This is a genomic window from Paenibacillus nicotianae, from assembly GCF_042681745.1.
Classification (GTDB): Bacteria; Bacillota; Bacilli; order Paenibacillales; family Paenibacillaceae; genus Saccharibacillus; species Saccharibacillus nicotianae.
Window position 1 is genome coordinate 534,584 of sequence record NZ_JBHUGF010000011.1, and the last position, 57,671, is coordinate 592,254.

The 57,671-nt window shown below is 38.6% G+C and carries 50 protein-coding genes (1 of these 50 cut by a window edge); 44 read left to right on the forward strand and 6 right to left on the reverse strand.

What is annotated here, in order from left to right; all coding sequences use genetic code 11:
• The first annotated feature begins 61 nt into the window (after positions 1–61).
• Both ACFSGI_RS21150 and ACFSGI_RS21155 read left to right on the forward strand, forming a co-directional pair.
• Entirely contained in the window at positions 62–487 is a 426-nt protein-coding gene (locus ACFSGI_RS21150; RefSeq protein WP_204826180.1) for a MarR family winged helix-turn-helix transcriptional regulator, read from the forward strand.
• A 63-nt stretch (positions 488–550) separates the two neighbouring features.
• On the forward strand, positions 551–1,138 hold the full coding sequence (locus ACFSGI_RS21155; protein WP_204826181.1) for an NAD(P)H-dependent oxidoreductase: 588 nt from the start codon (positions 551–553) through the stop codon (positions 1,136–1,138).
• Between the two features lie 136 nt (positions 1,139–1,274).
• Here ACFSGI_RS21155 and ACFSGI_RS21160 read toward each other — a convergent pair whose 3' ends face one another.
• Entirely contained in the window at positions 1,275–2,405 is a 1,131-nt protein-coding gene (locus ACFSGI_RS21160; RefSeq protein ID WP_204826182.1) for an AI-2E family transporter, read from the reverse strand.
• 251 nt (positions 2,406–2,656) lie between these two features.
• Between ACFSGI_RS21160 and ACFSGI_RS21165 the strand changes: the two genes are divergently transcribed.
• The 5 genes from ACFSGI_RS21165 (at position 2,657) to ACFSGI_RS21185 (ending at position 7,818) form a co-directional block, all read left to right on the forward strand.
• On the forward strand, positions 2,657–3,607 hold the full coding sequence (locus ACFSGI_RS21165; protein ID WP_204826327.1) for an aldo/keto reductase family protein: 951 nt from the start codon (positions 2,657–2,659) through the stop codon (positions 3,605–3,607).
• A gap of 573 nt (positions 3,608–4,180) precedes the next feature.
• The gene (locus ACFSGI_RS21170; RefSeq protein ID WP_069327730.1) at positions 4,181–4,576 is read left to right on the forward strand and encodes a Fur family transcriptional regulator; all 396 of its coding nucleotides are present in this window, start codon (positions 4,181–4,183) and stop codon (positions 4,574–4,576) included.
• Positions 4,552–5,376, forward strand: coding sequence for a winged helix-turn-helix transcriptional regulator (locus tag ACFSGI_RS21175; RefSeq protein WP_204826183.1), 825 nt, complete (start codon positions 4,552–4,554; stop codon positions 5,374–5,376). Before ACFSGI_RS21170 ends, ACFSGI_RS21175 begins: the two co-directional genes overlap by 25 nt.
• A gap of 160 nt (positions 5,377–5,536) precedes the next feature.
• The gene (locus ACFSGI_RS21180) at positions 5,537–7,009 is read left to right on the forward strand and encodes a catalase (protein WP_204826184.1); all 1,473 of its coding nucleotides are present in this window, start codon (positions 5,537–5,539) and stop codon (positions 7,007–7,009) included.
• Positions 7,010–7,356: 347 nt separating this feature from the next.
• Positions 7,357–7,818, forward strand: coding sequence for a hypothetical protein (locus ACFSGI_RS21185; RefSeq protein ID WP_204826185.1), 462 nt, complete (start codon positions 7,357–7,359; stop codon positions 7,816–7,818).
• Positions 7,819–7,986: 168 nt separating this feature from the next.
• On the opposite strand, the gene ACFSGI_RS21190 is transcribed toward ACFSGI_RS21185, so the two are convergent.
• A complete protein-coding gene (locus ACFSGI_RS21190; protein ID WP_204826186.1) occupies positions 7,987–8,625 on the reverse strand; it encodes a hypothetical protein in 639 nt (212 codons plus the stop codon).
• 324 nt (positions 8,626–8,949) lie between these two features.
• Between ACFSGI_RS21190 and ACFSGI_RS21195 the strand changes: the two genes are divergently transcribed.
• From ACFSGI_RS21195 to ACFSGI_RS21305, 23 genes are all read left to right on the forward strand, one after another.
• On the forward strand, positions 8,950–9,366 hold the full coding sequence (locus tag ACFSGI_RS21195; RefSeq protein WP_204826187.1) for a BlaI/MecI/CopY family transcriptional regulator: 417 nt from the start codon (positions 8,950–8,952) through the stop codon (positions 9,364–9,366).
• Positions 9,348–10,226 (forward strand): M56 family metallopeptidase, encoded by an 879-nt coding sequence (locus ACFSGI_RS21200; protein WP_204826188.1) that lies wholly within the window; start codon positions 9,348–9,350, stop codon positions 10,224–10,226. The genes ACFSGI_RS21195 and ACFSGI_RS21200 overlap by 19 nt, the downstream gene beginning before the upstream one ends.
• 84 nt (positions 10,227–10,310) lie before the next feature.
• Positions 10,311–10,727: a DoxX family protein gene (locus ACFSGI_RS21205; protein ID WP_379284314.1), complete on the forward strand. Its 417-nt coding sequence runs from the start codon at positions 10,311–10,313 to the stop codon at positions 10,725–10,727.
• A 230-nt stretch (positions 10,728–10,957) separates the two neighbouring features.
• Entirely contained in the window at positions 10,958–12,955 is a 1,998-nt protein-coding gene (locus tag ACFSGI_RS21210) for a methyl-accepting chemotaxis protein (RefSeq protein WP_379284316.1), read from the forward strand.
• 173 nt (positions 12,956–13,128) lie between these two features.
• Positions 13,129–13,830 (forward strand): pirin family protein, encoded by a 702-nt coding sequence (locus ACFSGI_RS21215; RefSeq protein ID WP_204826191.1) that lies wholly within the window; start codon positions 13,129–13,131, stop codon positions 13,828–13,830.
• Positions 13,831–13,844: 14 nt separating this feature from the next.
• Positions 13,845–14,174 (forward strand): hypothetical protein, encoded by a 330-nt coding sequence (locus ACFSGI_RS21220; protein ID WP_204826192.1) that lies wholly within the window; start codon positions 13,845–13,847, stop codon positions 14,172–14,174.
• A gap of 328 nt (positions 14,175–14,502) precedes the next feature.
• Positions 14,503–16,719 carry an AAA family ATPase gene (locus ACFSGI_RS21225; RefSeq protein ID WP_379284319.1) on the forward strand — a complete coding sequence of 739 codons (2,217 nt, stop codon included), beginning with the start codon at positions 14,503–14,505 and terminating at the stop codon, positions 16,717–16,719.
• Positions 16,720–16,737: 18 nt separating this feature from the next.
• Entirely contained in the window at positions 16,738–17,337 is a 600-nt protein-coding gene (locus tag ACFSGI_RS21230; protein ID WP_204826194.1) for a Pvc16 family protein, read from the forward strand.
• Positions 17,334–18,152 carry a hypothetical protein gene (locus ACFSGI_RS21235; protein ID WP_204826195.1) on the forward strand — a complete coding sequence of 273 codons (819 nt, stop codon included), beginning with the start codon at positions 17,334–17,336 and terminating at the stop codon, positions 18,150–18,152. The genes ACFSGI_RS21230 and ACFSGI_RS21235 overlap by 4 nt, the downstream gene beginning before the upstream one ends.
• Before the next feature lie 53 nt (positions 18,153–18,205).
• On the forward strand, positions 18,206–19,948 hold the full coding sequence (locus ACFSGI_RS21240; protein WP_204826196.1) for a phage tail sheath family protein: 1,743 nt from the start codon (positions 18,206–18,208) through the stop codon (positions 19,946–19,948).
• A gap of 77 nt (positions 19,949–20,025) precedes the next feature.
• On the forward strand, positions 20,026–20,457 hold the full coding sequence (locus ACFSGI_RS21245; protein ID WP_204826197.1) for a phage tail protein: 432 nt from the start codon (positions 20,026–20,028) through the stop codon (positions 20,455–20,457).
• Between the two features lie 104 nt (positions 20,458–20,561).
• Complete coding sequence (locus tag ACFSGI_RS21250) at positions 20,562–20,936, forward strand: phage tail assembly protein (RefSeq protein WP_204826198.1); 375 nt, start codon at positions 20,562–20,564, stop codon at positions 20,934–20,936.
• A gap of 2 nt (positions 20,937–20,938) precedes the next feature.
• Positions 20,939–21,139, forward strand: a complete 201-nt coding sequence (locus ACFSGI_RS21255; RefSeq protein ID WP_204826341.1) for a DUF6760 family protein — start codon at positions 20,939–20,941, stop codon at positions 21,137–21,139.
• Between the two features lie 6 nt (positions 21,140–21,145).
• Positions 21,146–21,625 (forward strand): phage tail protein, encoded by a 480-nt coding sequence (locus tag ACFSGI_RS21260; protein WP_379284324.1) that lies wholly within the window; start codon positions 21,146–21,148, stop codon positions 21,623–21,625.
• A 45-nt stretch (positions 21,626–21,670) separates the two neighbouring features.
• Positions 21,671–23,713, forward strand: a complete 2,043-nt coding sequence (locus tag ACFSGI_RS21265) for a hypothetical protein (protein WP_204826199.1) — start codon at positions 21,671–21,673, stop codon at positions 23,711–23,713.
• Positions 23,714–23,739: 26 nt separating this feature from the next.
• Positions 23,740–24,345 (forward strand): CIS tube protein, encoded by a 606-nt coding sequence (locus ACFSGI_RS21270; protein WP_204826200.1) that lies wholly within the window; start codon positions 23,740–23,742, stop codon positions 24,343–24,345.
• Positions 24,346–25,440 carry a phage late control D family protein gene (locus ACFSGI_RS21275; protein WP_204826201.1) on the forward strand — a complete coding sequence of 365 codons (1,095 nt, stop codon included), beginning with the start codon at positions 24,346–24,348 and terminating at the stop codon, positions 25,438–25,440.
• The gene (locus ACFSGI_RS21280) at positions 25,437–26,156 is read left to right on the forward strand and encodes a phage baseplate assembly protein V (protein ID WP_204826202.1); all 720 of its coding nucleotides are present in this window, start codon (positions 25,437–25,439) and stop codon (positions 26,154–26,156) included. Before ACFSGI_RS21275 ends, ACFSGI_RS21280 begins: the two co-directional genes overlap by 4 nt.
• A 74-nt stretch (positions 26,157–26,230) precedes the next feature.
• Positions 26,231–26,632, forward strand: coding sequence for a GPW/gp25 family protein (locus ACFSGI_RS21285; protein WP_204826203.1), 402 nt, complete (start codon positions 26,231–26,233; stop codon positions 26,630–26,632).
• A gap of 36 nt (positions 26,633–26,668) precedes the next feature.
• Positions 26,669–29,893, forward strand: coding sequence for a putative baseplate assembly protein (locus tag ACFSGI_RS21290; RefSeq protein WP_204826204.1), 3,225 nt, complete (start codon positions 26,669–26,671; stop codon positions 29,891–29,893).
• A 20-nt stretch (positions 29,894–29,913) separates the two neighbouring features.
• The gene (locus tag ACFSGI_RS21295) at positions 29,914–32,127 is read left to right on the forward strand and encodes a putative baseplate assembly protein (protein WP_204826205.1); all 2,214 of its coding nucleotides are present in this window, start codon (positions 29,914–29,916) and stop codon (positions 32,125–32,127) included.
• Positions 32,128–32,160: 33 nt separating this feature from the next.
• Positions 32,161–34,278: a phage tail protein gene (locus tag ACFSGI_RS21300; RefSeq protein WP_204826206.1), complete on the forward strand. Its 2,118-nt coding sequence runs from the start codon at positions 32,161–32,163 to the stop codon at positions 34,276–34,278.
• A 29-nt stretch (positions 34,279–34,307) separates the two neighbouring features.
• On the forward strand, positions 34,308–35,849 hold the full coding sequence (locus ACFSGI_RS21305; RefSeq protein WP_204826207.1) for a hypothetical protein: 1,542 nt from the start codon (positions 34,308–34,310) through the stop codon (positions 35,847–35,849).
• 115 nt (positions 35,850–35,964) lie between these two features.
• On the opposite strand, the gene ACFSGI_RS21310 is transcribed toward ACFSGI_RS21305, so the two are convergent.
• Both ACFSGI_RS21310 and ACFSGI_RS21315 read right to left on the reverse strand, forming a co-directional pair.
• The gene (locus tag ACFSGI_RS21310) at positions 35,965–37,482 is read right to left on the reverse strand and encodes a hypothetical protein (RefSeq protein WP_204826208.1); all 1,518 of its coding nucleotides are present in this window, start codon (positions 37,480–37,482) and stop codon (positions 35,965–35,967) included.
• Between the two features lie 16 nt (positions 37,483–37,498).
• On the reverse strand, positions 37,499–37,888 hold the full coding sequence (locus ACFSGI_RS21315; protein WP_204826209.1) for a DUF4280 domain-containing protein: 390 nt from the start codon (positions 37,886–37,888) through the stop codon (positions 37,499–37,501).
• 197 nt (positions 37,889–38,085) lie between these two features.
• On the opposite strand from ACFSGI_RS21315, the gene ACFSGI_RS21320 reads away from it, so the two are divergent.
• The 14 genes from ACFSGI_RS21320 (at position 38,086) to ACFSGI_RS21385 (ending at position 57,090) form a co-directional block, all read left to right on the forward strand.
• Positions 38,086–40,905, forward strand: coding sequence for a HAMP domain-containing protein (locus ACFSGI_RS21320; RefSeq protein ID WP_204826210.1), 2,820 nt, complete (start codon positions 38,086–38,088; stop codon positions 40,903–40,905).
• Between the two features lie 43 nt (positions 40,906–40,948).
• Positions 40,949–42,094 carry a toxin C-terminal domain-containing protein gene (locus tag ACFSGI_RS21325; RefSeq protein ID WP_204826211.1) on the forward strand — a complete coding sequence of 382 codons (1,146 nt, stop codon included), beginning with the start codon at positions 40,949–40,951 and terminating at the stop codon, positions 42,092–42,094.
• Positions 42,095–42,099: 5 nt separating this feature from the next.
• Positions 42,100–42,612: a hypothetical protein gene (locus ACFSGI_RS21330; protein ID WP_204826212.1), complete on the forward strand. Its 513-nt coding sequence runs from the start codon at positions 42,100–42,102 to the stop codon at positions 42,610–42,612.
• A 133-nt stretch (positions 42,613–42,745) separates the two neighbouring features.
• Positions 42,746–43,501, forward strand: coding sequence for an NAD-dependent epimerase/dehydratase family protein (locus tag ACFSGI_RS21335; protein ID WP_379284332.1), 756 nt, complete (start codon positions 42,746–42,748; stop codon positions 43,499–43,501).
• Between the two features lie 172 nt (positions 43,502–43,673).
• Positions 43,674–44,348 carry a ThuA domain-containing protein gene (locus tag ACFSGI_RS21340; protein WP_204826213.1) on the forward strand — a complete coding sequence of 225 codons (675 nt, stop codon included), beginning with the start codon at positions 43,674–43,676 and terminating at the stop codon, positions 44,346–44,348.
• A 237-nt stretch (positions 44,349–44,585) separates the two neighbouring features.
• Positions 44,586–44,906 carry a phasin family protein gene (locus tag ACFSGI_RS21345; protein WP_204826214.1) on the forward strand — a complete coding sequence of 107 codons (321 nt, stop codon included), beginning with the start codon at positions 44,586–44,588 and terminating at the stop codon, positions 44,904–44,906.
• Between the two features lies 1 nt (position 44,907).
• The gene (locus tag ACFSGI_RS21350; RefSeq protein ID WP_204826330.1) at positions 44,908–46,578 is read left to right on the forward strand and encodes an ABC1 kinase family protein; all 1,671 of its coding nucleotides are present in this window, start codon (positions 44,908–44,910) and stop codon (positions 46,576–46,578) included.
• A gap of 323 nt (positions 46,579–46,901) precedes the next feature.
• Positions 46,902–47,846 carry a copper amine oxidase N-terminal domain-containing protein gene (locus tag ACFSGI_RS21355; protein ID WP_204826215.1) on the forward strand — a complete coding sequence of 315 codons (945 nt, stop codon included), beginning with the start codon at positions 46,902–46,904 and terminating at the stop codon, positions 47,844–47,846.
• Between the two features lies 1 nt (position 47,847).
• Positions 47,848–51,561 carry a DUF5704 domain-containing protein gene (locus tag ACFSGI_RS21360; RefSeq protein WP_204826216.1) on the forward strand — a complete coding sequence of 1,238 codons (3,714 nt, stop codon included), beginning with the start codon at positions 47,848–47,850 and terminating at the stop codon, positions 51,559–51,561.
• Positions 51,562–51,809: 248 nt separating this feature from the next.
• Positions 51,810–53,351: a SulP family inorganic anion transporter gene (locus ACFSGI_RS21365; protein ID WP_204826217.1), complete on the forward strand. Its 1,542-nt coding sequence runs from the start codon at positions 51,810–51,812 to the stop codon at positions 53,349–53,351.
• Positions 53,352–53,524: 173 nt separating this feature from the next.
• Positions 53,525–55,312: a DEAD/DEAH box helicase gene (locus ACFSGI_RS21370; RefSeq protein WP_204826218.1), complete on the forward strand. Its 1,788-nt coding sequence runs from the start codon at positions 53,525–53,527 to the stop codon at positions 55,310–55,312.
• A 140-nt stretch (positions 55,313–55,452) separates the two neighbouring features.
• Complete coding sequence (locus tag ACFSGI_RS21375) at positions 55,453–55,878, forward strand: DMT family transporter (protein WP_204826219.1); 426 nt, start codon at positions 55,453–55,455, stop codon at positions 55,876–55,878.
• 22 nt (positions 55,879–55,900) lie between these two features.
• Positions 55,901–56,602, forward strand: coding sequence for a Crp/Fnr family transcriptional regulator (locus ACFSGI_RS21380; RefSeq protein ID WP_204826331.1), 702 nt, complete (start codon positions 55,901–55,903; stop codon positions 56,600–56,602).
• 32 nt (positions 56,603–56,634) lie between these two features.
• Positions 56,635–57,090, forward strand: a complete 456-nt coding sequence (locus ACFSGI_RS21385) for a DMT family transporter (RefSeq protein ID WP_204826332.1) — start codon at positions 56,635–56,637, stop codon at positions 57,088–57,090.
• 96 nt (positions 57,091–57,186) lie between these two features.
• On the opposite strand, the gene ACFSGI_RS21390 is transcribed toward ACFSGI_RS21385, so the two are convergent.
• Both ACFSGI_RS21390 and ACFSGI_RS21395 read right to left on the reverse strand, forming a co-directional pair.
• Positions 57,187–57,417: a hypothetical protein gene (locus tag ACFSGI_RS21390; RefSeq protein WP_204826220.1), complete on the reverse strand. Its 231-nt coding sequence runs from the start codon at positions 57,415–57,417 to the stop codon at positions 57,187–57,189.
• Position 57,418: 1 nt separating this feature from the next.
• Positions 57,419–57,671 carry the end of a hypothetical protein gene (locus tag ACFSGI_RS21395; RefSeq protein ID WP_204826221.1) on the reverse strand. It continues 473 nt past the right edge of the window, so only the last 253 of its 726 coding nucleotides appear in the window; its start codon lies beyond the right edge, outside the window — the gene reads right to left on this strand; it ends in the stop codon at positions 57,419–57,421.

The window sequence follows — 57,671 nt, forward strand, 5'->3', positions numbered from 1 at the left end:
TAATATAAAATCAGAAAAAATAATACTTGTAATTATATAGATATCTATGTATTATAAAAATATGCTAAATTATAACGCTTGTGCAATGATCTCGAAGATTCGTGATGACGTGAACAAACTGATTATCACAGAGTTAGAAAAGAACAATATTACAGATGTTGTTCCTTCTCATGGGGATATTCTTTGCTTTTTGTACAGTGAACGATGTAGCTTGTCTGTTAATACATTAGCACAAAAAGTACATCGTACTCAGCCAACGGTTACAGTGTTGGTCAACAAATTAGAGAAGCTTGGTTATGTAAAGCGTATCAAAGATGATCATGATCATCGTATAACAATGGTTCATTTAACAGATAAAGGTTGGGAGTTAGAGCCGATCTTTAATCATGTATCTGAGGCGATCAATCAGAAAGTCTACGGTCATCTTAATAAAGAAGAACAAGAACAATTTGAGTATTTGTTAGAACGTGTGTATTCCGGGCTTTGAGTTAGTGAGAGCCTTTTTTTATAAAAATATATAGATATCTATCTAATGAGGAGAATGTTATTCATGAAACATCTAATCGTATTTGCTCATCCACATCAAGAAGGAACCAATCAAGCTATTTTAAAAAGAATGGTACAGACTTTAGAATCTCAAGGACATGAAGTTGTTGTTCGTGATCTGTATGCATTGAATTTTCAACCGGTACTAACAGAAGCCGATACAGAAGCAATGAAAGTTGGTAATACACCAGCAGATATCAAAGCAGAACAAGAATACATTACTGCGGCTGAAGCAATCACGTTTATTTATCCAATCTGGTGGACAGGTCTGCCTGCTATTTTGAAAGGATATGTAGATCGCGTGTTTGCTTACGGATTTGCTTATGGATATGGAGAAACAGGGATTGCTCAATTACTTACTGGTAAAAAAGGATTAATTATTAACACACATGGTCAATCTAACGAAATTTACGATCAAGTTGGAATGACAGACGGTTTGAAAATCACTTCAACAACTGGTATTTTTGGATTTGTAGGCATTGAAAGTGTAGGGCATTTGTTATTTGGTAATGCACCATATGCAGAGGAAGCTCAACTAGAAGCAGTATTGCGTCAAGTTGAAGAAACAGTAACGACTGCTTTTAATAACTAAAAAATACTAGGTCTAACCCAAATAGGTTATAGAGCTAATATAGAAATAAAAAAACGAGCTCCTTATTAAATAGGAGGCTCGTTTTTTTGCTTCATATAACTTTCATTGCTACAGCTTTATGGTAAGCTTCGCAATTTTATAATTTGAAAATAGAATCGTTATTTGGTTTGTTCGGTGTATCATCAAAACTATGATTCATTTTGTCTTTCAAATACATACCGTAAATATGCACGATTCCGATTTTTACAACCATATACAACGGGATAACAAGCAACATTCCGAGAATACCGCCCATATCGCCACCGACCAGTAGCAGAACGACGATCGTAAATGGATGGATATCCAATTGTTTTCCGAAAATAATAGGTTCTAACAAGTTATTTTGGATCATTTGCGCGATAATGACGATTACGATCGCCCAGATTCCCATTGCAGGAGATTCAATTAATCCTACAATAGCTACCGGAACAGCAGACAAAATCGCACCGATATAAGGAATAAAGTTAAGGAAGAAAGCCAAAAATACAAGCAATAAAGAATAAGGTAAATCAATAATCAAAAATCCAATATAAAGCAGTACACATAATGCCAGGTTAACCAGTACTCGACCTGCAATAAAGCTACTTAACGAATCGTCCATCTCATCTAGCATCGCTTTTCCATCTTCTTTGTGTCCAGCAGGGAAAAGTTTGAGCAATTGAGGTGACAAACGTTTGTCATCTTTAAGCAAGTAGTACAACATAATAGGCACAGTAGCGACAACCAATACAAAGTTGGAGATAAATGAGAACATACTTGAAATATGAACAGATAACCAATCAAAAATAGTATTTAAATATTCTGTTAATTTCGCAATCATATCCTGATTATTTTCAGCAGGAATATATTGTTGAATCGTTGGATTCTGTTGTAATAGCTGAATCTGAGTAATAATACTTTGTGTAAATCTAGGTGCATTCTCAATAAAGCTTGTCACCTGATCACGTAATGTAGGCCAGCCGATAATCGAGAAAATCGCTAAAACGATAATAACGACCAGATACATTAGTAAAATCGAATACGAACGTTTCAACTTTTTCTTTTCCAAATAGTTAACGAGTGGACGTAGTGGATAGTAGAGAAAAGCTGTGATTAAAAGTGGAACAATCGTAAGACTAATCAAGGAAGCAATTGGTGTGAAAATAAAATCAACCAGCGTCCCCAAATAGACAATCAGGAGTATAAGCGCAATACCCGCACCTATACGAAAAAAGCGTCTTTGTAGCATAAAAAAATCCTCCTCCAAAATCTTAAATGGTCATTATGTAGAAATGTAGTATATCTCTATTTACTCATACGTACAAAGTAGTGAGTTGGATGCATCAATAGAAGTGCGATCAAAATTCTTCTTTGGGTCTATGTTACTATATAAACCTCAATATGCTTGCTTAATCTTCACAGAGAGGTAAAATAAAAAAGGAATCATTTGTAAGCGTTATTAAATAGCTACATATCCAGGGAGGCGTATCTATAATGACAATGAATTATCGCAGATTAGGTGGTAGTGGGCTGAAAGTAAGTGAAATTAGTCTGGGCAGTTGGCTCACTTACGGAGGATATGTGGAAAAGGAAAATGCGGTTCAATCGATTCGTGAAGCTTATGATTTGGGAATTAACTTTTTTGATACAGCTAATGTCTACGAACGTGGAGAAGCGGAAAAAGTTGTCGGTGCTACACTGAATGATTATCCCCGCGAATCTTATGTACTGGCGACCAAAGTATTTGGCGATATGGGAGACGGGCCGAACGATAAAGGGCTATCTCGCAAACATATTACCGAACAATGTCATGCCAGTCTAAAGCGTCTTGGACATGATTATATTGATCTTTATTATTGCCACCGTTTTTCACCAGAGACACCGATCGAAGAAACATTACGTGCACTCGATGATCTGGTACGTCAGGGCAAAGTATTATATGTAGGTGTAAGTCAGTGGACAGCCGCTCAGATGCAAGCTGCTGTTGGTGTAGCAGATCGTTACTTGCTCGATCGTATTGTCGTCAATCAACCGGTCTATAATATGTTCAACCGTTATATAGAAGAAGAAGTCATTCCACTTGGTGAAAAATATGGTATCGGACAAGTGGTCTATTCACCGCTTGCACAAGGATTATTAACAGGTAAATACACATCCAAAACCGATATTCCAGCCGATAGTCGCGCAGCTAAGCTCAAATGGGACGACGATCGCTTCAGCGATGACAAACTTTCTCAAATCGGACAACTACAAAAAATTGCTGATGAAGCGGGCATCCCGTTAACACATCTGGCACTAGCATGGATTTTACGTCAAAAAAATGTATCCAGCGCTTTAGTCGGAGCCAGTCGTCCTGAACAAGTCAAACAAAACGCCAGCGCATCCGGTATTCAACTGAGTTCAGACGTGATCGAAGCGATCGAAAACGTATTAACTGTCGAAAATAAATAGAATGTATTACTCTTTCAAGCCTTCCAGCGTTATGGAAGGCTTTTTAGTTTAACTATATACATAACCATCAATATCCTAATTTCAAATATCTCACTATCAAAATAATTCACCTATTTGTACCGATAATATAATAAAGAGGTAAGAGTAATGAAGATAATTTAAACTAATATCATCTTTAAAATTCCTACCCTACCCTCTCCCACCCAAGATTTTAGGTTTTGCTCTAACTCATTTCAATGTGCAATTTGATATCCTACGCCAGCGGAGGCAATCATTATTCTGAAAGAGCTAAAAGCTTTCTAACGAAAGCTGCTTCGGAAGCAAATACTAAGTTCGCCTTTAGAACGTAATCCCCACCGCAAAGCGGTACATCAAGGGATTCCGTTCTACCAGCGACGACAAGAATAACGATTGCTGTAGCGTCATGTACCTAATATCATCTAAATGTACCTCTTTAAGCCTCAAATCCGCCCAATTTATGATAATGATTCTCAGAATTGTCTGCAAAACTATTGACCATAATTTTAAATGGATTTATACTTATTCTAAAATCAAATTAAGGGAATGATCCAAATGAAAACAATCAACTTGACGACACAGCGCAAAGCTGTATACGAAATCGTCTGCGAAGCTGCGGATCACCCGACTGCTGCCGATGTTATGAATCGGTTAGTAGAGCGTGGTCATAATTTTGCTTATGGAACCGTATATAACTCTTTACGATATTTATCAGATAAAGACTTGATTCGCGAATTAAAGTTAGGCGAAGCGGCAAGTCGCTATGATGGCAAAATGGATGATCACCAACATATTGTGTGTGAAAACTGTGGCGCTGTAGATGAAGTGATGACAGATGCACCTGTAGAATGGTATGCCGCAGTAGCTGAAGAAACGGGGTATGATGTACACCATGCTCATGTCGTATTTAGAGGAGTGTGCACAGAATGTCGAAACAAATCACGAAAATAATTGATAATGATTATCATTTAGGTGCAAAAGATACCTTATTGAACTGGTCTGTAGCTGAACGAAATATGCGTAATACAGCAGATCTAATTGCTCACTCTTGCCCGATTACAAGACGTGTTGTAATTATCAGCCCAGCGCCAAGTCGAGTGCATGAATTAACTCGTACTTTATCAGATAGTTGTTTTGATGTGATGGTATTTCATCGTTGGGAAAGTAATGGTGCAGGAGCGATCAGCGCCGATTTGTTTATTTTTGATCTGATCTCTTCATCCGGTAGTCAAGATATCGAATCTGCCAAGTTGCAATTTAGTGAGAAAAATTCTCATTTACCAACGTTGTTCTTAGTGCGTGAAGATATGTTGTCTACCGGACTGAACGAATGGGCAGAAGAAGAATTGTTAGTCTGGCCTGCACGTCCACAAGAAGGACTATATCATGTAGAACGCGTGATTCGTGCCGGAAGTAATCGTCCTGCGGCACCTGCAACAGGAGATACTGAACACCGTACTGTTTTCAAAGACCTGTGGATAGATCGTAAAAAAATGACTGTTCATCGTGCTCAACAACGAATAGAACTCACCAAAACAGAGTATGATCTACTACTTATGCTGATCGAAGGCGAAGGCGGCGTATTATCTCGTGAAGATTTGATGAGCGAAATTTGGGGCACTCAATTTTTTGGAGGAAGTAATGTTGTCGATGTCCATGTAAAAAGTTTGCGCAAAAAAATCGGTGATAATGCTTCTGCACCACAATATGTAGAAACAGTACGTGGCGTAGGTTATCGATTGGCAGATTAAGAACCTCTTCATCATTTCTTCATCGAAGGCTCATAGGTAACTCATGAATGACGGTAAGTGAAGATGTTAGAATGAATCTAATCTTTGGAATGAGTCTAATTATAAATTTATTTATACATTAGATTGATGACCATTTATGATGAGAGGATGATTTCTAACGATGACAAACAACGACCACCGCCTAACGACCAACCAGGGTGCACCTGTAGGGGATAACCAAAATTCCCGTACTGCAGGTCGTAGAGGACCTACTTTATTAGAAGACTATCATTTGCTAGAAAAAATCGCTCACTTTGACCGCGAACGTATTCCAGAACGTGTGGTTCATGCTCGTGGAGCAGGCGCTCATGGTGTATTTCGTGTTGATCAAAGTATGAAAGAATATACCAAAGCTAACTTTTTACAAGAAGTAGGAACAGAAACGCCTGTTTTTGTCCGCTTTTCGACTGTTATTCATGGTGTAGGTTCACCAGAGACAGCACGCGATCCGCGCGGTTTTGCTGTTAAATTTTATACGAATGAAGGTAACTACGATATCGTAGGTAACCATTTACCTGTATTTTTTATCCGAGATGCGATCAAATTCCCGGATATGGTACATTCACTCAAACCTGATCCGCAGACCAATTTACAAACACCAGCACGTTATTGGGACTTTATGACACTTACTCCAGAATCGACGCATATGATGACATGGTTATTTTCAGATCATGGTACACCTGCGAATTATCGTGAAATGGATGGATTCAGTGTTCATGCGTTCAAATGGATTAATGCTGAAGGCAAAGTAACTTATATCAAATACAAATGGGAAAGTGTGCAAGGTGTAAGAACGTTCTCTGCTGACGACGCTGAAAAGCAACAAGGTAAAGACTTCAATCATGCGACACGCGATCTATTCGAGCATATCGAAAAAGGAGAATTCCCGGAATGGACATTAAAAGTCCAATTTATTCAACCCGAACATATAGACAATTATGCGTTTGATCCATTAGATCCGACTAAAGTATGGCCGGAAGATCAATTTCCTTTCCATACCGTTGGCACAATGACACTCAATCGCAATCCAGATAATTTCTTTGCAGAAGTAGAGCAATCTGCTTTTTCACCAAGCGCTCTAGTGCCTGGCATCGAACCTTCTGAAGATAAATTGCTTCAAGGACGTTTATTCTCTTATCCAGATACACAACGTCATCGTTTGGGAACCAATTATTTGCAAATTCCGATCAACTGCCCGTATGCACCTGTTCGTAATCAACAACGAGATGGACAGATGAATACCAAGCAAGATACATCGACATACAATTATGAGCCGAACAGCTATACCGATGGTCCTACAGAAGATCCTCATTATCGAGATTCTGAAGTAGAATTGGAACAAGGGCATGTGACCCGTCAAAAAATTGCCAAAACTGATGATTTTGCTCAAGCTGGAGAACAATATCGTTCATATACTGCACAAGAAAAAGAGAATTTATTGCAAAATTTGGTTAATGATTTAAAAGAGGTTAAAAAAGATACTCAATTGCTGGCGATTTGCAACTTTATCCGCGCTGACCGCGAATATGGAATGCGTTTAGCTCAAGGATTAGGGATCGATATTAGTGAATTTATGGGGCAAATGAGATCATAATCTTCACTTGTGATACATCAACAAAGGATTAACTTGAGATATTCAGCGTTCCGCTTTATATTAAAGGGGTATTGTTAGATGTAGTAAAGCAGAACGCTTTTATATATAAGCTGTTGGTAGAGACCTTCATCGATCTCAGATAAAGATAGCTTAGTACAATAAGGTCACTATTGACCGCTGTTATGACGCAAAGGAGCGCTACACACTTTCTAGTTGTGCGCTCTTTTGTATACTCTAAAAAAGGGGGGATACAGGTAGAAGTGGTCTGTTTATATGAATAGCGTACAGGAAGTTCAACAGATAGGTTAGGTGCTTACTATTCCAAAAGGTTGAAGGAGATGTGAGTCATGAGAAAGTCATGGAGCGTTGGCATGATAGGTGTGTTGTTCATCTTTGTAGTCGGAACGTCCAGTTCGTTCGTTACACCTGCATTTGCGGCCACTGAAAACGGATCTTATACTGTTGTTACTCCTGATATTTTAACCAAGCGACCAACTATAGACATGCTACCTGCCGATTTTCCTATTCCCGATGATGCTGTTATCGACACTTCCCAACAAACGTATATAGATGGACAGAATAGCATCTTGCTTGGTTTCCACACGAAAAGCAGTATGGAAACCCTCGCCAAAACGTACAATGAGTATTTCCGCATTATCAATATGGATCAAGCGATTCAGACATTAAATGAACAACAATTGAGTGTCAAAGGCACAGACCCTGCGACAACGCAACAATGGTTATTAACAGGCGCTCCTCTGACTAAAGATACAGTAGAAGTGACTGTGAAAGTGATAAAAACTCAATAAAGATAAGTAGTTAACTGAAAAGAGACCGATAGGAATGAATAGATATCCATGAATAAGAGCATATAAAAAAGCCTGAATAGATGATGTATTCAGGCTTTTTGGTATGTTGATTAAATAATTAAGTACAGCAACAGCGTCTAAGATAATTAATTAAAATTAGTGAACGTATTACTTTTCAGACCAGGTCAGTGTCAATTGGACAACATCTTTGCCGGCTTGAGGACTGCCGATTAAAGACCAAACTTGCTTGGTTTTGGGATCAGTTCCTTGAATAATAAGATTATTTTCATCAATCGTTGAACCTGCATTAGTTAAAGATTTGGCATCGAAATATTGTTTGTACGTTTGCGATAATGTCTCCATGCTACCTTTGGTTGTGAATATGAGTAAGACAGATTTTTTACCATCATTTTCTTCTTGATGAGAGGTAGAGATTACCGCATCATCTGGAATCGGGAAATCGGTTGGTAGATATGTTGGGCGCTTTTCTACGCTATCCGCAGCAATCGGCCCTTTCTCATCAATCGAACCTGTATTGGTTGTCGTAGAATCGCTATTTTCAGTTGCTGGTGCGGTCGTTCCTGTAGAAGAGTCTGTAGTAGAAGAAGACTCTGCCGATGGTTCCGATGATTCGGTATCTGTTGTTGCAGGGGTTGATGGTGTTGCTTCATTCGTGTTATCTGTCGTCGTATTCGTTTCTTGATTGGTTTCAGTGGAAGGGTTAGCAGGTGCGGCTGCGTTACTGCACGCACTCATAACAGTGATAAGCAATATGCCACATAGTACTAAATGATATACTTTTTTCATTCATGATTCCTCCTGTTTCTTATAAAATGGGTTGCTAACAAACTATAGTGATTTATACACATTCAGCTTAGTATTCAATCTAAATTATAACATGACTGTGACACTAAGCGATATTTGGACAATAAGCTGATGTATAGCGATACAACAAGTCTCTCTTTTTTCAAAAAAATAGCTTCGCAAAATGATATTATTCTGGTATTATTTGTATAATGTATCCTTATATATTGTAAACATCGAAAAAAGAATCGCTTCTACTTCAAAGTGAAAATTTGACGAGTGCTTTGACTATACACTACTATATGTAGTGTGAGGTGGCATAAGCATATGAAAATACAAAACTTTAAAGTAGGCGCTACAGGGATGGATCGCTTTTTCGGTCCGCTAGAAGCTCAAGTGATGAATATTCTGTGGGATATGGATCATCCGATGACGATCAAAGAAGTCCTTTCTTCGCTCCAAACAACCAAATCACTTAGTTTCAACACGATTATGACAGTAATGAATCGATTGGTGGAAAAAGGAGCGTTAACGAAAACAGGTGAAAGTCGTAGTTTTCATTACACACCTACAGAAAGTCGGGAACAATTTTTGAACAATCAGTCCAGGGAATTGACGCATGAATTGATGGAAGAATTCGGGTCACTCGCCGTAAATCATATGGTAGATGTGCTGGAGGAAGTAGATCCTCAACTTATTCGCGCCTTGGAGGATAAAATCAAACAATGGAAAAAAGAAACGTAAATCACTGGCAACGTCGTTCAGGAACACTATTTCGTATCGGTTTCGGTCTTTCTTTATTTACTATAGGGCTGATGTTTATTTATGCGCTGCATACAATATTCGGTTGGAATATTCCATTTGATCTGCTACGCATCTGTAACCGTTGGATGGAAGCACAAGGTTGGTTTTCAGTAGCCCATTTGTTAAGGGCGCTTGTTCTTTGCACATTTGTATTGTATATCGGTTATGGATTAGATCAGTGGGCAGGTTCTCACCGAGCTTATCGCTACTTTCGCTCCCTACAAGATGTGAAGCAATCCGCGCAATATAATGCTCTTTATAGCGACAACAAAGAGTTATTGATTATTATTCATTGTGCACAACCTGTTGCATTAACGATGGGCATTTTTCGTCGCCGGATTATTTTATCAGATGGACTGCTTCGTATGTTAGATAAGCAAGAGCAAGAAGCGGTAGTGTATCATGAGATGTTCCATTATCAGCAACGTGATCCGTTAACTACATTTTTGTTAGGGCAGTTTGCGCTGGCGTTGTGGTTTTTACCGATTTTGAAAAATATCACTTTGCATTACAAAATATCGCGCGAAATTCTAGCAGACAGTCATGCTGTTCATCGTCTAGGAACTCCTGTTGGCTTGGGCGGTGCCTTGTTGAAACTGATTCATCGTCAGCATGCTCGTTCCCCTCAACCTTTTCGAATGATCTATTCTTCTTTTGCCGAAACGTCACTCAATTATCGTATTCATCGCATTATTGAACCGGATCAAGAGAAATCTCTGCGGTTGCCAGTATGGCCTGTGCTACTTTCGTTATTTGTGTTAACAGCACTAAGCGTTTTGTTATTATGGTCACTTATATAATTTATGTATAAGCGGCTATTTTTATAACAGTACACTATGCTATGTAGTGTATATTACATGAAATGAATAAAAGGAGGAATAATGATGTTGCTTAAACGTAATGTTGAATTAGGATTGTTTATTGTTCGCGTATTAACAGGTGTTATCTTTTTATTACACGGGTTTTCTAAATTTCAAGGTGGGATTGGTGGTACAACAGGATTTTTCCAAAGTATAGGGTTACCTGGATTTTTGGCTCCAGTCGTAGCTATTATTGAAATTTTAGGAGGCTTATTGTTAATTCTAGGTTTGCTTACTCGAATTGCCGGGGTAGCTTTAACCGTAATTATGGTTGGAGTATTACTAACTGCCAAAGCAGGTCAACCTTTTATGATGGGGACAGAGTTTGATTACTTGCTATTATTCACTTCTCTTCAATTAGCATTGGCTGGTAGTGCTCTATTATCTGTGGATAGTCTGCTTTTCAAAAATAAATACAATAGCAGATTAGCTGAAAACTAAATAATACAAAAAATATTTGCATAAAAGCTATCAAAATATTTGCATAAAAATATAAAACAAACAAAAACCGACAAAATATCTTTAAGATATTGTCGGTTTTTTGTTTTGAACCTACAAAAATAACAGCGTTTAGGCGATATATACAGTAGTAACAAATTGTAGATGAAAAGCAACAGACATCAAATCATCTATATTCATTTATAGAAAGAGTGGGGTTTATGAAAAAAAGAATGAAATTGCCCAAACTAAGCAAAAAACCCAATAAACCATCTTCTTTTCGATGGTCGATTCGCAATCAACTTATTGTAGCATTTGCTTTGATTTTGCTAGGCCCAAGCTTAGTTATTGGTGCAAGTATGTATAATAAAGCAAAAGAAGAAGTACAAAATCATTTGATTGCTAGTGCAACACAAAGTGTACAAACCGCTAATTTATTTATCAGTAATGCAATCGCAACTAAAATGCATGATGCTGAATATTTATCAAGTGTATTTAATAGTTCGATGATTGATGGTCGATTAAGCCCAGAAATTGTGCCTAAATTAGCACAGTATCTGGGGGAACATCCTGAAGCTATTGATACATTTGTCGGTACACCGGATGGAACAATGATTCGCGGCGTACCTAAAGAAGATGAGAATGGATACGATCCGCGTGAACGGGATTGGTACAAATTAGCTGAAGCTTCTCCAGGTCAAACGATTATGACACCTGTTGTTATCAACTCCAGCAAACTTCCTGTTGTTATTCTGGCGCATACCTTACCTGATAATTCAGGAGTATTAGGTATTTCATTAAATCTAGAAAGTATTTCTAAATTAGCTGATATTAATGTAGGTAGTGAAGGCTATGTGGTTATTTTAGATACAGAAAAGAAATATATTGTGACTCGTAATGGTGTGACAGGGGAGCAAGCAGAAGGGGAATACTTGGCTACGATGTATGCCCAAGATAATGGTACTATTGATTATAATTTTAAAGGCGAACCGAAAAAGATGGTTTTTCTTACTAACAAAGAAACAGGTTGGAAAATCGCAGGTACTATGTATACAAGCGAAATCGATGCAGCAGTGCAACCGATTCGTAATCAAGCGTTGTTGATTATTATTATCGCTATTGTAATCGCAGCGGTCATTGTAGCATTCTGTATCAATATGATTATGAAGCCTTTACTTGGTCTACGCAAAACGACTCAACAAATCAGCGATGGCGATCTAACGATCCAGATCGATCAGCGCAAAAATAATGAGATCGGTGATCTAGCGCGTGACTTTACAATAATGGTGAGCAGTCTACGTGAGATGATCGAGAAAGTAAGAGACACCACAGACAATGTATCTTCGGCTTCAGAAGAACTAGCAGCCGGAGCAGAAGAAACCAGTCGTTCTGTTGAACATGTGACTATGGCGATTCAAGAAGTATCTACAGGTAGTGAGCGTCAGGTGGATGGAGTTAAAGTAGGTGCGGATGCGATACATCGTATGTCAGAACGTGTTGCTGAGATTTCCGGTCACGTAACTGAAGTAAGCCAAAGCATGAGCGATGCAGCCACAGCTTCTGCCAAAGGAAATGAGTCGGTTATTAATGTGACTCAACAGATTTTTGAGATTCAATTAACAGTAGATCGATTAAGCGAAATTATTGCAAGTCTAAATACGCAATCTAGTGAAATTGGTGGTATTGTTGATTTGATCCGTAATATAGCCAAGCAGACTAATTTGCTAGCCTTAAATGCTTCAATTGAAGCGGCAAGAGCAGGAGAGCATGGTAAAGGATTTGCGGTCGTTGCTGATGAAGTGCGTAAGCTTGCGTCGGAATCAGGTGAATCTGCAGAGCGTATTGGTAGCCTTATTACAGGTATGCAGGGCATTGTAGCTCAATCGCTAGAAGTAATGGATCAGGCGAAAGAAAATGTAAACGGAGGTATTCTAGCTGTAGATACCTCAGGACGTTCATTCTCTAGAATCAACCGCGCGATCAAAGCTGTTTCTCGCAAAATGAACGATGTCACAGGAACTACAGATCATTTGAATAGTGATGCAGATGCAGTGGTGGAAGCGATAGAAGATATCGCTAGCATTTCCGAACAAGCGGCAAGCAATACCGAGACAATTTCAGCAGCAGCCGAAGAACAACTGGCTTCGATGCAAGAAGTATCCAGTGCCGCTACCGATTTGACTCGTCTTGCAGAGCAGTTACAACAATTGGTATCTCGTTTTAAAGTATAAAAAGTATAACGATTAGCAGAAAAAAGTTTCAATAAATCAACCGTTGTCCCATATATATTGAGACAGCGGTTTTTATTATTTTATATTTTACATTATATTCGTAAGTTTGTTACAATAATTCAGTAAATACATTATTAATGTACAGCAGATAGACTACCCAGGGAGGAATAAATATGTTTACAGTATATCCATCAGCAGAGCGTTTTAGCTTTGATCGAGGTTGGCTACAAGGCAGTCATAGCTTTTCATTTAGTGAATATCAAGATCCGAATAATGTGAGCTTTGGCCCTCTTCGTGTATTTAACGATGATGTGATTGCTCCTTCACGTGGATTCGGTGCTCATCCGCATAGTGATATGGAAATTGTCTCTATTATACTGGAAGGACAATTACGTCACGAAGACAATCTGGGAAATGTAGCAGTTAGTTCTTTTGGCGGTGTGCAACGGATGTCTGCAGGTACAGGGGTTGTGCATACAGAGCATAATGCTTCTGATGAGACTCATTGCAATTTATTGCAGTTATGGTTTGAGCCAGAAGCGCGTGGACTCAAGCCTTCTTATATGAGTTCATCGTATAATCCAGCTTCTTTAAACGGTCAATTATTGCCGATTGTTAGCCGTCAGGGTGGCGAGAATCAAGCGACGATTCATCAAGACATGACCATCTATCTCAGTCGTCTGGAAAAAGGACAAGAAATCAAATTTGTTCAGCATCCAGACCGTCGTACGTATGTATTTGTTATTCAAGGCAGTCTGACAATGAATCAAGAGCATCTGTTATCCAAGCATGATGCGGTACGTATTGAACAAGAAACTCATTTGCAGATGACAGCAGAAGAACCGGTCTTTTTCCTGCTGATCGACTTGCCTTAGGAGGAACATAGCTGATGAAAGAAACCGTTATGGTCAAGCATGCAGTAACAGGTCGAGAATTATTAAATAACAATAAACACTCGTTCACCTACGAGTTTATCAATTTGCCAGCAGGCGGATTTCGAATGACTTTTGTCGGTGCACCTGAAGAGATTGTACAAGATATTATTACTTTGCAACATGAACTCAATCTATTCCGCTTTGAATTGCCAGAAGATGCTCCACAGATCAAGCACTGGTATTATGTCAAAGAACATGGTGTGCAGTATCAAGCAGACCAAAATCAACTGGTGATTGAAGCCGCATCAGAGATTGTGTATTTGCCGTCAGAGTATTTAGAATAATATAATTTTGTATTTTATTAAACCTTCTCTATAGATCATATAGAGGAGGTTTTTTTATATTGAAAAATGCAAAGATATAGATTAACATTATTAGTAATTATATCCACCCACCCCATATATCTCAAAAATGATCTAGTCAAATTCATAATGTATATGTATCGCTATTACCCAAAATAGATCGATGTATGAATTTTAAAAGTATCGCTTATACAGACTCTCCACTTCTATCATTTTTCTATTCATTTACTGTATTTATTTTTACAACAACATAGCTTTTTTAAAAGTTCCTTATCACCTATCCCTGGAAAGGAAGGTTAGCATATTGAATGTGTCTTCGCCACCACATGAAGTGGATCAATGGATCAAAGATCATCAGGTGATGCCGTTTGCTTCTGGATGGGAGCATATTGAACATGAAATTCGCAGAATCGATCTACTGATACGGATTGCCTTGATTCGTTATCCTCCTCAAGTATCTGCTGAGATTGAACAATATAAGGGACTATTTATTAGTGAAGAAGAAGTATGGTCTTTGCTAGCAGTTTCTAATGCGCCTGAGCAATCGGAGACTATAGAAGAACTGCTACATATGTTAACCGTATGGGAGCAGTACATCGCTAAACGTTTAGTCTTAAGTAGACAACATGAGATACATACACCTTTGGATCAGATTCGTCAGCAAATGAGTTTAGAATATCAAAGTTATTTGTGTTTTTTGATTGTACTTGCTATTGAAATCGATCGCAAATATGAGAAGTTATATGCTTATTTGCAAGACGATATCACTTGTAAATCACCAACACTACAGCTCATATTAAAACTGATTGCGGATCAGCCTGAACAAGCTCAGCGTATTCGCCAGTCTTTTGGTATGTATCACCCTTTAACCGATTGGTTGATCTGTCCTTTTTTAGAATCTGAGCCCAAGTCCTCCTTATCCAAAGCATGGATTGTTGAGCCTGAAGTGCTTCAATTTTTGTTAGAGGACAATGTCCAACCTCAATTATCACTAACTAAAGGATTGACGATATATCAATCCAATGATGAATTATCGCCACTCGTTATTCAGCATTCTATTCAGCAAAAATTGAAAGTTATTTGGCAACATCAATCCGATCAGACAGTTATTCTTCTTCACGGTCATGCTGGAAGTGGTAAAAAACATCAGCTTAGACATCTCTGTCAGTATTACAACCGACCTCTATTGGTTGCTGAGTTAGAACAAACGGAATCTTTATCTAGTGAAAACATTCAGCAATGGGCAAAGCAAGCCGTCCGTCAGGCTTTGATACGAAATGCAGTTCTTGTATGTACTGGATGGGATCGTTGGATTCAACGTCCTCCTAGAGAAATTCAAGCTTTAATTCAGGAATTAAAGCGATATCGAGGAATTTTATTTCTAACAGCGCATACGATGCAAGATCTCTATCTAACCAGCACTTTGTGGTCATTGGAACAGGAAATTCACCTTCCGCTACCTACGATTCAGGAGTCTTTAGTACTCTGGAAACATTATGGTGAACCGAAATTTGTTGATCATAGATTAGATTGGCAGCAAGTCGCTTCTACTTTTCAGATGACACCAGGACAGATCGTAAAAGCATTAAGTCATCTGGCGACTTTATACACTTCAGAAGATGTAGATAGTGAAATAGCTACTCAATTAACACAAGAAAATCTCAATCATAGTTGTTACAGGCAGATCCAGACTCGATTGAATACTCAGGCGACTCGGTTATCGATGACATCAACATGGGATGATTTGATTTTGCCTGCGGCACAGAAACAAAGTATGCGTTATGCCTGTAATCAGATCAAGTATCGAAGTAAAGTGTACGAAGAATGGGGATTTGGTCAAAAGCTAGCTTATGGTAAAGGATTAAGTCTATTATTTACCGGCCCGCCCGGTACAGGCAAAACCATGTCAGCGCGTGTAATTGCCAATGAATTGCAGATGCAAATGTATCAGATAAATCTTTCACAAGTAGTGAGTAAGTACATCGGAGAGACTGAAAAGCATTTACAAGAAGTATTTGATGAAGCTAAGTATAGCAGCAGCATTTTGTTTTTCGATGAAGCAGATGCCCTATTCGGTAAACGTTCTGAAGTAAGCGATTCGCATGACAAATTTGCTAATATGGAAACTTCTTTTTTATTACAAAAGATGGAGGAATATGAGGGGATAACAGTTCTAGCTACTAACTATAAGCAGAATTTAGATGAAGCCTTTATGCGTAGAATCAGTTTTGTTATTCGATTTCCTTTCCCTAACAAAGAAAGTCGTAAGCAGATTTGGCGTACTTTATTACCGGATCAAGTGCCAAGAGAACAGGGAATAGATTTCAATTTTCTAGGAGATACGTTTGAAATCTCAGGTGGACAAATCAAAAATGTATTACTGTCTGCCGCTTTTCTTGCTGCATCAGAACAGGCTCCTATATCAATGAAAATGATTTTTGTAGCTTTACAGCAAGAGCTAAATAAAAGTGGCATGACTCCTTCAGCGGCTTCTCTTGGATTGTATAGTGACCTCTGGCAATCATGATATTGGAATCTAATGATTATGGGAAAGGAGGAGAAGCCTATCGGTAACAGCCAAGTAATTGCAGATACCGGATTATCGATTGTTAAATTATTGCGAGAGCAACTTACACCTGATCCTATTATAGAATCAGCAAGTATTGGACTATCTTCTCCAATAGAAGATAACGAATTAGTGGTCAGTGTTTATCTTTATGAGATACGTCAAAGTAAAGAATATCAAATCTACGATATGATCTCACAAGGGAATGATCTTTTGCAATACCCACCGTTATCACTAGAGTTATCTTATCTCATTACAGTTCATTCTGCTGCTGATGCTGGAGTAAGAGCTTGGGATAATAATCGACTAATGGGTCATATTCTTCAAACCATGCATGATCATGCAATATTAAGCGGAAATGATCTAGTCGGAACATTACGTGATCATAATGAAGAATTACGAATCATTTTTGAAGATATCCCGAGTGAAAAATTATTTAACTTTTTCCCACAAAAACCTTATAAATTATCACTCGGTTATAGTGTAAGTCCCGTATTACTAGAATCCAAACGCACTAAAAAAGTCACCCGCATATTGGAAAGCGATATTCGTACACAAACGCGGGAGGGATATTCATGATCCAGCAATCGATTTCGATACGGCATCAATTATCAGCTGTTATCTATGTGACTGATATGATTACTGGCCGTGCAGTAGATCATCAACGTCTGACTTTTATGTTAGAACCCACAGGAACTACACCTATTTATAAGAATGAAGGCTACTATGTTTATAGTAATTTGCCTGCTGGTATCTACCGATTAATTGTTCATTCACTGGATTATGGAATAGTGATAAGACAATGGGAATGGAATCCCCAGCAGAAAGATCCACCAGTATTTCAATTGCTATTACAGCCATCTCCTGCCTATTTATTTGCCACAAAAATAACTAGAATCTATTGTCGTTGTGTAGATGTAGTTGGTGCTCCTATAACTGACGTACCTTTAACACTATACAGCCGTTCGCCTGAAAATAGTCGTGCACGATTGAGAAAAAAAACAAATGTAGAAGATCAAACCCTTGAAGTAGCAACAACTGGCGTACGTTCATTAGCAGGAGAATCCTATCTCTTGTGTTCAATACACGAAGATATAGAACACAATGAACCGATTGAAATTAAATCCTTTCCTCAGCTTAACGATCAAGTATGGCAACTGATATCACCGTTATCTCATAGCTATACAGCAGGAGCTTTATTGTTACCGATTGTACGTGCCACTACAGATCATCGTGGCGAAGCTGTACTCGTTATTCGCAGTCTCCCTTCGAGTAAAGGACAATTTGAACTGGTTGCTGGTTATTCCGATCAAAAGCCATATATATCAAAAATGCTTACTATTCAAGAATCTGAAGTAATATCCCTACAACTGACAATCTCTGACTCATGCTGATAAGACAAGATTACTAGAAATTAAATTTGATAATGAGAAGGGAGAAGGCGCACATGCCTGAATATTTGTCTCCGGGAGTATATGTAGAGGAATTCGATAGTGGTCCAGTTCCAATGGCAGGAGTAAGCACAAGCACAGCAGGATTTCTAGGAGTTGCTGAGCGTGGAGCTGTAGAAGGATTACCTGTACTGATTACAGGGATTGCTGATTTTCAGCGTAGTTATGGTGGTTATCTATCGGAAAATGCATTTGGTCAGTACCGTTATCTTGCTTATGCGGTAGAACATTTTTTTGGTAATGGTGGTTCTAGATGTTATGTCATGAGAGTAGCTCCTGAAACAGCCAAAACAGCTGCTAATATCAAAGCTGAGGATTTGGAAAAAGCCACAGGTCTAGTCATTCATGCACGTAATCCTGGGCAATGGGGTAATCGTATCGTCATTACATTTATCCCTGCAAGCAAAGCTAAAACTCAGATTACAGAAGATTTAGGAGAAGGTAAGTATTTAGTTAAAAGTACATCAGGATTTCGTGCCGGAGATGTTGTATCTTTTGTTGAAGGAGAAAATATTACGTACAATCGAGTTCGGTCAGCATTGGATAACTTGATTGAATTAGAAGAGCCTTTAACAGGGGATGTTGTAGATCCTGAACTTGTACCTACTAAAGTGTTATCAACACGCGAGTTCGATGTTGAAGTACGTTATGGACTAGAAGCAGAACGATTTGAAAATGCTTCTCTTAATGCAACAGCGCCAAATTTTATTGGAATTGTAGCGTCACGTTCTTCACTGATTAGTGTGCAGTGGATTGAACCAGAAGCAGATAAAGCAGCTAAGGTAGTATCTCCTTTTGAAGTTGTTAGTGGTGAGACTGAAGATAAAGGATCAGCAAATCTAGCACTTAGCGGTGGTAGTGATGGAAGTTCAGATGATCTAGGCGCTGGTGATTTTATGGGCAAAGATCTAGGACCAGGCAAACGTACAGGAATTCAATCTTTTATTGATAATGATGAAGTGAGTATTATGGCAGTTCCAGGAGTCACTGATCCAAATGTACAGTTAGCCTTAGTTGCTCATTGTGAGAATGCTACTAATCGTTTTGCAATTCTGGATGCGCCCAAAGAAACCACTAAAGTTCCTGACGTACTAGAGCACCGCAACTATTTTGATAGTTCTTATGCAGCATTGTATTCTCCATGGCTACTTGTCTATGATGCTTTTGAAAAGCGTAGTGTAGCGATTCCACCTTCAGGATCAATGGCAGGCATCTATGCTCGCTCAGATAATACTCGTGGTGTGCACAAAGCACCAGCTAATGAAGTGGTACGTGGCGTGACTGGACTATACTGCCAGTACAACATGGGAGAACAGGATATTTTGAATCCTAAAGGTGTAAATTTAATCCGTCAATTTACAGGGCAAGGTATCCGTGTATGGGGTGCACGAACATGTTCTTCTAACGGATTATGGAAATATATTAACGTACGCCGTTTATTTATTTTTGTAGAAGAGTCCATTCGTCGTAACACAAACTGGGTCGTTTTTGAACCAAACGATGAACCCCTCTGGTCTCGAGTACAACGAACAATTGATTCTTTCCTGACAACAGTATGGAGAGATGGGGCATTGATGGGAGCAACTCCAGCGGAAGCCTTTTATGTACAGATTGGACGAAGTACGATGACTCAAGATGATATCGACAATGGTCGTTTGATTTGTATTATTGGTATTGCTGCTGTGAAGCCAGCGGAGTTTGTCATTTTCCGTGTAACACAGAAAACAGCTACCGAATAAAAATGAGTATATACAACAAATGAATGTCTAGTTGACCTGCGTTATATTCTATTTTCATTAGAGAAGGGGTAGAACCTATGGGAGATCGCAAAGATCCATATCGTAATTTTAGATTCAAAATGGAAGTGGGAAGTATTACTCAAGCTGGATTTACCGAAGTATCTGGGTATGATTCGACAGTAGAAGTTGTCGAATACCGAGAAGGTAATGAGGTGACAACACCGCGCAAATTACCTGGGTTAACAAAATACGGTAATATCACACTCAAATGGGGTGTGACAGATTCAACCGACTTATACAAATGGTTAGAAGATTGTTCTAATGGAACGATTACTCGTCAAGATGTAACTATTACAGCAATTGATGAGACAGGACAAGATAAAGCAGCATGGCAGATTATTCAAGCATGGCCCACCAAATACACTGCACCTAACTTTAACGGTTCCGGGAAAGAAGTAGCAATCGAAACGATTGAATTAGCCCATGAGGGTATGAAGCGTTCTAAATAAAAGTTAAAACTGAAGCGGTATTGCTGTCACAGGCGGAAGGAAATACCCGCCTGTTATTGTTTAACAAAAATACAAGTGAAAATAAATCTGGAGGTTATTACATTATGGTGTTGACGACAGAGCATAGCTTTGAATTACCGCGTGGTTATGTAGACATGGAGGGAAATTTACATCGACGTGGAGTGATGCGTTTAGCTACAGCGAGTGATGAAATTTTGCCTATGCGTGATCCACGTGTACAACAGAATCCTAGTTACCTTACGATTATTTTACTGGCGCGTGTTATTACAAAACTTGGTGAACTAAGTATGATAGATACTCATACTATTGAAGGCATGTTTACAGCAGACCTGGCCTATTTGCAAAATTTTTATCGTAGTATTAATGAAATGGATGAACCATCTGTACAGGTTGCTTGTCCAAAATGTGGACATGAATATGAGATGAAAATGGATTTTTTGTCTCAGAGTCAGGTCTGAGTTTGAGTTATCCTGTAGACAAATTATATGAAGAAATGGGATTTATCGCTTATTATTTTCATTGGTCGCATGAAGCATTAATGAGTATGGAGCATCGTGAACGTCAGCGATGGTGCGAAGAAATTTCCCGAATTAATCGCAATCTGAATGATGAAGGATCAGAAAAAAAAGAAAATCTATTTGATGTATTTGGGAAAGGATAATGCTTAATGCCGGGGAAATCTATGCCAGGTAATGCAGCTCCTGTTCGTAAAGATCCTTTAGCTGCTTTTCGATTTATGGTTCAAATCGATCAATTACAAGTCGCTGGTTTTTCAGAAATTAGTGGTTTGCAAGCTGAGACCAAGTATGAAACGTATATTGAAGGTGGCGAAAATGGCTATGTACATTATCTGCCGACACGTAGAGAGTACCCGCCACTTGTATTTAAACGAGGAATCGTTTTTTCGCAGAGTCTTTGGAATTGGTATGACGGTTTCAAAACAGGGAGTATCGTCAAGCTCAATGGTTCTATTATCATGAGTAATGATAATTATAATGACTTTATGATCTGGCATTTCAAAGATGCTTATCCAGTGAAATGGATGGGTCCTCAATTAAACGCCAAGCAAAATGATATTGCATTTGAATCTATTGAAATTGTGCATCAAGGATTATCGTTAGATCAGCGAAGTCGTGCCAAATTATAAGTACGGATCGAGTGAGTGGACAGATGATAAAGGGAGCGATGAGTGATGAAGTTATTATCAGATCGTATCGGTCATATGCGTCAGCATCAGCATTTTGCCGACCGTCTGATAAGTAAATATCAAGCTCTATCGCTATCAGGTTTTCCTATCTCTCGATTGATCTATCGTAAGCAAGCAGATGCGATTCAAAGCGAAGAAATACATCATCATTCGATGAATGTACAATGGACTAATATTACACAGATGACGGTTGTACGTCCATTAATGATTCGACAGCACTATTTTTTACGAACATTAGCAATACCGGGAGTACGACAGCCTGTTTCAGATCTACCATTTCCAAATTATCGTATGCTCACTAATAGTGAATGGATGACTGTACCGATACATTCTGTAACCTATCAACAGCATCCACTTATTCGTCAAATTTATGATCGACAACAACCGTCATCTGCTATCGTGGTGACTCCAGAACGAATTCTACAAAGTCTAGGCATACATGAATGGTGGAATGATCCTTCAACTATAGTGCAGAATACTGATAATGAAGAATATCCTTATAATATTGTAATTGACGATCATCAAATACTTCATGAGTATCGAGAATTTCAAAATGTAGAACAACAACAATTTGCTATACTGCGTTCTTTTTCAAGGCAGACAAGTTCTAATCGTATTTCTCGTAAAATGATACTATCTATACCTGCTTTGTTATCAAAGCGTTTACCTCTACTAAGACTTGCATTACCTGTTCCTTCACCCATACGCAATCAATGGCAACGACGTTCTGAAGAGATGGAGAGGCTTGCACGAATATTTAATGTGACTGAACTAAAGGATATAGATCAGGTATTAGGAAAGAATCATACGATTAATTTGTTGACGATTTTGCCACCAGTAGAGTGGATATCACCTATAGGAATACCATCAATATGGCCACAACGTAGAACAGAACCTATTCGAGATTCTGAAGATTGGCTATATCATATTGTCCGTTTATTTAATCCCTCTGAACGTCGGGCAGTCATTGAACAGAATATCCGCAAATTATACATCAAAGCATCTGAACGATCTCTTCATCAGAATGCACGCCAGTGGAGTCAGACGGTATTATCAACTGTCTGGCATGAGATGAGCCGAACCAGTCCAGCTCACCTATCGATAAATAGTCCTTTTATTCGTAAAGATGGAAAATGGATATTTGATCCACAAACTGTGTTCTCCTTATTAGAAAGTCGTAACGAAGCGTGGAATTCTCTAGTTTCTATTCCCTGGCTCAGAGATAGACCAAGTGATCAGACGATTCATCAACATCTATATCATCCATGGATGATTCGTCGTTATTTGAGCAACCCAGAACAGTGGGGTCGTGGAAGCAACGGAGATATGCCTGTCTGGCAAGATCATATGTACAACACCATTAATCAGTATATAAATATTGAAGCTGACCGATTTGCTCAACAATATCTATCTCACATAATCACAGCCAAGATCCCTTTTTATTCAAATCATAATCCATACAACTGGAATCCTATGACATTCATACAATCATCTAATACAGGAGTTAATGACATATCAAATGCTTCTCTATTTCGGTGGAATACATCCGCTTCAGCTGATTCAAGTCAATCTTTAGGCTTATCTGAATTGCCGCTGTCACCGATCAGCATAGGTTCTAACTATCGACAGTCAATATTGCATCCACTTCCAACTCGACAACGTGCCCATCCTACTATTATTGATGAAGAGACAGAGCAAGAAACAGGAAAAGTATTGCAAATGATCACTAAACGATTACCGACTATTTTACCTACACAATCACCATTGCTAGCTGCTACAGAAGATTATATTGAAGATAGAACACCAACATCTATAAATTGGCGTCAATCGACCTCAGTTTCAACGATTTCGCCATCTGGGACAGTTACAGCAGCGGAAATGCAAGATATTCGTACTGATCTAGAGCATCAATTCCGCTATTCTGGTCGTGGCGGAATTCAGCCTAATGAATTTAATCGTTTAGTAGATAGAGTATATCGAGAATTACAACGTAAATTAAAATTCGATTATCAACGTCGTGGTATGTAGCGATGATAGATGAAGGAGGAACAGTAATGGCTTTGGAAAAAGCACGTATTGTACCAGAGGATGATTCCTCTTCTACTGTTCATGTACTATTTAATCCGACCGAGTATTCTATCCAGTCTAATATGGGTTGGACAGACGATAATAATGGTACACCTAATCAATATTTACCTAAAGTATCAGGAAATTTGAATATGGAACTTTTTTTCGATACCTCGATAGAAGGTAGCGATGTAAGAATGTATATTAATCAATTAAACAATTTGCTGCAAGAGGATACTCAGAAAAAGCGTCCGCGCAAATATACTTTTGCTTGGGGAACTTTTCAATATGCAGGGTATATGGAAATCAAATCTCAAAAGTTCACTCTTTTTATGGAAAATGGTATTCCTTTACGTGCTAGAGTAGGTGTCACATTTGATCAACGTGATGAATCAACAGCAACTACATCGACTAGTAGTTCGACTCAAGCATCTGGACAAATTGTAGCTGGGCAGGGCGAGTCTTTAAGTGAAGCTGCTAATAAACAATACAATGACCCTACCGAGTGGCGGCCAATCGCTCAAGCGAGCGGAATAGATGATCCTCTACAAGATATGACTAATGTAATGTTCAATGTACCGGGGAAAAAATAAATGGGAACTATTACATTAGCAGATTCACCTATGGATTACGAAACGTTATACAAAAGTTATGATGAATTTTTGGCTCCACGATTCAAAATAACATGCGGAGGTCAAACCTTCGATACTGATACACTTCCTATACAACATTTGTCTGTATATACAACAACAGAGCCAATGGCAGATTCAGCTTCTTTCAGTATCGAAGAGGGATTTGATTCTCAGCAGACTGAATTTACATATGAATCTTCTTTCGAATTGGCGCAGACCATAGAGATTGATATGGGATATGGTAATCAGCTAAAGACTGTTTTTATCGGTTATATCGTATCAGTTACTTACGAATTTCCAAGCGATAGTGAGCCATTAATGACAGTTCGTTGTATGGACATGACTTTTCTCATGATGAAAACCTATAGTGAAAAAGTATGGCAAAAGAAAAAGCATAGTGAAGTAGTACAAGATGTTGCTTCCTCTTATTCAAGTCAATTATTTATAGATACAACAGATACGATAATCGAAAATATTTATCAAAATAAACAAGCAGATTATCTATTTCTACGTGAATTGGCTCAACGCAGCAATCGTCAATTACTGATTGCAGGAAAGTCTATTTATTTTCGCAAAGTAGTTGAACGTAAAACACCATTTATAACACTAACATGGGGTCAGGGGCTACTATCTTTACGATTAGAAATGAATATTGCTTCTCAATTAAGTGGAATAAATGTACGTAGTTGGGATCAGCTGAATCGTGAGTTGATAGCTTCTTCTAGTTATACCATAGTTAAAATAGGTAGCGGTACACAAACGGGAAGTCAAATTGTGGCTGCATTAGGAACTTATGAAGAATATGTAGATATGGATGGAGAATCACAAACAGATGTTCAAAGTGTTGCAGATGGTATTATGCAATCTCGCTCCATGGAATTGCTTCATGGTTATGGGGAGTGTATCGGTATTCCTGATCTACGTGCTGGACTTTATATTGCATTTGAAGGTGTAGGTAAGCGAGCGGGAAGTGTCACGTATCTCAGTGAAGTGAATCATACGATTGATGATAACGGATATATTATTCAATTCGAAACAAAGGGGAATGCAATATGATTTTTCCAGATTCCTATTATGATTCACGTCGACGACAAGACGCACGAATTTCTGGTGTGACTATTGGTAAGGTAACTAACAATACAGATCCTGAAAAGCTAGCTCGTGTCAAACTGATGTTAGAGATGCATCATGGTGATTTTGAAACGGATTGGGTACGAGTCGCCAGTTCGATGGCAGGCAGTGCAAGAGGAAGCTTATTTATTCCAGAAGTAGATGATGAGGTGCTTGTTGCTTTTCATTTGGGAGATATCACCCGTCCTTATGTTATCGGATTGTTGTGGAGTAAATTAGCTGTACCGGAACCAATGGAAGATGAGAATAACCGTAAAAAAATAAAAACAAAAGGGGGCCATGAAATTACTTTTGATGAAGCTCAAGATAAAGGGAAAATGACATTTAAAAGTGCTAAAGGGCATCAAATCGCAATGGATGATGGCGAAAATACAGTAGAATTTACTGATGCAGCTGCTAAACACAAAATCACATTAGCTGGAGGCACCTCTGGCGCGGTTACGATTGTAAGCGGAGATACCAAAATCACTCTTAATGATCAAGGAGATATTACACTGACTAGTAACAAATCTGTAAGTATCAGTTCATCACAGATTTCTTTGGAGGCGAAAGGAACACTAGATCTCAAATCATCCGGCCCGCTTACGATCAAGTCAGATGCTATTGTCTCAATTAAAGGAACATTAGTCAAAGTCAATTAAACTCTATTTGAAAGTAATCGAAATAAGATTGAACGTGATAACCTTGCTGACTTTCATATTTAGGAGGGAGACATATGAATCGTGATTTTCTAGGTAGAGGCTGGTCTTTTCCCATTCAAGTGGATACTGCAACAGGCAAAATAAAAATGTCAGAGTACAGCGATGATATTCGTGAAGCTATTCGTATTCTGATTCGTACTTCTCCAGGCGAACGAGTTATGAATCCTGATTATGGTTGTCGTATTCGCCGCTATCAATTTGATTCGATTGATGTAACAACACTTCATCTGATGGCAAGTAGTGTGAAAGATGCCATTGAACGTTGGGAGCCGAGAGTCACTGCTGTAAGAGTGACTGCATTATCAGATCAACAGGAGAATGGTTTAGTTCAACTAGAAGTTGAGTACCGTGAGCGCTCTACTAATCATGTAACCAATCAAGTTTATCCGTTTTATATCTATGAAGGAACAGGTTGAGACAATACATAACTATTTAAAAAGGAGGATTGAGAGATGGGCTTATCATGGGAACAGATCAGCAATCTAGCTTCACCAGCGATCGATTCAAGGGAGCTTGCTGACTTGGTACGTGAGATGAAGGAATTGGTTCCTTTTTATACACCAGAATGGCGATTTACACCAGATGATCCTGACGCAGGAACTACTCTTTTTTATATTTTTGCTGATATGTTGCTTGAAAATATTAAGCGACTCAATCAAGCTCCTTTGAATAACTACCTCTCTTTTCTCAATCTAATCGGTGTTGAACCTATTCATTCGCGCGCAGCTTCTGCCTGCTTAACATTTCAATTAAGTCAAGGATCAACCCAGCCTGTATTTATTCCAGCACGCACACCTGTACTGGCAGAGTCTGAAGGTCAAGAAGTTACTTTTGAAACGACATCGTCTATGTTAGTCACAACGGCTCAAATGATAGGAATCTATCAAGTCGATGGTCAACGCGATCATATTGTTCCCATAGGTCAATCATTACTGACAAAAGACTCCAAGATCTCAAAAGACGTGTCTATCCCTTATCGTTTGTTTGATGCTAATAACAGTGACGAGAATATTCAGGAACATATCTTATATACTGCTCATCCGATACTGGATTATTTAGAAGGAGCTACTCGAATTGAATGGATTCCCTGGTTGGAACCTGCGTATGCAGCCACAGATTGGTGCCGTTTATTAGCCGATCCTGCCTATGCAGAATGGACATATTGGTCTCAAGGTCAGTGGAAAGTATTTAATCATGTACAAGCAGTAAAAGGAAAAATACGTTTGAGTAAAGCCGCAGGGTCGCGTCTAGAACGTTGTTTGATCGAAGGGAATGAACAACTATGGATACGTTGCCGTATTGTACATTCTTTAGAACAAAATCATCCATCTTCTATATCACAAGAAGATCTTCAATGGTTATCTACAATACGATTGAATCGTCTTACCATCAGACCCGTAATGCAACCACTTTTAGGGGGAGGACAACGTATAGACGAAATTGGTATTGCCCCAACACGTTTATTTTTGGACGATCAAGAATTGGATCAAGAGCAATTTTATCCATTTGGTAAATTGTTTTATACATATGGTTGTTTTTATATGGAATCAACTGAGATCTTTAGCAAATCTGGTAGTTGGATCACTCTGCGTTATCAAAGTGGCTTTGTCAATCAAAGAGCGCTGCCAGAACCGGATATAGAACCACGCTGGCGTCCAGTCATGCGTACTTCAGAATTTGATACACGTCATGCAGTCTATGCCTGTATCGAACGGGTGATCTGGGAATATTGGAATGGTCAGTCCTGGGTACGGCTTATAAATACAGCGCGTGAGATGGACTATCAATTTCGTGCACCAGACATAATAACAACTACTCGTAGTGAACGCGGGCAAATAAATTCAGTAACGACAAAAGCTTCTTCTATAGAATTGGATGGACAGCCTGAACATCTGCATGACCAAAAGTGGGAATTCGAGTGTCCTGCTGATCTTGTCCCGACCATGGTCAATGGATTAGAAGGATATTGGATTCGCGCGCGTATTATTGAATTAGATAATGCGTATGCACCGTATGCTATTTATCGCTCGCCATGGATACAACAATTGCGACTTCAATATAGCTACCGTGATTCTTTTCCTGTTCAACAGTGTATAGCTGCTAATCATGGTGAAAGTAAAACATGGAATAGTACGATCCCTACTAATTTTTTTCCTTTTGAAGTATTAGACCACACCCAGCCTGCTTGTTATATCGTATTTGACCAAGCACCTTCAGGCGGGCCTCTTCATATGTATATAGAGTTAGAGCCCCTAAGTGAATTGATGAATAATGATCCTGTAACGATTGATTGGGAATATTGGCAAGATCATCAAGGACATCAGGGATGGGCGGCATTAGAAATATATGATTTTACTGAAGGTTTAACAGGAAGCGGAGGTATACAATGGTCTGCTCCCAACGATTTCGGCAGGTATTCTCGTTTTGGACAAAAAGGTTATTGGATTCGTCTTGTAGATCGTCAACGTCGATTCGGGCAAAAGAATATACCCTATCCTGTTGTGAAAAGTATTCACTGGAATACAGTACCAGCGATTCAGCAACAGAGTATTACAGAGGAAAAACCAGATGTTACTCAAGGAGTAGAGGGTGTATATTTTAAATTGTTACGCACGCCTGTACATGCAGAAGAGGTGTGGGTAAATGAAACCCATTTGCAAGAACATAATGAATGGCTTCGAGTACAGCAAGAAGAACCTGATGATATCCAAAGTGTGATTTTACCTGACGGTTCTCAACAAGTCTGGCGTAAATGGAAAGCTGTTGTAAGTCTCCAAGGTTCTGGAGCATTGGATCGCCACTACCGAATTGATCGCGCACAGGGCGAAGTTTATTTTGGTAATGGTCGATACGGTAAAGTACCGACAACGGTAGGAACGGGTAGAATTAAAGTGAATTATCGCTTATCAGCAGGTGATCTAGGCAATGTAGAACAGAATACAATTAACCGTTTGCGTTATGCCAAAGCATTTATTGATAAAGTGTGGAATCCTTTACCCGCTTATGGAGGTCATGATCGTGAGCAGACTATTGAAGCTGTTCAACGTGGACCCGCACAGTTAAAACATCGTAATCGTGCAGTGACGATAGAAGATTATGAATCACTCGCTTATGAAGCAGATGCACATGTTGCCAAAGTGAAATGTTTCTCCGGTCGAAATGCACAGCTAGTTCGAGAAGCAGGTAGTATTACACTTGTCATTATGGTCAAAGATGCTGATTGGGGTAGACGCTATTTTCCTGAGTTACGCAAACGTGTACGTCAGCACATGATTCCTCGAATGTCGGCTATGATTTTTCCAGAATCTTTATTTATTATTGAACCGATATATCTTGAGATTGATGTTACAGCAGAAGTATATGTGCGTAGCATGGAAGATTTGGTTCCAGTGGAAGAAGAATGTATAAATAGGTTGGATCGATTTTTAAATGCAATTACTGGACAGCATGATGGTCAAGGCTGGGATATCGGAGAGCAACCACAGCCATCTGTATTTTATCCATTGTTACAATCCGTTTCAGGTGTTAAATATGTCAACAAGCTAACGATTGAGATTTTTCAGCGAACTTCAGATCATCGTAAAGAATTAACAGCACAACAAGCTGCAATGATTGACCATAGCATTGTTCATGGTGGAAAGCATAATTTGAGTGTGCATACGGATTGGAGTAAATAAAGAGATCAAAGGAGGATATCATGCTACCTAATCTGAATTTGGATGACCGAACATATCAAGAGATTTTAGATCGTGCGAGACAGTCTATCCATCGTCTTGACCCTGGTTGGACCGATGAGAATACACATGATCCTGGAATCACTATGATCGAATTATTTGCTTATATTACTGAAGCACAACAGTACTATATCAATCGAGTTACAGCACGTAATGAATTCAAATTCCTTAAATTATTAGGTGTTATTCCTGAGCCTACTAAGCAAGCATATGCAGAAATTCAGGTTTCTGGAGTAGAGCGGTCTAGATGGTTACCGGAAGGAACGATACTATCAGCAGATCGTATTGATTTTGAGACAACGCAAAATCTTTACTTGTTGCCGCAGAAGATTGAACGTGTTGTTGTACAAGAAGATGCAGACTCCACGATGCATGCATGGGAAGGGATACATTCTCCTGAATTTTATTTGTTTGGTAACGAAGCCAAACAAGATAGTCGATTTTATATTGGACTTGATTCAGCTTTACCTTCAGATATACCGTTGCATATCACTTTTGATCTTGTAGAAGATGCTCAATTTTCAAGGAATACTGTAAATCAAGATCAGGAGCATATTAAACCTCCTGTTCAATTAGAATGGTCTTATTTTGGAGAGTGGAGTGAAGGTCAGTATGGATGGAACCCATTAACGATTCTAGCAGACTATACAAGGGAACTTACTTTTGACGGTAGTCTCTATTTTCAACTCACAGAGCCTATGGTCGCTCATGCGGTCTATCCAGCGGTGGATACACCGCGTTATTGGATACGTTGTGTATTACATCAATCGGGCTACGAAACGCCGCCTATATTAAAACACTTATTGTTAAATACAATTCAAGCTAGAGAAGGTCATACAGCGATAGCCTTAGAACGTTTTGATTATGATGGGTCTATTGGAGCTAAAGTACAATGGCTTCATCGCTTAGCACAAGAAGATGAAATTGAAGTACGTATTCGTGAACAAAATGGCTGGCATATCTGGCATAGAATTGATGATATGGAACATGCTCATTCGGAAGAACGTTGTTATGTAGTGAAAAAAATGCAAGATGGCAGTGTATGTATTCATTTTGGCGATGGGAATAAAGGAAAGGTTCCATCTATAGGCAAACGTAAAATAATGTTGATTGCATGGGAACCTTCTTTTCGAGAACGACGTTATATCGGTCAAAGTAACGGAATGCCTGTCCAACATTATCGCGTTGCTTCTCCGGGAGAAAAACTGGCTCATCTTCGAATTCAGGTGGGTACTAGTGACCCATCATCGAACGAAATGGTATGGCATCATTGGCAACAAGTTGAGGATCTGGATAGTTCGGGTTCAGAAGATCGTCACTTTCAATACGATGAGTATAACGGTGAAATTCGATTTGGAGATAATGAGAAAGGGATGATTCCTGCTCCAGCGCCTACAAACAATATCTGTTTAATTGCTTATACATCAGGTGGTGGAGAGCGTGGCAATATCAAAAATAATACGCTTACGTTGTTACCTCAAGTGGAATCTTCTTCTCTACAAGCGACTAATTACAGACATGGATACGGAGGACAAGATGCAGAGACTTTAGATCAGGCGAAGCGGAGATTATCATCTGATTTGCACCAAATAAACCGTGCAGTTACAGCTTCAGATTATGAACAGATTGCTTTACGTACACCAGGGTTACGAGTAGCAAGTGTCAAAGCGTTACCTCTATATGTTAGCGGACTTGTAGACTATCCTAATCGTAAAGCAGCAGGTCAAATCACTTTAGTTGTTGTTCCTTATGGAAAAGGTAGACCCGAACCAAGTCCAGCTTATCTCCATGCGGTCAAACAACATATGGAGCAATATCGCTTATTAGGTACACAACTTCATGTTATTGGACCTCAATATATGACAGTTAATATACAAGCTCAATTAGTAGTAGAGCCTTATTGCAAAAATAAAATATCATTATTTACCGATGTATTAGAGAAATATTTTGATCCTTTGCGTCAACAAGGTGAATTTGGAAAAAGTATTCGTAGTAGTCAATTGCATAATCTTTTATCTCGTGTACCGGGCGTGATTTATGTTCAGGATGTATGGATTCATGTGGAAGGTACAGGTGCTAAGAGAGATGAGAGCGGAAATGTAAGTATTCCTCCTAATGGGTTAGCAGCAGGTGGAGATTATAACATTGAGTTATTTACACCTAATGAAATTCGCTAAGTTTGTCAAAGGAATGGAGAGGAGAGGACATTAATGTTAAGAATCCCTCATTTATCGCTAAATAAACCTGCTGATTGGGAAGCTGGAACAGCGATTAATATACAGATTGGTGATGCCGGTGTTCATTTGCAAAAAGAATTAAAATATAACATAGATGGGCATTTCTTTATTCCTCTTCATATTCCTATTGCAGATTTAGCATCTAATGGAGAAGGGAAACTATATCTATTAGACACGAAAGGTTCATTACTGTTATTGGACCCTGCTACTCAATCATTGGAACCATTGTTTCCTGTAGGACACCAGATGTTTAGTGTAGATGCACAATTGTCAGGCCAATCAGATCGTTGGATTATTGCTCAAAAGAATGGAACAAGTTTAACTACTTCAGCTTATTCTATTCGCAATGGACAACAGATATGGAGTATGGAAAGTCGTACAGACAAAGAAGGGCAATCCGGCGAAGTACTCGCATTTACACATGATGAACAGCATAATCTATTTCAATTTGTTCGTTATGTTGAAGAAGATTATTCAAATAAAAATGCAATTTCAGAAATACCGCCAGTCTATGTACAAAGATATGAGATTCATTGTTATAACCAACGTGGAATATTACAACAGGTGCTCTGTTTACCTATACTCTGGCAAAACCAAATAGAAGAGATCAATCCTAGTTCTACGTACAACTGGCAAATAGCCGCAGCAAACGGATTTATTTATATCACAGAATCTCAGACACGAACCATTTGGAAATTAGATCAACAAGGTAAATTGGAAGGAGTCTCGATTGTATCATTTGGACTGACAGGGCATATTTTAGCAGATGTTGATGGAACATTATATATAGGCGCTTATTATTGGAATACACCCGAGAGTGAAAAGAATCCTTTCATTTTAGCTGTTCTAACCAATGGATTTGTCGAGCGAGTAGCAGGCTACAATGACAGATTAGATAAGATGTTTTATGGTCAATACGGTCAGATTCTGATCTATAATCAACAAAATGCTTCAGTCACCATTTTGGAAAAGAAAAGAAATACACGTACAGCTCCTGAATATGGAGGGCTGCCTAGAGGAACACTTATTTTACCTTCAGCAGATAGCGGGAATGAAGCTACAGTATGGCATAATATGGTGCTTGAAGCGCAAATTCCTGCAGAGACGAGAGTGATTGTTCGTTATACTGCTTCAGATCACAAAAGATTTCTCTGGCAAAATAAATCTTATGATTTTGATGAATGGCTCCGAAGTGAACATATTCCTACTTCTCAAAAGTTAAAGTATATACAAGAGCATTGGACAGTATTACCACCTAATCCGCACAATGCTTTTTTTACATCAGCTAAAGGGAGATATTTATGGATAGCTATAGAACTAGTAGGTAGTGGAAGTCAGTCGCCTTTGATAACAAAATTACAGTTATTTTATCCAAGATCGTCGTTACTTTCTTATCTACCTTCTATTTATCAAGAAGGTCCGCCAGACTCTTTTTTAGAACGCTTCATTTCATTATTTGGTCATTTTTTAAGGCAACATCATGAGCAAATTGCAGGGATTTCGGCTGTTTTTGATTCAGAACAAGTGGATGGTGCATTTTTAAAATGGCTTGCTAGTTGGCTGGACATTGTAGCAGATGATAGTTGGTCAGATGAACGATTACGCGCTTATATTCAAATCGCTCCCAAGTTGTATCAAATTCGTGGAACACGCCAAGCAATGCAACAAATGGTCAAGCTATTGATTGGATATACGCCCCATATTTTAGAACACTTTCAATATAAACATTTATTACATGATCCTGATTGGGAAAAAGCATTATCAATTTTGTATACAGATATGCCATACCACTTTCTTGTTATCCTTCCCCCTCATAGTATTGCATCTGAACAGCAAAAAGAAATGATACAGCGTATGATTGCTCGGGATCAACCTGCAATGACAGAGGCTGAACTGATTGTACTTGAACCAAGAATAAGACTCGGAGGACATACGTATTTGGAAGTGAATTCAATTTTAGCTTCTCCATCACGATTAGCAATTGATAATCAATCTGTTGTTTCATACGATACGATATTAACCGAAGGTGAAGAAAAAGATGCAGCAGTATTTCCATTCCGATTAAATAATGTAATCCAACTGAATCATTGATGAATGAGCCAACAAAGGAGCGCGTAATGATGCAGAATTCAAGATACTATCCGTTTGAGCGTAATCGTTATTTCTATGGCAAATTGCTAACGGTAAGGGATTTTGAAGCTGAGCAAAATTATGTTATGGATAAACGTAGATTAATGAACCGATTGCTTTTCGGTTCAGGTATTATTACGGGGTTGAAAGTAGATAAAATTGATTTTCATACTATATCAATTCAATCTGGAGCAGCATTAGACAACTTGGGCAGAGAAATTATTGTACCAGCGCCAATAACCACACGATTATCATTACTTGATGGATTTGCTCAAAATGATTCTAATCGTGAATTGTATCTTTGTCTGGCATATAGTGAACGAGGTCGAGAACCTGTACATACATTGGAACGTAACAATGAAAGTATAGGGGAACTCAGTGAGCATAATCGTGTACAAGAAGCGTATCAGTTGGTTCTTAAAGATGATCCAACTGAATTTGAACAGTACGGAACTATGCAATTGAAGGAACAAAGAGTTCATTTTTATCAAGATGAGTATGTCAAAATGTTTATGAAGGGACCTAAATATGTACAAGCAGGGATTCCATTTGATTTGCATATTTATGTAGTAAAAGCCAATGCAGAAGCTCAAGTTATTCTTGACTCTAGACTTGAAACGGATGGAGTGCAACTTCAAAGTGGAAGTGACCGATTAACCTATAATGATTCTGGTAATAGCATACGCAAAGAGTATCGAATTGATAGTCAGTTCATTGCTCGCAAAAATGGAGATCAAGCAATGATCCGAATCGTTGATGCTACGATTCGAGTAGATGGACAAGCTATTTCGATCCGAGAAGAAATCAAATTTCCAATTGAAGTGATTGAACAGCCTGATCAAAAATTATGGCAAAATTATAGTGAACGTTCGCTAGAAGATGCACTGGATAATCATCCTGCGATGATTTGTCTTGCCAAAATTAGTCTCATTCGTAGTCGCTCGACGTATTCTATTGATCAGGTAGATCCTGTTCCTTTTGGCGACTTTGTACGTAATACCTCCGATTTATATCGTTTGGGTTTACTAAAAGGCACCAATGAATTACTAGATAGTCCAGTTGTACAAGCCAATACAGTCCCTTTACCAACGTTCGAATCTCCTGTCTCGGAAATAGATCCTCATGTAGATCAAGAAGAGGAACCCGAATTCCTACAGGATCGTGCCAGTGAACACAATGTTCAACAAGTACGTTCAGGTGTGATTGAATTAGCTTTTTCCGGTAATCGATCGCATAATGTTCTTTTTTCTAAAGGAGAAAATGTAGTTTCAGAAGAAATTGAACATGGTTTGGGAGCAGGAAGTGTGTATTTGACTGTTGGACTGTGGGAAGAAGAAGCTGGTAAAATTTTTGCGGGAAATCAAGACGTATTTGATCATACACCTTATGAATCTTCTTTGCCACAAGTTAAATTAGGGACAGTTCAATATCCTGAAAAAGGTACATTTCGAATCGGAGCTAAAGTTTTTGTGCCTTCAGGCGCTGCTACATTACGTATTCAGTGGTGGGCAGTCAAAGCAGTGGAAGTTTAGACGAGAGGGTTGATATAATACGAGCTTAAAAAGCCTGCTGTATGCAAAAAATACTTTAAGCAGGCTTGAACAGCCCAAATATAGAGTAGTGCAAATCGTATTTTTTAGCTCTATTTTAAGAATTTGGTGGAACTTGTGTAACATCTGCACTTTGTAAGCCTTCCTGCTCTTTCTGTTTTTCGCCAAAGTGGAAACCATAAATAATATCATCCTCTATAAAATAAAAGGATTTTTTGCTTACATCTTGGGTTCTTTGACGATCGGTAAGTTTGCGATTTTCTTCATCTACATTATTCTCATACAATATCATTGCCATATCAGGATCATTGAGTGTGACAGCAGAGACTGTTGCATTTGTTCCTTTGACACCAATCTGAAAAATTAAATGTAAATCTGGATAGTCGAGATAAGCAGGTAGTAACCCTTCGGGTGTAATCGGAGCTGCTGTTCCTCCTGTAGTTATAGCTGCATAAGTGTCATTAGATATACTAGGTGGGATCGTTCCTGCAGCGGGTGTTACGGGTACAGTATTAGCATTGGTAGTGCCGATTGCTTGTGGTTGTTTCAAAATAGGACGAATAGTCGCTGGATCACCTAGTATATTTTGAACTTCTTTACGAGAAAGTCCGAGAAATTGTTTAGGATCGATTTGACCTTTAGCAAAAAAACCTTTGTATCGAATCAGCTTATCTTTACCATATAAAGTACCAATACCATCGTATTTGTTATTACGAAATTGCCCTTCATACAAAGCTTCGCCTTGTGAATTGTTAAGTTTTCCTTGTCCATTATATTGACCTTGAAGAAATGTACCTTCATATAAATTGATCCCTTGAGAGGTATATAGTATTCCTTGTCCCTGACGTTTTCCAAGAGCAAAGTTACCTTTATACAGAGCCACTCCTTTATCATTGTAATCAACGCCAGCACCATCATATAATCCATTTTGAAAAGCACCAGTATAGATCATTTTACCGTTGTTGTTATATTTAGTGCCGGTGCCATTAAAAACGTTATTGTTGAATTGCCCTTCATAAATAAGCATAGAGCGATCATTGTATAGTTTCCCTGTACCATCACGTAATTGATTAATAAATGTACCTTCATATTTTATACTACCGTCATCATAGTATTGAATTCCTGTACCACTATAACGCCCTTCTGCAAATTGACCTTTATAAATCAACTTCCCTTGATCATTAAATTGACTACCTGTCCCTTGTTTTTGCCCTTTAACAAATTGCCCATCGTAAATGACTTGTTGATCTAAAAAAATCTTACCATCGCCATCATATTGTCCATCTACAAATGCACCGCGATACAGTAATTCTTTATTTTTAGGATTATCATACAATTGTGCATTGCCTGTAAATGTTTTGGCTTTATTGGTATTTTCATAAAGATCTTGCCAACGTCCAAATCGGCTATAGGGGAAAAAGATTAATAATAGAATCAATACAATAAGTAGAAGAATAGCAGCTAAGAGCCATTTTTTACTTACAAAATAATGACCAATCTTAGTATACTGACGGATACTGCGGGGATCACTTTCCCAAGCGCCTTTTACCCATTCCCCTGTTTTAGTTGCTGTTTCTTTCGTCCATTTTTTTACAGGTTCAAAAGAGAGTTCCAATATCGCAACCTCCTATTTATGGAATCATAACTGTGGTTTGGGCAGGTTGAATAATAGAGATCATTCCACCCCAATTGCATAAACATTTGGAATTATTGCTAAGAGCAGGCATATTAGCGACTTGAACAGTAGGAGAGCCAGGAGACCACGGAACTGAAATAACTGGCATACATGGCATAGGCGTAAGAACACCCAATGCAGCAGCTGTAGCGGCAGCGACTTGAGGATTGCTAGGAGAGGTACACATTGCAAAAGGCGCAATATTTAGAATCGGTTTATTATCCATAATGGTAGCCATCGGCATAGAATTGGCGAATACAGCACTGGTAGGAATAACACTCAGAACAGAAGGAGCGACACCGAATGAACATTGTAATGTGGCACCGTGACATACACCTAAACTCATTATATGACCTCCTGATCAATCAGAATAGACATTCATTATTGATTTAAGTAAATTTTTATTTTTTCAAAAAGTGATATGCCTTTAGATGTAAAATTTTCCTTTTTATATGGTACTATGAATAGGTGATAATCGGCAATAAGAAGTTAGCAGATGGATATAATTGAAGAGGTTATTTCATTTATAGGAGTGATATAAGGATGAATCCTATCCGCAGATGGCTTGTACTTACAGGTTTATGTGTGATCCTGTTAACGAGTAGTTTGATTACGTACACCTACATGCATCTGCTAGAATTGCCTTTGTTTTCAAATCGAATTGATCTTGAAAATATTAATAGTGTTGTTACCGATCAAGAAGGAAACACATATGTACTTGATAAACAGCAACGTATTTTAGAATGGAATCCTAGTGGGAAAATCGACTTAATTGTAGATGCCCATGATAATTGGTTACAACGAAATGTACTACTGAGGGACGAACAAGAATTTACTCAACTACGTAAAATTACAATAGATGAGCAAGGTAATATGTATGTATCTCGAAGCCACTTTTCACGTAATCGAGTCTTTTTACAATCAGAAGATATTATTCGTTATACTCCTAGTGGTAAGCCAGAAGGTGAGCCGTTATATACTCGTACTTATGATCCTCCTTTAGAACATACAGCAGGTCAATTAACTGCGCTGATGATCTCAGGCGATAGTCTATACTTTTACGAAATGAATGAAATAGGCTTATTATTACGTCAGCTTGAGCTTAAAAATAATACAATGACAGAAGTGCTTCAAATTAAAATTCCTCAAACGATCGGAATTCAAAACGTATCTGGTTGGCAATCTGGTCATATTTATTTCACAAGTAAAAGTGGAGCCGTCTACCAGGTAGGCACTTCTAATGATCTATCCAAAATAACTTCTAACATTATTAAATTACCCCAAAGCGATGGAGTAGGTAAATACCCTTACCGTATAGGTGTATCTTCGAATCAACAATTATATGTAGGCGATATAGGACAGCAAAAAATTATCCGCTTTCCGATAGGTAATAAAAATGTAGAGCAAAACATACCTGCTGTCTGGTTGGATGAATCCCAATTAAAGGAATTTGGTCATGATACCGTTCTTAACGACATTAGTAGCATGGGCGTAGGTAGAGATGGGACAGTAACTATCGGTGCTGTTGATGCGGTGATTCAAGCCAATGAAAATGGAGAAAACGTAAGAGTGATTTACCAGCCTGAAATGTCAGGATATATGTTGCTGAAATTATGGGGAGTACGGTTATGTGCATTACTGATTGTAATTTCACTTCTATGGATTGTTAGGCATATTTATATTCACATGATGAACCGTAAAGTTTCAATTCTGATTAAGCAGTTGCTTGCTTTTCTAATAGTATTAACCATTTTACTTAATTATTTTTCCAGTAAAGTGACAGAGCGAATTACTCAAGATTTACAGTCGCAGATTCGGGAAAAGCTTAATCTAGCTATTTACCTGAGTACCAATCAACTACCGTTATCAGAGATGCAAGCTCTGCAAGAACCACAAGATTTTAAAAGTCAGACTTACTTAGCCATGAGTATGCAAAACGAACGCATCTTATCGGGTACAGATAATACAACAATGAAAGAATTCTACAGCGAGTTATACACTTATCGAGCAGGTAAATTGTATATTTTGACAGACTATGGTGATCCTGTAGGTCCCTTTTATCCTGTAGCTCTAAACGATCAATATCAAAAAGTACTACAAGGAGAAACGATTTATAATGAAGAAACGGATCGAGATGGCTCTTGGCTAGAAGCAGTAGGACCGATTTACGATCAAAATCGCAATATTATTGGTATGCATGAAATTGGCGTATCTGCAGAAAGTCTACATGCCAAAACAGACCTCCTTTATAATCAAATGTTCAAATTGATTGCGATATCAGCACCGATCACAGCTATTTTGTTTTCAATATTAACTATGTTTATTATGTCTTCGATTCGTAAGCTACGAGCTAGTGCAGCTGAAATGGCAGCGGGTCATTGGGGGACGAGGGTTCATATTGGAGGTGTAAGAGATGAGATCAACGAACTTGGAGATCAATTCAATACGATGGCATCTCAGATTGAACAATATATCAGTAATATTCAGTTACTGAGTCATTCCTATTATCGCTTTGTACCGAAGCCTTTTCTTGACTTTCTTGGTAAAAAAGATATGACCGAAGTAGCGTTGGGTAATCAAGTAGAAAAAGAAATGTGTATGATGATATGCAGTATTCGTTCTTTTTACCAGCATACTAAAGGGATGGAGACGACCGAAATCTTCGATTTGATCAATCTATTTCTAGGTAGTGCAGGACCCCGCATTCGTCATGCTGGTGGAATTATTAACGATTATGCGGATGCCAGTCTATTCAGTCTTTTTCCTAGATGGACAGAAGATGCAATGGAAGCAGCTTTATCGATTCGTGGACGCTTGAATGAATATAATCTAGAGCAATTAGCGGTTGGTGGTCGTACTCTGGATGTAGGTATCGTTATTCATCGTGGTAATCTATTATTGGGTGTAGTGGGTGAAGAAGAACGAATGGCAAATGCAGTTATTTCCGAAGATGTAAATACTGTTTTTGAATTAGAGCGGTTGAGTCAGCAATTAGGTGTGAGTATCTTAATCACTGCTGAAGTGTACGAAGCGTTAGAACAAAAGCATCATTACGGTATTCGTGATCTAGGAGATATCCAGCCAAGTGTAGATGAACATACGATGCGTCTATATGAGGTCTATGATGGAGATGCGGAAGATCAACGCCGTTTAAAAGCAAGAACATTAGAGACGTTTGAGCAAGGACTAACTTATTTCAGAGATGGAAGATTTTTGGAAGCTCGTACTGCCTTTCTCCAGATTATTCGGCAAAATGCTAAAGATGAAGCAGCCAAATTATACTTTTATCTAAGTGATGAATACTATAGTCGAGGTGCAGACGAAGGCTGGCATGGACAGTTGAAAATGTTGGGGACAGCCTAATGATCGGGTGATCATTCATTTTTAAATATAAGGAGGAATTACAATGCGTTCATCCAAATCGAACGATTCATTAAGCAGCGTTTCTAAGTCTTACACTGATTCTCCTACAGTAAAAGCTTATCCAGAACGTCAGTCTATTCCATTAGAATTATCTTCTAACACAGCAGTATCTAATCTATCTCCTGCTCAATTGATGCAGATGCAACAGACGATAGGCAACCAAGCAGTTATACAACAGATGAAGTCACTAGCGAATGAATCTATCATACAAAATGAGGCTGTTGTTCAACGAGTACAAGAACCTGCTCTGACTCCTAATGAGACTGGTATGTCAGACACTCTCAAGCAAGGTATTGAAAGTATGTCAGGCTTAGATATGTCTGATGTACGTGTCCATCGCAACTCGTCTGCACCTGCACAGATCAATGCACTTGCCTATGCACAGGGAACCGATATTCATCTAGGTCCCGGACAAGAACAGCATCTCCCTCATGAAGCATGGCATGTCGTACAACAAAAACAAGGACGTGTTCAACCAACGATGCAGTTGATGCAAGGATTACCTGTGAACGATGATGAAGGTCTAGAACGTGAAGCGACAGAACTGGGGAATCAGGCTTTGCAAAGAACTGATATAGAAAAAAAATCAAATACTATTTCAGAAGACTTGGCTATACAGCGCATGGAGATTAATTCACAATCATATTCGAATTTTGTGACAAATAAAAATATTAATAATAGCAGTGTCTTTCAAGGAATGTTTAGAAGATTTTTTCCAAGAATTTATACAAATTCAACTAAATTACTAAACAACTATCCATTAACAAACAACTATCCATTAACAAACAACTATGCATTAACAAATAATTATGTGAGAAATATGTCTACAAAGAAAGATAGATTAGGTGAAAAAAATGAATCCAATACTACAAAAGACAGCAATGAAGAACAAACACAAATAAGTCATCAATATAAAGCTGAAAAGCTCGGGTTTGTAAAAACGAATTATAGGTCGCACGGTCAAGCTGTTTATAAAGGCCAAAATGAGGGGAAGAAAGTGTTTATTTCGTTTGATGTAGATGGTCATATAGGAGGTTATTGGAAAATGGCTACGTCTGTCGAAGGTTTAAGAAACAAAGAAAGTCGCATGGGAACTTATGATGCTGAATTAAACAGAATGGGAGATTGATTGATATGAACAGCTGGAGGGTCACAAAATACAACCCTACAAAAAGAAATGATAAGGGATATTATCAAGATGAAGAATGGACAGCTTATTCAGATATTAATAAGATATATAATGCAAAAGAATTTACTTTGAGCAACTATTTAGAAGTAGAAAATAATTACACTAAAGCTATAAAAGTTTTCATGGAAGAATCTGAAGTGTCTTGTTTTAAAATAGTTGATGTAGAAAAAAGTGATATAAATTCTATTTTAGAAGATCCTTATTCGACACCTAGTATGATAGAAATTTTTCGTTCAGTAGAAGAAAAAGAAATTATTAAGGAATCAAAAGTTTTTGATCTATGTAAGTTGATTCTTCGTGGTTATTTATGGGGAAAATTGAGTAATTCTAAAATGTTTGTTCATTTCGGCTATGATTATTATATGTATATTGGATTAGAGAAGAATGATTTTAATAGATTTAACGATATTGAAAATTTGGGTCTATTTATAGAAGAACTTGATTCACCTTATAATTAGTCAATTTTTTGAAAAGCAAGTTAAATCTAAAGTGTTTTTTTAATAAGTCAAAAAATTTGTTTATATTAAGTTTACGAACAAATTATATAGTTTGGTAAGTTACATCACTTGGATACAGAATCGGAGCTGAATTATGAATATCCTTATCACTGGAGCGGCTGGCAAAATTGGCAGTGAACTGACCGCTTATTTACAAGATAAATTCCAATTACGTCTGGCTGATCTGTATATCGATCGATTACAGAATTACCAGAATACGAAGCACGAGATCATCACCCTCAATATCACTGATCCAGAAGCCTGTCAGCAAGCATGTAAAGGAATTCATACTATCATCCATTTAGCAGGTGATCCTTTGCCAGATTCAGGATTCTACGAATCATTATTAGATAACAATATCAAAGGTACATTTAATATCTTCCGTGCCGCCAAAGATCAAGGGGTACAGCGAGTGATTCTAGCAAGTAGCGCACAGACGATCGAAGGCTATCCCATCGATGCACAGATTTATCCCGATACACCGACAAGACCACGTAATCTGTATGGAGTCAGCAAATGTTTTGGCGAATCGTTAGCTTCGTATTTTGCCTATACCGAAGGGCTACAGAGTATAGCGATTCGTATTGGAGCCTATGATGATTTCAAGGAAGAGGGGCCGACACTTGAAGCACGTGATATGAGCGCTTATCTTAGTCCAGCAGATATGTGTGATCTATTTTATAAATCGATGATAGCTACTGATCTTGAGCCTTTTACGATCCTTCATGGCATCTCGGATAATCGGTTTAAGCGTCTGAATCTAGAAGATACCAAAAAGAAAGTGCATTATGCTCCCAAGTCTGATGCATTCGCGCTTAGTCATATTCCGTTGTACGATAGTCCGCGTTAATATCAAATAAGCGAATACCTGATTCTATCTATCGTTTCTCTTTTCTCGTACTTGAATACAAATAAAATGTAATTAAATATATTTGTTTGTCGGATTTTTGCAAGAAAAGGGTAATCATACATAAGAAGCGGAATTTCTGTCGACACTCTATGTAAAGGAGATTACTTGTCTTATGAAAGTACAACCTGATCGCAAAACTTACATCAAGCAAGCTATTTTAATTGGAGATTATCATCAAGAAGCACCATATCACCCACTAGAACCAATTGAAAAAGAGATTCGTAAGCTGATGCCTGAAGGCTGGGAATTACATGTAACTGATGACTACGATATGTTCACTGCTGAACGTTTGGAAGCTTATGATCTGTGTATTTCGTATACAGATACGTTTGACAAAAAGTTCAGTGTTGAACATACCGCAGGCATTATCTCATATGTTGTGAATGGTGGCGGATTATTAATTATCCATGCAGGCGTATCAATGCAAGAACAGCGTCATGAGATGAAGTTGTTAATGGGGGCAGTCTACCGCGGACATACCGATTATCAGCAGTTGGATATGTGTGTATCTTCACCAAGTCATCCGATTATGAAAGGTATTTCTTCTTTTTCGATGGATGAAGAACCCTATGAGTTTTCGTTACTATCGGCAGCAGAACGTACGATATTAATGGAGTATAATCTGGATGGAACCACATGGCCAGCAGCATGGTGTTCTCAGTATGGTTTAGGTCGAATAGTGTATTTGATGCCAGGACATCATGCAGCTTCTTTTGAGTATCCCGAGTATCGCAAAATTGTAGTGCAAAGTATGCTTTGGGGTGCTGGTCTGGATACTGAACATTAGAATATATCTTTACAGATCTGTAGAGCAACCTATTTAGCCATATCAATCATAGAGTATATACAGAAATTAGGCATATCTGCTTTTAGACGTTATACTAATAACAGATCGAAAAAGACATGGGCATGTTGCCATGAGTCGGTCATAAACAAGTGACCGGACTATGGCAATGTGCAGGGCTTCTGTTTGGTAAAGAATACTTGTATTAATGAATGAAAGTATACAACAGGAGGAATGAAAATGAGCGATTTATTCAAAAGAGCAGTCTCGTTAGGTCTTGGACTTACGATTGTAAGTAAAGAAAAAGTAGAAAAAACGGTAGAAGATTTAGTAAAACGTGGAGAATTGGCTCCTTCTGAATCCCGTGCATTGGTGAACAAGCTAATGGATCGTGGAGAAGAAGAACAGAACCAAGTGAAAACATGGATTCGTGGACAAGTTCAGAAAGTGCTAACTGAACTGGAAGTGCCAACAAAGGAAACAACAGAACAATTGAATGAGCGGATTACGGTTCTAGAGAAGCGTGTTGCCGAACTGGAATCACCGCAACAACCGGAATAAGATGGCTCTTCATATCCGGCATGCCGGAAGGTATAGAGAAATAGCCATGGCGCTCATGCGTCATGGCTTTGGTTATATGGTCGAGGAACTCGGATTACACCAGATGCTAGCGATTCCGCTTCGACTGGCACGTCGTGAAGTACACGGTATTCGCACGCTAGGAGAACGTATCCGTCTGGTACTTGAAGAACTAGGCCCTACTTTTGTAAAGTTAGGTCAGCTTGCTAGTACACGCTCTGATCTTTTACCTGAAAATATTGTTAAAGAATTAACCAAGTTACAAGAACAAGTCCCTCCATTTCCTGCCACCGAAGCACGCAAGATTATCGAGTTAGAGCTAGGATTGCCGATCGAAGAAGTATTTGAATCATTTGAAGATGTACCTGTAGCGGCAGCTTCTATCGGACAGGTTCATTTGGGTACGTTACATTCGGGTGAAAAAGTAGCGATTAAAGTACAGCGTCCTGGCGTATCACGCATCATCAATCGTGATTTGGAAATTTTGCGTGATCTGACAGGGTTAATCAAAAAGCATATGGAATGGGCTTCTCAATATCAACTAGAAGAAATCGTTGAAGAATTTGCCAAGTCGATGCGTGAAGAATTAGATTACAGTGTTGAAGGACGTAATATGGAGCGGATAGCGAGTCAATTTGAACGTGATCGGAATATCCATATTCCTGTGACATACTGGAATTATACTTCTGCGCGTGTATTGACGATGGAATATATCGACGGGATTGCTTTGGGTAAACGAGAAGAGATTATAGAGCAAGGATTAGACTTGGGAAATGTTGCGCAACATCTGGTCGATTCGATGTTGCAACAGATTTTTATCGACGGTTTTTTCCATGCCGATCCGCATCCAGGCAATCTGCTTGCTTTGCGTGATGGACGAATTGCTTTTCTTGATTTTGGATTGATGGGACGACTGAGTAGTGAAATGAAAAGTCATCTGACAGCCCTCATTATCGCGTTGTTACGTAAAAATACAGACAGTATGATTCGTGCGGTGATGAGGCTAGGTTTTGTACCGGAAGATGTGAATATGTCTGCATTGCGCAGTGATTTTGAACGTATGCGAGAGCAGTATTATGATGTTCCTTTTTCTCGTATTAATTTAGGTAGTGCATTGAACGAAATGTTTGATGTTGTGCGCCGTTACCGGATCGGGATTCCACCGGATTTGACGTTACTGGGCAAATCATTGATTACACTTGAAGGTGTCATCGAACGATTAGATCCATCGCTTAGTATTTTGAGTATGGCAGAGCCTTTTGGACGTAAGTTGTTACGAGATAAATATGCACCTAGTAAAGTTCGTCAACGTATTACAGACGGGGCATTGCACGCAGTAGAAATGCTAACTGATCTGCCGAGGCAAGCGTCAGAATTATCTCGTATGATTCGGACTGGTAAAATGCGTATAGAAGTCAGCGTGCCTGAAGTTAAAGATATGATGCAAAAAATGGATCAGATCAGTAACCGATTGGCATTTAGTATAGTTTTGCTGGCTTTTAGTATTATTATGGTTGGTCTGATTATCGGTTCATCGTTACGGGATCAGACACCTATTCTATGGGGATTCCCTGTAGTCGAGATTGGGTTTGTGATAGCTACATTAATGGTTATTTGGCTGTTTTATGCTATTTTCAAATCAGGTCGGTTTTAGAAGAAACTTTATGATTTGTGATTTACAGATTTCAAATGGTATGGTATTCTTTCTGAGTCGATATACTTATAAAGATATAATTTAATACCTACTTGTTCGTAAAGCATACGGGCTACTCCTTTTTTTAGGGAGTAGTCCGTTTTTTTTATGTAATTTATTTATATGCTCTCTATAGGTATCGAATACAAAGGTGATTATTTTTCCAAATTCAGCTATAAAGATTAGGTCTTGGAAGAAAGTGAATTATCTTTTATAATAAAATTTGTAGTTCTTAAGATACATATTAGTCTATAATGCCTATATTTTATTCAGGGGGAAAGAAAATGAAAAAGAAAATGATGACTGTACTTGCGGCAACGATGTTATTTACAGGAGTAAGCGCAACTATGCCTAAAGTAGATGCGGCGACCAATAAACCACAAATCGAAGTGCTACTGGATGCTAGAAAAATGGCATTTCCAGATGCCAAACCTTTTCAAGACGATAGCAATGCTGTCATGGTGCCTATTCGATTTGTATCTGAAAAATTAGGTGCTAAAGTAGGCTGGAGTAAAGCTGGAGGGAAACAGATCGTTACTTTGAAAACTGATAAACACAGTGTAGCGATGACAGTCGGTTCAGCTACAGCAGTCGTAGATGGTGAGAGTAAGACGTATGATAGTAAGATTATTTTGAAGCAAAGTCGCACGTTTGTACCGCTACGTCTGGTAAGTGAAGGATTAGGACAGACAGTGAATTGGGATCAGATTGGCAAGTGGGTGTGGATTGGAAGTAAAAAAGCTCCAACAGTTGATGAGTTAAACTTAAAACCACAATCAATTGAACCTTATAGAACGTATTTTTCTTCAATGAGAAATAATTTTTATTTTATGAAAAGCCATGGAAAGATCCCTTATACTGGTGTTGTTAATGTCAAGTTCGATGATTTACCAGCCGTAACTATTGATGATGTCTCTATTTACAGCATGGAGCTCTATACTAGAGGAGATGTTGAATATTTAAAGGTTCGTTCGACTGGAAGCACTAACAATATTCTTTTCCTTACAGCAAAAGGAGATGGTCGATATCGTATGCCAAGAGAAGACATGACTAAAAAAAATGCGGATGGTACCGAGTACAACTTTTACGAAATCTATTCAAGAGCTGATGTCGACTTAGATGGAATCATTGATAAAAAACATTTGTCTATGGAAGATATTAAATATATTAACTTGATTAATGCTTCTAATACTAATTTGGTTCTTATAACTAATCCTTGGAGAAACTAATATGGCTTCGAGCTTATTTAAATATCGCGCTTTTATTTCTGTAGTTTTATTAATTATATTCTCAATTCCAACTTTAATATTCCCAGCGAATCATAATTCTTTTGCTGCTGAATCAAATAATGCTGTTACACCAGTTAGTTTTTATAAAAATAAAGAAGATAACGCAACAGATGCAAACTATCGTTATTTTGTAGGTATGATGTACTTTGATATGTGGTTCGGAAATACTTGGGATTTAGGCAAACAACCTCAAGTAGGGGACTTTGGAGAGGCCGCTCAGGACTATATTTTTAAGTTCCCTAATCGTAAAATAAAAAGTATAACTGCGGAACAATTTGAACCTACTACTCAAAACCTAGTTTATTTTAATGCCTCTCGTACTGATTCTTGGAAAACTTATGAGGAAGTTGTATCTAATGGAGGAGAAGAAAACAAACTATCATTTTCTACCTCTGGAATTGGAACAGACACTGCCTCAATCCCATTTAAAATTAAAATGAAATTGAATACCGATTCTGGAAAGACTAAAAATATTACTGGAGATTGTGGAGATCGTTGTAATGAGGGAGTTAAAGGTTATCGGATATATGCTCCCGTTTTATTCACAATCGAACTGGATTCAGAATTAAAAGTTTACTACAAAACTAAGGATGGGAAATCTCTCAATGATGTTTTCCCTCCTCGCATCGAAGAGATGAAACCAGGTACTGAGTATGATCTTACTCATCCAGAAAATGAAAAGTACAAGTATATCGGCTATAAAAAGAGTACTACCGGTGAAGACCCTACAGGTGAAATGCTAACAGGCGATCCACCTAAATTCAAATACACAGGCTCTTTTGAGAAGTATATTGCTTATCAGTATTATGATGCAATTACAGATCCATGTGAGCTTGATCCTGATGCAGAAGGATGTACTGTACCTCCAGAGCCTCCAAAAGAAGATAGTCTTTGCGAATATACAATCTTGCCACCGTCTGTGAAAACGACAACCAATAAATCACTATTAAATCCACAAGCTCAAGGTCATATTTTAGCAGATGACAATACTAACGATCGCCATTTTGATGCGACACGGGCAATACCGACTTCTGAGCATTTATATGCCAATGCATGGGGCTATAATTATTTGTTCCAGCATGCCTTTGATAACATGGATGGACAAGTAGAATACAAATGTAAAGTCAAAGTAGTGTATAAGCTCAAGTGGAAAGAAAAACGCGGAAGTGGAGATAATGAACGTTGGGTTTCTAAATCAGATACAGATATCAAGACATATCATTTTTCGTACACAAGAGACTATGATTACTGGAAAATTAAAGTACTTGAAGTACTTGGTCTGGATAAAGCAACAATGTCTAACTATGCTCTACCTGGTGGAAAAGTCTCTATACCTACGACTGGTTATACTCTACCTAACTTGAAGCAAGAACACAGTGATAAAGTGGAAGACCATGTTAAACCCGATGACAACGTTCCAGTAAAATACAGCCCACCAACATTAGATGGCGGTAAACAGGGTCGTCCAAGAGTACCAAATGATGAGTCAAAATTAAAACGTATTGCCGAAGGTAATACAGATGATGCAGAAGTAAGAAATGATGCTATTCAGTTTTCTTTCAATAACAAAGATACCGAAGTGATGAATGGGGAATGGATTCTAAAAACAGCTCCTACGCCTAAAGAAATCCCAGTACCAAGTCAAATTCGATCATTCAAAGATTCCAGCGAAAAAGTATTATATGTAGGTTCACAGCTTATTAGTAGCAAGCTTATCAACAAAGCCAATACAACAGCAACAGGAACGATCTTTTACAAGATGTTAGAGCAGCATGTAAATGGTAGCGGAGATCAGAATTTTCCGATCACAGGCATTAATACAGTAACCGTACATACACCTGTTGTAAATTACTCACTTGTCTCGGATGACCAGAAGCATAATCAGAAAACAATACCGGATCTATACAGTTCTGCTTTAATTTTAGATCGTCCTTTTTCTGTACGAATTCCTACAACCGGACAGCATGTTACGTATCCTGGTTATGGTAATCGGGATTATGCAAAGTATATCCGTACCAAACAAGTACAATTTCCATTCGATGTGTATAACAAGGAACAGACGACATTTATTCCGAAAAACACATGGGTAGATGTGCCAGTGACGCAGTTAGATACTTTTTTCTTTTTGCCGGTATGGGTAGATGAAGGGAAATATCAGATACTGTTTCGGACGATAGCTGAAAATGCACCTTCTTCTTTTACAGTACAACACAATGCGAATGTGACTTTGGACAATCATGTTGCTGTTGAAAGTGTACCTGTTGATGTGATTGGTCGAGTGTACGATTTTCATATTACAGATATTGCTGATTATTCATGGCAAATTGTTTTCCGTCCATGGGAAAATATAGATGTACCTGATCATGCTTCCTATTGGGTAGGTGCAAATGGAATTGATGGTGCACCACGCGGAAATACTACACCTTATGTACTTCCTGTTCGTCAGGGTAGTCATCCATTTTATCGTAATCTAGCAGTCAAAACAGGCTATCATTTCAAATTCGATCTCAAAACCAAAGGCAATATGTTTGGAGCACAAGACAGTATACGGATTACACCAACGTTTAGCTATGTTCCGCGGCAGGGTGGAACTCCTTTTCCAGTGGATTTGTATTATTCGACAGCTACAGAAAATATTATAAAGATCGGTTCACCACAAGATAAAGTACAGCGATATACTATTTTGAATGATCCTTTGCGAAATGTACCTGCGGATGAATTGAAAAATACAGCGCTCTATATGTATGATCTGTTGCTACAACAAACTCAAACTTCTCAACAGAATGAACAGATGCCAAGCAATACCAGTACGACAACTGGTGTTACAACAAGCTCTCCAAGTTCATCTACTTCTTCGATATGGAAAGTTATTCTGGAACGTGCGACCACTTCGCTATGGCAAAATCTTACGGGGATGTCATGGGAAATAACAGCACAGCAGTTACAAGCTTTAGCACAAAAAGTGTACCAAGATAACGGAGTTTCCTATTCAAACGGATCTTCTGCGGTATCTGTATCAGCTTCATCATCAGGAAATAACATCGTATCCCCTGGTAATGCAGAAGAAGCTGTTCAAATGTTCCAAAAAGCTAGTCGTATACGCAAAGTAAATGTAGGAACGTTTACTCAACTATTGTTGACTCAACCACTACGTACTTTGATAGGGCCACAGACTGACTTGCCAGAAGGAAATGATACGATGCGTTCATTAGCAGCGGTACAGAAATGGTATGGAGAATATAGTCTACCTGCGGATATTCTAGTGGTGAAGCAAGGCACAGCGTTAGAACAATTTGCAGGATCGACGAGTACGAATCGGAAGCAGACAGCAGAAGGCGACTCTACTGATACTAATATTCAATCGAATCCAGCGTATAGCAGCTCTAAAGGATTAGATGAACACTCTTCTATATTTCTGAAGGATGGTTATATTGTGGTTAACTTTAATATAGAAACGATTCAAAACAATGATTTGCAGAAACCACATTTGCAATATATTAATGCTCCACTGATGAACCAATGGCAACTGGAAGGATTTCAAAAGCAATTTGTGGATCCGTGGGGATTTGAATTTCAGTTAAAAGATGGAGACGTATTATTTTATCATGCCAATAAAGGAAGTCGAAGTGATTTCCAATCTTCGGTAACACATTAATCGATTCAACTACAGATGAACCTCTAACAAGATATTTTACATTCAGCAAAAAAGATGTAGGTTTTATAGAGAAAATTTTGTATAATAAAAATCTATCTGTACCTACGGCTCCTGTTTTCCCGCGAGAGGAAAGCAATCTATTTAGTTGAATTTAATATCATAATGAATACTGTCTGCGATATTCGTTCGGAAAGTTTGTTAACGTCCGGGCAGATTCGTTATGTTCCAAACAAGGAAAGAGGATGATCATGAATCTACAACAACAATGGTTTGGTAATATTCGCGGAGATCTTCTTGCGGGTATTACGGTAGCCTTGGCTCTTATTCCCGAAGCGATCGGATTCTCGATTATTGCTGGTGTTGATCCGATGGTTGGATTATATGCTTCAATCTGTATCGCAATCGTTATTTCTATTGCAGGTGGACGCAGCGGGATGATCTCGGCGGCTACAGGTGCAATGGCAGTACTGGTAGTTGATCTTGTACGCGATCATGGTGTCGAGTATTTATTCGCAGCCACGATTTTGGCAGGTATTTTTCAGGTATTACTCGGCTGGTTTAAGATCGGGCGATTTATTACCTTTATCCCTCAATCGGTAATGACTGGATTTGTTAACGCACTGGCGATTGTTATTTTTATGGCACAATTGCCGCAGTTTGTTGGGGCGAACTGGATAATGTATGCAATGGTCATAGGAACGCTGGCGATTGTTTATATTTTGCCACGATTTACAAAAGCAGTACCTGCACCATTGGTTGCGATTATTGTCATGTCATTATTAACGTATTTTCTTCATCTGGATGTACGTAAAGTAGGCGATATGGGGCAATTATCAAACCAACCACCTGTTTTCCATTTGCCAATGATCGATGTATCTCTGGATATGTTGTTGATTATTTTACCGTATTCGATTTCGCTTGCTTTTGTCGGTCTACTGGAATCGCTGTTAACGGCAACGATATTAGATGAAATGACAGATAGCAAAAGCGACAAAAATCGGGAAGCGCGCGGACAAGGGATTGCTAATATCGTCAATGGATTTTTTGGTGGTATGGCAGGTTGTGCGATGATCGGACAATCAGTTATTAATATCAAATCAGGTGGACGTGGAAGATTGTCTACATTAACTGCTGGTGTGTTTTTACTATTCTTATTATTAGTGCTTGGTAATATTGTACGTGAAGCACCGATGGGTGCTCTTGTGGGTGTAATGGTCATGGTATCAATCGGTACATTTAGCTGGCGATCGTTAGTAACGATTCATAAGATTCCTTTATCAGAAGCAGTTATTATGGTGACCGTAGTGGCGATTGTTGTAGCTACCGACAACCTCTCAATCGGTGTCGGTGTGGGTGTAGTAATGAGTGCATTACTATTTGGATGGAAAATGTCTCGTATCCATATTACTTCAACAACGCAATCAGGCAATATTATTTCTAATCCTGATCTATTGAACAAGGTAGAACAGACGACAACTTCTTCTATAGAACAAAGTACAGTAGAATCCCAACAGTTAGAACAGGTAAAAGTCTATGAAGTGAGTGGCCCGATGTTTTTCGGAACGATGAGTTACTTTGTAGATCAATTTGTACCGACTGATGATCCAGCACAGATTGTGATCGATTTTACTCGTTCGCATATTTGGGATCATTCGGCTGTAATCGGGATTACGAAAGTCAAAGAAAAGTACAAAGCAGTGAACAAAGAAGTGCATATTCGCGGCTTAAATGAAGAAAGTCGTCTCCTGCTTGAAAAATTAGGAACAACTGCATTGTCTTCAGGACATTGACGTAACTAGAAATAAGCGGTATATTGACGCTAGAGCAGTTTATCCAAAATGGCATACTACGGACTTTTAAATGACGTTATAGATGTAAGCATCGGTATCTACCGGTGCTTCTTTTTACGAGAGCATTTTTTGAAATGCTGCTGAATAAAGATCACAAGAATGGGTGAATAGAGTTGAAAAATTTTAATGAGTTCGGCATCTCGCCGAATGTCGTAGAGCTTATGGCTTCCAGTGGAATCACACAGCCTACCGAAGTACAGCAGATGTCGATTCCGGGATTACTTAAAGGCGGAGACGCTATCGTTCAAGCCAAAACAGGTACAGGTAAAACGTTAGCGTTTTTACTACCTATTTTTGAAAAGTTAAACTTGAACGCCGTTGGAGCACCTCAAGCGCTGATTATAGCACCAACACGTGAGTTGGCTCTACAGATTGCAACGGAAGCAAACAAATTAGCCGCTGCTTATGAAGGTGTACGTATTCTAGCCGCTTATGGTGGACAAGATGTAGAACGTCAGCTACGTAAGCTTGAAGGTGGATGTCACCTTGTTGTTGGTACGCCGGGTCGTCTGATTGATCATATGGGTAGAGGAACACTGGATCTAACGAAAATTCGTACACTGGTACTGGATGAAGCGGATCAAATGCTACACATGGGATTTTTACCTGATGTTGAAAAAATGATCAATGCTACTTCTCCAGCACGTCAAACGATGCTATTTTCTGCAACAATTCCTGACGGTATTCGTCGTCTATCTGCGCAATATATGCGTACACCAAAAGATATTCGTGTAGGCCCTGCTGAAAGTGTACCGTTGAAATTAATTCGTCAATTAGTGGTGGAGTGTACCCCTCGTGGTAAGCTTCCTGCATTACGTGAATATTTAGAAAAAGAAAAGCCGTATCTAGCAGTGATTTTCTGTCGTACCAAAAAACGGGCGGCTGAACTCAATCAACAGCTTAAAGAATTAGGTTATTCTTCCGATGAACTTCATGGCGATTTGTCTCAAAACAAACGTGAGCAAGTAATGCGTGCGTTCCGTGAAGCGAAATTGCAATTATTGGTTGCGACTGATGTAGCGGCTCGTGGTATTGATGTCGAAGGAATTACACATGTATTCAACTATGATATCCCGCAAGATGCTGAATATTATATTCACCGTATCGGACGTACAGGTCGTGCTGGCGAAACAGGGAAAGCTATTACATTTGTAACTCCACATGATCGTGATGAATTGCAAGCAATCGAACAAGGTACTTCACAGAAATTAGAGCGTCAAATTGCTCGTACTTCAATCGAATCGGATGATTCTGGTGAATTGTTATCAAATGTAGAAGCCAAAGCAGGCAGACGCGCTAATCATAAATCTCGTGATCAAGATCGCAAAAAAGATGGTAAACGTGGAGATGCACGTCGTGGTGCTTACCGCGAAGAATCTTCAGGTGGACGTTCAGGCGGTCGTGGTCGTTCTTCTTCTACTTCAGAGCGTGATCGTTTTGCAAGTAAAGGTGGCACAGGTAAACGTGGAGAACGCAGAGAATCTACACCTTCTGCACGTACTACTGCTCGTCCAGAAGCAAAAGAGCAAAGTGCTCGCAGTGAGCGCCCGGAACGTAGTTATGGTCGTAAAGATCAAGCACGTTCAGGTAGTGGTTCTGCTCCAAGACCAACTCGTCGTACCGATGAAGCTCCTTCTTTCCGCAGAGATGCTTCTAAAGGTCGTACGATTTCCGCAGGCGATTCAGATCGCAAACGCGAATACGGTGGAGCTGGAAGTAACAGCAACGCTGGTGGACGTCGTAGCGAAGGTACAGGTAGTGCTCGCACAGAACGTACGTATGGCAAAAATAGTGGTAGTAACGGTGGACGCAACAACCGTCCTTCTACAGGGAAACCTAGTAGTGGTGGTCGTTCTTCAGGTCGTCCGTCAGATAATGCACGTCGTGGTGGCAAACGTTAATAGTGATATCTTATCCCCTTTGAAAGTAAAGGGGATTTTTTATGAGAAGGTTTAGGACATATGTCCTTTATCTTGAAGAGGAAGATCGTTTTTAATAAGAGTACAAGGAAATGTCTAAACCATAAGGAGAATTAGCAACGATGAAAGGAATCTTATTTGCTTTACTAGGAGGAGCTTGTATTACGTTACAAGGGGTAGCGAATACACGTATCAGTCAAGATATTGGAACATGGCAAGCCGCTACGATTACGCAGTTAACAGGCTTTATTATCGCTGCACTGATCTGGTTGTTTGTACGTGATGGTAAGCTTGGCGATTACAAAAAAGTCAAACCCCTTTACCTAGCAGGTGGTGGATTTGCTGCGATTATTATTTTTACTGAAGTTACCGCGATCCAGCAGATTGGAGTTACATTAACGATCTCAGCGCTGTTGATTGCTCAGTTGTGCTTAACATTTATAATCGATATTAATGGTTGGTTCGGTGTCGTAAAGCAGAAGATGAAGATGCCTCAATTTATAGGGCTGGCGATGATGATTGCAGGCGTGATTATTTTGAAATTCTAATCAAAAAGGTGAATCCATGATAATACATGATATTCAGGATCAAGCGCAGGTAGAGTATTACTGGAATTTACACGATTTGGGAGCGCATATTCCTCAAGTCTTATTTCCTTATCTATCTGTTTTTCATTTGGAACAAGGTGATATTTTGTGTACGCAAGGTGATGATATCGAGCATCTGGATATATTGGTTCATGGAAAAATAAAAATTTATACTACTTCACAAGAAGGCAAGACATTAATTCTTTGCTTCAAAACACCATTAGAATTTATAGGCGATGTTGAGTATATTAACGGCAATGACAAAGTAATCAATACAGTTGAAGCTGTATCTTCTGTCCATTTTCTACGTATCCATCGTAAATGGTTGATCCAGTATGGTCAGGAAGATGTGAAGTTGTTGCAATTTTTGCTACAAATGATGACCCGTAAATTTTATAACAGTTCTAACTATTCTCGCTTTAATCTAATGTATCCGGTAGAAATTCGATTAGCTAGTTATATGCTATCTGTAGCTTGTGATGAAGATCCGGCAGATTGTTATGAAGAATTGCGTATTTCCAGTCTGGTCGATGTAGCGAATCTGATCGGCACGAGTTATCGACATTTGAACCGTGTAATTCAGAAGTTAGTTCGTGATGGATTGGTCAAGCGAACATCAGAGTATCTAGTGATCCAGAATCGAGCAGGGTTAGAAGCATTAGCAGGGCATAATATTTATGAGTAATAACAGATCACAAAGGTAGGAGACATGACATGATATTATTTGGTATTCTTTTGGCGGCAATAGCAGGAGCATTGGTAAGTATGCAGACTGTATTTAATAATAAAGTCAATGAACGAACAGGTTCGTGGACAACAACGATGTTAGTATTATTTATGGGATTTGTTGCTTCTTTGCTAGCAAGTCTGATTTTTGAAGGGAAAAATACATTTACTCTTCAGCATGTACAATTATGGTACTGGTTCAGTGGAATGATCGGTGTCGGTGTTGTGTTCTGTCTAGTGCAAGGAATGAGACGATTAGGCCCTACATACGCGATCTCGATCGTACTGACTGCACAGCTTGGAACAGCATTATTGTGGGATTCACTGGGCTGGTTAGGCTTAGAGAAGATTCCGTTTACCCCGGCTAAATTAATCGGAGTTCTAGTGATTATTGGTGGCATACTGGTATTCAAATTCGGTGGACGTAAAGAAACTCCAAATATGTAATCTAATTAAATACTTGCTATGATTTTTTTTAAAATTATATATGTTTATTAAGATAAGAAAAGACAAATCGATTTGTCTTTTCTTATCTTAAAAATTTTATCCAATTAATTCTCCTAAATCATCCAAATCACGTGAAATATTAATAATAATAGTAAAGTCCGATTCTTCGTCCGATTTAAAAATTTCTATCAATTGATGTATTTCAACATAATCGTTTTCATATTGTCTTTGACTACGAACAATTTCTCTAAGGGTATCTGCCATGGAAGTATTTTCCCAATTAGCAACTGTTAGGTCTATATAAGTCTGGAATTTTTGTATATTCATCTTAAAATCCTAAAGGAAACTGAGTGCTCTTGGCAGAGTTATTTTGATTGATGATTACTCGATGATCTCTAGTTGATGTATCTTTAGTACTTATATTGTCATTGAAACGTTTTGCGTAAGTGGTGGTGGTAACTCCACTTAAATCAGTTTGAGACCATTTGTTATCATAGTCATGCATTGTACTTTCTCTTAATTTCTTAACGTCTACATCTTTTCCATATTGAGTTTTACTCGATGTTGACTTCACCGTCGGA

Excerpts from the sequence above, each read along its gene's own strand:
- ACFSGI_RS21295 (WP_204826205.1), top strand. The coding sequence starts at position 29,914 with ATGCTACCTAATCTGAATTTGGATGACCGAACATATCAAGAGATTTTA.
- ACFSGI_RS21205 (WP_379284314.1), top strand. The coding sequence starts at position 10,311 with ATGTTGCTTAAACGTAATGTTGAATTAGGATTGTTTATTGTTCGCGTA.
- ACFSGI_RS21230 (WP_204826194.1), top strand. The coding sequence starts at position 16,738 with ATGGGAAAGGAGGAGAAGCCTATCGGTAACAGCCAAGTAATTGCAGAT.
- ACFSGI_RS21300 (WP_204826206.1), top strand. The coding sequence starts at position 32,161 with ATGTTAAGAATCCCTCATTTATCGCTAAATAAACCTGCTGATTGGGAA.
- ACFSGI_RS21280 (WP_204826202.1), top strand. The coding sequence starts at position 25,437 with ATGATTTTTCCAGATTCCTATTATGATTCACGTCGACGACAAGACGCA.
- ACFSGI_RS21235 (WP_204826195.1), top strand. The coding sequence starts at position 17,334 with ATGATCCAGCAATCGATTTCGATACGGCATCAATTATCAGCTGTTATC.
- ACFSGI_RS21270 (WP_204826200.1), top strand. The coding sequence starts at position 23,740 with ATGGCTTTGGAAAAAGCACGTATTGTACCAGAGGATGATTCCTCTTCT.
- ACFSGI_RS21245 (WP_204826197.1), top strand. The coding sequence starts at position 20,026 with ATGGGAGATCGCAAAGATCCATATCGTAATTTTAGATTCAAAATGGAA.
- ACFSGI_RS21325 (WP_204826211.1), top strand. The coding sequence starts at position 40,949 with ATGCGTTCATCCAAATCGAACGATTCATTAAGCAGCGTTTCTAAGTCT.
- ACFSGI_RS21150 (WP_204826180.1), top strand. The coding sequence starts at position 62 with ATGCTAAATTATAACGCTTGTGCAATGATCTCGAAGATTCGTGATGAC.
- ACFSGI_RS21260 (WP_379284324.1), top strand. The coding sequence starts at position 21,146 with ATGCCGGGGAAATCTATGCCAGGTAATGCAGCTCCTGTTCGTAAAGAT.
- ACFSGI_RS21315 (WP_204826209.1), bottom strand. The coding sequence starts at position 37,888 with ATGAGTTTAGGTGTATGTCACGGTGCCACATTACAATGTTCATTCGGT.
- ACFSGI_RS21170 (WP_069327730.1), top strand. The coding sequence starts at position 4,181 with ATGAAAACAATCAACTTGACGACACAGCGCAAAGCTGTATACGAAATC.
- ACFSGI_RS21335 (WP_379284332.1), top strand. The coding sequence starts at position 42,746 with ATGAATATCCTTATCACTGGAGCGGCTGGCAAAATTGGCAGTGAACTG.
- ACFSGI_RS21200 (WP_204826188.1), top strand. The coding sequence starts at position 9,348 with ATGGAAAAAAGAAACGTAAATCACTGGCAACGTCGTTCAGGAACACTA.
- ACFSGI_RS21340 (WP_204826213.1), top strand. The coding sequence starts at position 43,674 with ATGAAAGTACAACCTGATCGCAAAACTTACATCAAGCAAGCTATTTTA.
- ACFSGI_RS21215 (WP_204826191.1), top strand. The coding sequence starts at position 13,129 with ATGTTTACAGTATATCCATCAGCAGAGCGTTTTAGCTTTGATCGAGGT.
- ACFSGI_RS21250 (WP_204826198.1), top strand. The coding sequence starts at position 20,562 with ATGGTGTTGACGACAGAGCATAGCTTTGAATTACCGCGTGGTTATGTA.
- ACFSGI_RS21275 (WP_204826201.1), top strand. The coding sequence starts at position 24,346 with ATGGGAACTATTACATTAGCAGATTCACCTATGGATTACGAAACGTTA.
- ACFSGI_RS21290 (WP_204826204.1), top strand. The coding sequence starts at position 26,669 with ATGGGCTTATCATGGGAACAGATCAGCAATCTAGCTTCACCAGCGATC.
- ACFSGI_RS21210 (WP_379284316.1), top strand. The coding sequence starts at position 10,958 with ATGAAATTGCCCAAACTAAGCAAAAAACCCAATAAACCATCTTCTTTT.
- ACFSGI_RS21365 (WP_204826217.1), top strand. The coding sequence starts at position 51,810 with ATGAATCTACAACAACAATGGTTTGGTAATATTCGCGGAGATCTTCTT.
- ACFSGI_RS21330 (WP_204826212.1), top strand. The coding sequence starts at position 42,100 with ATGAACAGCTGGAGGGTCACAAAATACAACCCTACAAAAAGAAATGAT.
- ACFSGI_RS21175 (WP_204826183.1), top strand. The coding sequence starts at position 4,552 with ATGTCGAAACAAATCACGAAAATAATTGATAATGATTATCATTTAGGT.
- ACFSGI_RS21360 (WP_204826216.1), top strand. The coding sequence starts at position 47,848 with ATGGCTTCGAGCTTATTTAAATATCGCGCTTTTATTTCTGTAGTTTTA.
- ACFSGI_RS21265 (WP_204826199.1), top strand. The coding sequence starts at position 21,671 with ATGAAGTTATTATCAGATCGTATCGGTCATATGCGTCAGCATCAGCAT.
- ACFSGI_RS21155 (WP_204826181.1), top strand. The coding sequence starts at position 551 with ATGAAACATCTAATCGTATTTGCTCATCCACATCAAGAAGGAACCAAT.
- ACFSGI_RS21185 (WP_204826185.1), top strand. The coding sequence starts at position 7,357 with ATGAGAAAGTCATGGAGCGTTGGCATGATAGGTGTGTTGTTCATCTTT.
- ACFSGI_RS21390 (WP_204826220.1), bottom strand. The coding sequence starts at position 57,417 with ATGAATATACAAAAATTCCAGACTTATATAGACCTAACAGTTGCTAAT.
- ACFSGI_RS21195 (WP_204826187.1), top strand. The coding sequence starts at position 8,950 with ATGAAAATACAAAACTTTAAAGTAGGCGCTACAGGGATGGATCGCTTT.
- ACFSGI_RS21355 (WP_204826215.1), top strand. The coding sequence starts at position 46,902 with ATGAAAAAGAAAATGATGACTGTACTTGCGGCAACGATGTTATTTACA.
- ACFSGI_RS21165 (WP_204826327.1), top strand. The coding sequence starts at position 2,657 with ATGAATTATCGCAGATTAGGTGGTAGTGGGCTGAAAGTAAGTGAAATT.
- ACFSGI_RS21375 (WP_204826219.1), top strand. The coding sequence starts at position 55,453 with ATGAAAGGAATCTTATTTGCTTTACTAGGAGGAGCTTGTATTACGTTA.
- ACFSGI_RS21220 (WP_204826192.1), top strand. The coding sequence starts at position 13,845 with ATGAAAGAAACCGTTATGGTCAAGCATGCAGTAACAGGTCGAGAATTA.
- ACFSGI_RS21180 (WP_204826184.1), top strand. The coding sequence starts at position 5,537 with ATGACAAACAACGACCACCGCCTAACGACCAACCAGGGTGCACCTGTA.
- ACFSGI_RS21160 (WP_204826182.1), bottom strand. The coding sequence starts at position 2,405 with ATGCTACAAAGACGCTTTTTTCGTATAGGTGCGGGTATTGCGCTTATA.
- ACFSGI_RS21285 (WP_204826203.1), top strand. The coding sequence starts at position 26,231 with ATGAATCGTGATTTTCTAGGTAGAGGCTGGTCTTTTCCCATTCAAGTG.
- ACFSGI_RS21190 (WP_204826186.1), bottom strand. The coding sequence starts at position 8,625 with ATGAAAAAAGTATATCATTTAGTACTATGTGGCATATTGCTTATCACT.
- ACFSGI_RS21345 (WP_204826214.1), top strand. The coding sequence starts at position 44,586 with ATGAGCGATTTATTCAAAAGAGCAGTCTCGTTAGGTCTTGGACTTACG.
- ACFSGI_RS21305 (WP_204826207.1), top strand. The coding sequence starts at position 34,308 with ATGCAGAATTCAAGATACTATCCGTTTGAGCGTAATCGTTATTTCTAT.
- ACFSGI_RS21320 (WP_204826210.1), top strand. The coding sequence starts at position 38,086 with ATGAATCCTATCCGCAGATGGCTTGTACTTACAGGTTTATGTGTGATC.
- ACFSGI_RS21350 (WP_204826330.1), top strand. The coding sequence starts at position 44,908 with ATGGCTCTTCATATCCGGCATGCCGGAAGGTATAGAGAAATAGCCATG.
- ACFSGI_RS21240 (WP_204826196.1), top strand. The coding sequence starts at position 18,206 with ATGCCTGAATATTTGTCTCCGGGAGTATATGTAGAGGAATTCGATAGT.